Origin of the sequence: Methylobacterium sp. J-068 (assembly GCF_022829445.1) — a bacterium.
In the GTDB taxonomy this organism is placed as follows: Bacteria; Pseudomonadota; Alphaproteobacteria; order Rhizobiales; family Beijerinckiaceae; genus Methylobacterium.
This window is the reverse complement of the sequence record NZ_JAKSXY010000125.1, coordinates 168,408-224,957: the sequence shown is the minus strand read 5'-3', so window position 1 is coordinate 224,957 and position 56,550 is coordinate 168,408. Positions and strand designations below refer to the sequence as shown.

Below are 56,550 nucleotides of genomic sequence, written 5' to 3'. Positions count from 1 at the left end.
ACCGGATTGGTGTCGAGCATCCTGCCGATCGCCTCGGAGGTCATGGGTCCGTCGTGCCGCGCCATGTGGAGAAGCACGTGCAGCATCCGTGAAAGGCGACTGTCGTTACGCACGCCACGATCCTTCGCACGGGGCCTCGGATTGGCAAAGGCATCGAATCACGATACTTATCGAGTTACGTGAAAGGGGAGTGGCGAGGATGCACGTGTTCGAGAACCCCGACCATTGGGATACGGCGGCCGCGCAGTACGAGACGACCGCCCACCCGTTCACGGCGCGCTACGCCGAAGCGGCGCTGGCGCGCGTGCCGCTCACCTCCGACAGCCGCGTGCTCGACGTCGCGGCGGGCACCGGGGCGCTCGCACTGGCGGCGGCGCGGACGGGCTCTCAGGTGCTGGCGACCGATTTCTCGCCCGGAATGGTCGCCCGTATCGCCGCGGCGGAACTGCCCAATGTGGAGGCGCGGGTGATGGACGGGCAGGCCCTCGCGCTCCCCGATGCCGGCTTCGACGCGGTCTTCTCGATCTTCGGGGTGATCCTGTTCCCCGACTGGCGCAAGGGCCTCGCCGAGATGGCGCGCGTGACGCGTCCCGGCGGCTACGGCGTGGTCGCGACCTGGAAGGATCACGGCGCGGCGACCTTTCTGCTGCTCGGCCGCATTCGCCGGACCCTGTTTCCCGAGCGCGAGGGCGTGACGATGCCCGAAGCTGTGACGGCCCTGAGCGAGCCGGAGGACTTTGCGCGCGAACTCGCCGCCGCCGGTTATCACACCCCGGTCATCGAGGCGGTGACGCACGATTACGAACTCGCGGTCCCGAGCCTCTCCGACCCCGATACGCTGTTCGGCCTGTCGCCCGATTGGACCAGCCTGACCGATGTGGACAAGGCGGCCGTCGTCGCCGAGGCGAGGCGCATGGCCGGGGATCGCCCGGTCCTCGCCATCCCCTCGACCGCCCTGATCGCCGTGGCGAGACGCTGACGCCGCGTGCCGATGCTCGCGCGGATCTCGGATCGTCCCGGACGACGCCGGGGGGCTCGTCCGAGAGCGCCGTTTTCCGGCGGCAGGATCGGAGGCGGTGCGGCATCTCTGGAAGCCAAGATCTTTGGAAGCACATTTCCAGGCCGCTCGGTTAGATTTCCCAGTATCGGCGCTGCCTCGACGCCGATCACCCGAGTAGAACCACCATGAACGTTCCGACTCCGAATCGTCCCGCCTCGCTCTGCTGTCGTTCCGTACGGGATGACGGCCGACTTCGTGCAGTTCGCCCGCACCACGGGCAAGCCAAGGGGAATGAGGATCATGGGATATCACGCGACGCACTTTGAAGGATTCGAATCCGTCAGCCCGGCGGCCCTGTTCGGGCCGCGCAGCGTCCGGCGCAGCTACGGCCGGGCCGCCGTGGCGGCGGCCATAGAGAACGGGATGCTGCCGCACGAACTCTCCGGCGTGCTGGCCGGCCGCCGCGTCGTCGAAGCCTTTCCGGTGGCGAGCCGCGAGAGCGTGACGGATTACGCCGTCCGGGCCGTGGCCGAGATGATGGTCGCCTACCTGAGCCAGCCCATCGCCTGACGTGCCCCGGACGGTCCGGCGAAGCGCCCTCAGTCGGCGGCCGCCGTGGGTGCGCCCATGCGGTCGTGATCGGGCCAGCAGGAACGGGGCGGCCCCGGTGCCAGGAACGTCCCCGGCAGGGCCAGGACGCGGCCCGCCAGGCTGTCGCGCAGCACGTCGAGCCGCGCGACGTAATGGTAGAGCGGGCCGTCGTTCGGCGGTCTCCCGGCAGCCTGGAGCAGGGAGCAGTCGCTGATCGCGAAGGCCCGGCGGCTGAGGGCCCGGCCGATTTCGTAGAGCGGTGTCACGGCTCCGAGGGCGAGGACGAGGACGACCACGGCCCGCCGGGCGCCGGCCGCGGAGACCGCGACAGCGCCCACGCGCAGGGCCAGCAGGGCCAGGGCCGGGATCGATGCCCGCATCACGAAGTCGGTCGAGCCGAGCTGGTACAACGGCACGACGAGGAGGAGGCCGAGGGCGAGCGGCAGGGTCCAGCGCGCCGTCGCCTCGGAATGGCCGGGCGAGCGCCCGTCCCGGTAAACAGCATCGATTCCGAACCCTCGCCCGACGAGCAGGATCGCCACGAACGGCAGGAGTTCGAGGAGGAGGAACAAGCCGTAACCGACGACGAAGACCGGATCGAGGTCGCGCCATCCGTGCGCGACGCGGGCGGCATCCGCCTTGAGGTACAGGGCGACGGGGATCAGGCCGAGGCCGGCGAGCGCCACCGCCGTGACGGCGCGTGGCCGGGCCAGCATGGACCATCGCTCCGTCAGCACGGCCAGGATGAGAAAGGGCAGGGCGCCCATCATGCTCAGGGGCGACCAGAACACGCACAATCCGAAGACGACGATCAGCGACGAGGTGTCGAGAGCGCCCCGCTGCCGGAGCAGATAGGCGCCGACGAAGGCCCAGCCGGAGGCCGCGTGGTTCGGCACCCAGAACAGTTGCGTCACGTGCGCGGAGAACTGAAGGTCGCTTACCCACTGCTCGAGATGCGAGCCGAAGCTCAGCGGACGGCCGAGAAGCATGCGTCCGAGGACGTCCCATCCGCTTAACAGCAGGAAGACCGCCAGGACGGCGAGGCTGCGGCGGAGCGGGCGAACGGTGCGGGCGAACCCGTAGAACAGGCCGCCGAACAGCAGCGTGTTCTGGACGAGCAGCGCCCCGTGCGCGGCACGCAGACCGAGGATTTTGCCCACGAGCGCCGGCGTCAGGTACATCCCGAGCGGCGCGCGCAGGAGCGTGTCATCGCCCTTGTAGCGATAGCCGACCGGCCAGGGCTCGGCGACGAGGTCGCGCAGCACCGCGTCGCGGATCAGCCAATCGTCGTTGGCGAAGAACAGGTGCGTTTCCCCGCCGAGCAGGCAGAGCGCCAGCGCGCCCGCGAGCGCGGCGGCGACCAGCCGGCGGTCCAGGGGTTCGGCGTCACGCGCGAGATCGCGCAGCACGAAGGCGAGCGCCGCCAGAACCGCGCCGACGCAGAGGACGGCGACGGGTCCGCTCTCCAGATGGGTCGCCAGAAACACGAGGTTCGGCAGGGCGATCAGGACGAGGGCAAGCCCGAACGGCCAGCGGTCCGATCCCAGCGCGGCGCCGGAACTCGGCATCGTCGCGACGGGGCCGCTCACAGGAGCTTGCGGGTCGCGCCGGACATCATGGCCTCGTGCGCCCATCGGGCAGCAGGTCGCTCGCCACGCCGTTGCGGATCAGGGCGGAACGGATGAGGCGCGGCCGGCCTTTGACCTCCTCCATGATCTTGGCGACGTACTCGCCGATCAGGCCGAGGCCGAACAGGTTCAGGGCGCCGAAGAACAGGATCGTCAGCAGGATGGTGGTGGCGCCGCGGGGCGCGATGTCGGGGATCGCCAAGCGCAGCGCGATCAGCACGAGCCCGAGGAGGCCCGCGAGGCCGAGGAGCACGACGCCGCCGGCGGTGAGCATCTTCAGGGGCGTGTTGCTGAACGAGAAGATCCCGCGCTTGGCCCATTCGAGGTTCGACAGCAGATTGTTGGTGCTGGTGCCGAACATCCGCTTCGGCCGCACGTAATCGACCCCGGTCTGGCGAAAGCCCACATAGGCCCGAAGACCCCGCATGAAGAGGTCGCGCTCGGGGCAGTTCAGGAGCCAGCCGACCACGCGGCGATCCATCAGCGAGAAGTCGCCGGCATCGTGCGGGATGCGGATGTAGCTGAAGGCGGCGAAGACCCGGTAGAACGCCTTGTAGAGCAGGCCCCAGACCAGCGGCATCTCGCGCCGGACCCGGCGGCCGTAGACCACGTCATGCCCGGCGATCCAGGCCGCGTGGAACTGCGCGATGAGTTCCGGCGGGTCCTGAAGGTCGCCGTCGAGGAGCACGCAGGCCTGGGCGGTCGCGAGTTCCATGCCGCTGCGGAAAGCCATCTGCGAGCCGAAATTGCGCGAATGCGTGATGCCGAGCACGTGCGGATCGCAGGCCGACAGGGCGCGGATGCGCTCGCCGCACCCGTCCGGGCTGGCGTCGTTGACGAAGATGATCTCGTAATCGACGTCGATCTTCTTGAACACCGCCGTGAGGCGGGCGTGCATGATCGGCACCGCTTCCTCGTCCTTGTAGCAGGCGACGATGGCCGCGATGCTCCGGCGCCGTGCGGGGGGGGCGCCGGATTTCGTCAGGCCGGACAGGTCGGGGGCGGCTTGCGCCATCCAGTCCCGCGTCCGGGCCAAGCCTTCGGCGAGGGGGGTGCGGGCGCGCCAGCCGATCAGCCGCGCGGCCTTGGCCGGATTGGCCTGCCAGCGTGTCAGGTCCCAGGCGCGTTCCGGCATCGCCCCGAAGGCCGGGGCCTCGGCCAAGCCGAAGACGGTCTGCCCGATGCCCGCCAGGTCGCGGATCGTGGTCTCGATCCCGGTGCCGATGTTCAGCGACTCGCCGTAGAGGTCGAGGGACATCTTGGCGGCCGCGCGCACGAAGGCCTCGCAGACGTCCTCGACGTAGACGAAGTCCCGCGCGATCTCCGGATTGACGAAGTCGGGATAGCCCCCCGCGAGCGCCCGCGAGACCAGGGCCGGCACGAGACGAGCCGCGTCCTCGTAGGGGCCGTAGACCGAGTAGAGCCGCAGGTTCACCACCGGCCAGCCCCGGGTCTTGCCCGCATAGGTCAGGAAATGGGCCGCTGCCGCCTTCGAGACCGCGTAGGGGCTGTTGGGCGTCAGTTCCGCGTCCTCGGCCGGGGCGGCGGAGTTCGAGCCGTATTCCGAGGACGAGCCCGCATGGACATAGGCCGCGAGGGAGCCGGTGCCGGCCAGCGCCTCGACCAAGCCGACCAGGGCGGTGAAGTTGGTGGCGTAGATCAGGTCGGCGTCGGATTCGAAGGAATAGGCCCCGTAGGCGATGCAATCGAACACGGTGGCGGGCCGGATCGCCGCGACGAAGTTCCGGGTCGCGGCACGGTCGTTGAGATCGACCTCGATGACGTGGGCTGGATCGATGTCGCGCAGGCGCGGCGCCGGGCTGCCGCGCACCACCGCGAAGACGTCCCGCCGCCGCGCGAGCAGGTGGCGCAGGAGGTTGCAGCCCACGAAGCCCCCGGCGCCGAGCACCGCGATGGGGCCCTTCAGGGTATCGATCCAGGCATCGGGCCGCGCGTCGGGCTTTTGCGTCATGCGGCGAATGCCGCGCGGATGCTCTCGGCGTCGAGGCCGCACTCGCGACGATGGAAGCCCTGCGAGCCGTAGGTGCCCGAGGGATAGCCGAGGGCGGCCATGTGGCGGAATCCGGTGATCGGCACCGCGTGTTCCAGGCACCAGGCGGCGAGGCTCTGCCCGAGTCCGCCCTGCGCCACGTGCTCCTCGACCACGCAGAGCCGGCCGCTCGCCCGCAGGGCCGCGACGAAGGCCTCCGGCGGCGGATTGGCCTGAAGGGGCAACTCGCTCACCGCCCAAAGGTCGGCGCCGTTCGATCCGTCCTCCATCAGGGCGGACCAGGCGACGCCCGCCATCGGCCCGACGGCGACGACCACCGGACCGGTGCCGGCGCGCAGGCGGCGCCAGGGCGCGTAGGGCGGCGGCGCGCATCCGGCGGGCAGTTCACCCCGGCCGAGACGGAGATAGACGGGTCCTGCGCTGTCCCCGGCGGCGGCCACGACGGCGGCGACGTCGCCGTCGAAGGCCGGCACGAAGATCCGTAGGCCCGGCAGCGTCGAGAGGATTCCGTAATCCTCCAGCGCATGGTGGGTCGCGCCCATGACGCCGTATCCGTAGCCGCCGCCGTTGGCGAGCATCCGCACCGGCAACCGGTGCAGGCAGACGTCGTTGCGGATCTGCTCGAAGGCGCGGGCGTAGCAGAACGGCGCGATGGTGTAGGTCCAGGCCTCCAGGCCCTCGCTCGCCAGGGCGGCGGCGACCGAGATCATGTTCTGCTCGGCGATGCCCGCATTGATGAAGCGGTCGCCGAGCGCGTCGCGCAGGGGTTCGAGGGCGCCGAAACCGAGGTCGCCGGTCAGGAAGACGAGGTCCGGCCGAGGGGCGCGGGCGACGAGCGCCTCGCAGAGTTCACGTCTCACGCCAGCGGCTCCCGAACACCGGTGAGGGCCTCACGGAACTGCGCATCCGTCAGGGGCAGGTAGTGGCTGTCCATCCGGCCCTCGATCGACGGCACGCCGTGCCCCTTCCGCGTGTGCAGCACCACGACCACCGGACGGTCGGTCCCCGGTTCGAGCGCCCTGCGCATGTCGGCGAGGTCGTGACCGTCCGCCTCGCGGATCTCGACCGCGAAGCCGCCCAGCGCGCGTCCGATCGGGTCGAGGGAGGCGACCTCGGCGGTGGTGCCGAAGCCCTGGAGTCGGTTGTGGTCGACGAGGATCGTCAGGTTGGACAGCCGGCGATGGGCGCAGAAGATCAGCGCCTCGAGGGTCGAGCCCTCCTGCCACTCGCCGTCCGAGGTCAGGCAGAAGACGCGGCCGGGCCGATCTTGCAGGCGTGCCGCCAGGGCGAGGCCGCCGGCGAGCGAGAGGCCATGGCCGAGGCTCCCCGTGCCGAAGCGGATCGCCGGCAGCGCACCCGCCGGCGGGTGGCCGGCGAGCCGCGTGCCCTCGCCGTGAAAGCTTTCGAGTTCGGCGTCGCCGATGAGGCCCCGGCTCCAGAGCGTGACGTAATAGGCTCCGGCCGCGTGACCCTTCGAGAGCACGAAGCGATCCTGGGATCCGAGCATCTCGTGGTGGACAAGCATCATCGCGTCGAGCGCCGACAGGTTGCCGCCGAGATGGCCGACCCCGGCGGCGTGGTGCATCGCGATGAGGCGCCAGCGCGCCAGCCGCAGGAGGCCCGGTTCGAGCCGTGTCGCCGCGTCGGGCGAAACCGGCGCGCGCGATGCCGGCTTCCCTGCGGCGACCATCCCGTGCGCTCGATTCGCCATCCGATCGCGTTCCATCCTCTGGTCCGGATGGAGGCACATCTCAAGTTACGGCGGCCTTAAGATGCGGCAGCCCGCGACCGGAGGTCTATGCGGGCGAGCGCCGCGCCCGGCTGTGCAGCAGGTTGAGGATCAGGGCGGTCCACCCGGTCTGGTGCGAGGCGCCGAGACCGCGCCCGGTGTCGCCATCGAAGAACTCGTGGAACAGCAGCGCTTCCTCGGCACCCGGTGCCGGAGCGATCGGGTCCCGCTCGCCGAAGACCGGACGGCGGCCGTCCGCGCCCTTGGCGAACAGGGCGATCAGGCGATCCTCGAGCGCGTCCGCGATGGCCTTGAGGGTCAGGTGCGCGCCGGAGCCCGTCGGATATTCCACGAGGAAGTCGTCGCCGTAATAGGTGTGGAAGCGGCGCAGGGCCTCGATGATGAGGTAGTTCATCGGCATCCAGACCGGGCCGCGCCAGTTCGAATTGCCGCCGAACATGTTCGAGGTGGAATCGGCCGGGTCGTACCGCACGGTGAAGGAGGCGCCGAACTCGTTGAGCGCGTAGGGCTGGTCCCGATGCGCCTTCGAGAGCGAGCGCACCCCGTGAGCCGACAGGAACTCGGCCTCGTCGAGCATGCGCCGCAGCAGGGCCTTCATGCGGTGTCCGCGCAGGAGCGAGAGGAGCTTGCGGTCCTTCACGCCGCCCTCGTCCCAGCGCGAGACCAGGCAGGCGAGGTGGGGCCGGTTCTCCAGGAGCCAGTTCAGGCGCCGGGCGAAATCCGGCAGGCGCTGGAGGACCGACGGCTCGATCACCTCGACGGCGAAGAGCGGCACCAAGCCGACCACGGAGCGCAGGCGCAGGGGCAGCATGCCGCCGCCGGGGATGTCGACCTCGTCGTAGTAGAATTCGTCCTCCTCGTCCCAGAGGCCGAAGCCTTCGCCGCCCATGTCGGTCATCGCCTCGGCGATGAGGAGGAAGTGCTCGAAGAACTTCGAGGCCGTGCTCTCGTAGACATCGTTGTGGAGCGCGAGTTCCAGGGCGATGCGCATCATGTTGAGGGCGTACATCGCCATCCAGGCGGTGCCGTCCGCCTGATGGATGCGGCCGAATCCGGGGGGAGGGCGCGACCGGTCGAAGACTCCGACATTGTCGAGGCCGAGGAACCCGCCCTGGAAGACGTTGCGGCCCTCCGCGTCCTTGCGGTTCACCCACCAGGTGAAGTTGATCAGGAGCTTGTGGAAGACGCCTTCCAGGAAGGCGAGGTCGCCGCGCCCGCCGCGCCGGTCGCGGTCGATCTCGAACACCCGGTAGGTCGCCCAGGCATGGACCGGCGGGTTGGCGTCGCCGAATTCCCACTCGTAGGCCGGGATCTGCCCGTTCGGGTGCATGTACCATTCGCGGGTGAGCAGAAGGAGCTGCTTCTTGGCGAAGTCCGGGTCGATGAGCGCCAGCGGCAGGCAGTGAAAGGCGAGGTCCCATGCCGCGAACCAGGGGTATTCCCATTTGTCGGGCATCGAGAGCACGTCGGCGCCCGCGAAGTGGCGCCAGTGGACGTTGCGGCCGCCGTCCCGCTCCCGTGGCGGCACGGGCTGGAGCGGGTCGCCCTTGAGCCAGACCCGGACATCATAGGAATAGAGCTGCTTGGACCAGATCAGGCCGGCGGCGGCCTGCCGGAAGATCGCGCGGGAATCCGCGTCGTCGATGCCGTCCTGCAGGGACTCGTAGAAGGCGTCGGCTTCCGCGATCCGGCGGTGAACGATCGTCCCCTCCCGGTCGACCGGCCGCAGCCGCGCGCCCGCCGAGAGCCGCAGGGTGACCCGCGTGGTCTCGCCCGGCTCCAGGTGACGCGCGTAGTGTAGGCCGAGCTTGGTTCCGGCCTCTCGTCCCACCGCGGACTCGTCCCCGTCGACGATCGCCGCGTGGAGACCGTCCTTGAACGGGCCGGCGGCATCCGGCTGCCAGCCATGCAGGCGCAGGTTGGTGTCGTTCTCGCAGAAGAGCGGGTCCGGATAACCGTCGAAGGTCAGCCGATACGGGCCGAGGCGCGGATGCTCGCAGGCCACGCCGCCATCGGGCCGGATCGTCAGGCGGGGCCGCCGATGGGCGGCGTCCTCGCGCCAGGACCAGGTGTTGCGGAACCAGAGCTGCGGGATGATGTGGAGGTCGGCCGCCTCGGGACCGCGGTTGATCGCCGTGATCACCACGTGGATGTCCTCGGCATCCTCCTTGGCGTATTCCACCGTCACGTCGAAGAAGCGGTCCTCCCGGAAGATCCCGGTATCCTCGATCTCGTATTCCGGCTGGTCGCGGCCCCGCCGAAGGCCCTCGCGCACGAGTTCGTCGTACGGATAGGCGCCCTGGGGATAGCGGTAGAGGTACTTGAGATAGGCGTGGCTCGGGACCGCGTCGAGGTAATGGTAGATCTCCTTGACGTCCTCCCCGTGATTGCCTTCCTCGTTGGCCAGACCGAACAGACGCTCCTTCAGAATGTGGTCGTGCCCGTTCCAGAGGGCCAGCGACAGGCAGAGGTGGCCGCGCTCGTCGCAGATGCCGGCCAGGCCATCCTCACCCCAGCGGTACGCGCGTGAACGGGCCTCGTCGTGGGGCAGGGCGCGCCAGGCATTGCCGTCGCGGCTGTAATCCTCGCGCACGGTCCCCCATTGGCGCTCGCTGAGATACGGCCCCCAGAGGGACCACGCTCGCTCGGCCCGGGCCTGCTCGGCGATCCTGCGGCGCTCCGCCCAGCCATCGAGCTCGCTCATGCGCGCCGCTCCGTGACAGCCCGAAGCCCGCGTTCGAACGAGGGGTGCGAGGCCACTCGATGGGGACCGGTGACGTCGGATAGCGGCCGGATGGTGCGACGGAGCGAGGAAAAGACGATCATCGGGCCCAGGGTGATGCGGTGCGACGGCGACAGGGATGCATCATCAGCGCCAAGCGCACTCTCGCTCGTCCGACCCCTCGTCTCACGCCCCTGGCGCGACCGGCCGACGGGCTCAGGCGCGTTCGAGGCGCGCGGACAGGCGGCGGACCTTGAGGCGGCGGGCGAATGTCGGGCCCGCGATCAGGCGATCCCGGCGCACGAGGTCGCCCGGCCGGGGGGCGCTCACGCCGATCACGGTCTCGCCGCGCGCGGCGAGGCGGGCCGGCAGGCCGGTATGCGGGCGTCGCAGGCGTGCGAGGGCCACCTCCGGGCGGGCGGTGCCGATGAAGCGGTCGAGGAGGCGAATCCAGCCCTCCGCCGGCACGTCCCCGGCCTCGAGGCAGAGAACCCAGTCCCGCCGCGCCGCCTTCGCGCCCGCGGACCAGGAGGACGCTCCGCGTGCGCGCAGCACGACCTTCGCGCCGGTCGCCTCCGCCACCGTCTCGATGGCGGGACTTTGGCTCGGCACGATGATCACCGCGTCGCCGACGAGGCCGGCCGCGACACCAGCGACCAGAGAGCCCAGCGTATCCGCGAGCTGATCGATCGCGTCCGGGTCGCTGGGTCTTGCCACGAAGATCAGTGCGGAGATCATGCGCGCGCATACCGTATTTTCCAGCCGCGCCAAGCCGTTCGCGACCGGCAGCGCGCGGCAATAGGAATGAAAAACCGCTCCCGTCGCCGGTTTGCCTGAAAAACGCGCACCGGCTTGCAGGCTTGTTCTTGATATGTTCTAAAATCGATCGATGAAACGCTTTCCCGCATGAGCGACTCGGATGCCGGCCCCCGCCGGCCCTCGCAAGGGGTCGATCGACGTCTATCCGAGACCACCCGGCCGATGCCGGAGCGGCGCGGACGCGGCGCCACCGCCAATCCCGGCGGGCGCTTCGAGCCGATCCGGCAGGCGGCGTTCGACGATGGCTGGGCCGACACGCCGGACCTGCCGCCCGTCCGAACCGAGGTCAGGCCGGAACGGGCCCGCAGCCTGATCACCCGCAACACCTCGCCCGATATCTCGTTCGATCGCTCGATCAATCCGTACCGGGGCTGCGAGCACGGCTGCGTCTACTGCTTCGCCCGGCCGAATCATGCCTATGTGGGCCTGTCGCCGGGGCTCGATTTCGAGACGAAGCTCTTTCAGAAGGCGAATGCCGCCGCCCTGCTCGAACGGGAACTGTCGGCGCGAGGCTACAGCCCGGCCACTATCGCGCTCGGGACCGCGACCGATCCCTATCAGCCGATCGAGCGGGGCCATCGCCTCACCCGCGCGGTGCTGGAGGTGCTGGCGCGCTTCCGCCATCCCGTCGGCATCGTGACGAAGTCAAACCTCGTGACGCGGGACATCGACGTCCTGGCCGCCCTGGCGCGGGACGACCTCGTGAAGGTGGCGATCTCGGTGACCACCCTCGACCCCGTCCTCGCCCGCCGGATGGAGCCGCGGGCGCCGCACCCCGAGAAGCGCCTGGAGGCGATCGGCCGGCTCAGCGCGGCGGGGATTCCCGTCATGGTCATCGTCGCGCCGATCATCCCGTCCCTGAACGACCACGAGATCGAGACGATCCTGAGCCGGGCCCGCGCGCTCGGCGCGGTCGAGGCCAGCCACGTGCTCCTGCGGCTCCCCCTCGAACTCGATGCCCTCGTGGACGACTGGTTCGGCGAGCATTATCCGGGCCGCCGCCATCACGTGATGTCGCTCGTGCGCCAGGCCCGAGGCGGCAAGGCCTACGACGCGGCGTTCGGCACCCGCATGACCGGAACCGGCCCCTATGCCGACCTGATCCGCCAGCGCATGCGCCTCGCCCGGCGCCGCCTCGGCTACCCGGAGACGCGCCGGCGCCTTCGCACCGACCTGTTCAGGGTTCCGACGGATCAGTTGAGCCTGCTCTGACCCCGTAGGCCCGGGTGAAGCTGAGGCGGTGATGCGGCGAGCGCCCGAGGGCCGCGAGGCCGGCCAGATGGGTCCGCGTGCCGTAGCCGACATTGCTGGCCCAGCCATAATCCGGGTAGCGCCCGGCCAGCCGCCGCATCAGCGCGTCCCGCAGGGTCTTGGCGACGATCGAGGCGGCCGCGATCTGCGGAACCAGGCGATCGCCACCGATGACCGCCCGGCAGGGCAGGGGGAGGCCCGGCAGCACGTCGCGCCCGTCGACGCACACCGTCGCGCTGCGGCCCAGTGCCAGCACGGCGCGCCGCATGGCGTCGAGGGTCGCGCCGCGCACGTTGATGCGGTCGACGAGCGCGCGGGACCCGGCCGCGACGGCGACCTCCGCATGCGCCCGGATCAGGGGCGTGAGGGCCTCGCGCTCGGCGGCCTTCAGGCGCTTGCTATCGTCCAGGCGACCGAGCAGCTCGGGCGGGAGCGCTGTCGGCCGGAACCAGACCGCCGCCACGACGACCGGGCCGCAGAGCGCTCCGCGCCCGACCTCGTCGCATCCGATCACGGCCGGGTAGGTCTCCGCGAGGCGCGGGTCGAACGGCGGCATCGAACTGAGATCCGGACGGCGGGGCGGCGTTCGGGGTCTCCCTAGCGCGGGCCACGCACGCGGTCCACGCCTCAGCCGAGTTCGACCACGCCGCGAGCCGGCTTGGCGGACGCGCGAACCCGCACGGGCGCCGTGCCGTGGGCGAGCGCGATGTTGTCGTAGAACTGGCGCGCGCTCTCGGCCCAGGTGTAGCGCAGGGCTTCCGCGCGGCAGCGCGCACGCGGAATGGCCAGCGCCGCCAGCGCCGCCGCCCCGAGGTCGCGGTCGAGGATGCCGGCACCCGTCCGCCCGATGACGTCGAGGGGACCGGTGACGGGATAGGCGGCCACGGGCACGCCGCAGGCCAGGGCTTCGAGAAGCACGATCCCGAACGTGTCGGTCAGGCTCGGGAACACGAAGACGTCGGCGGCCGCGTAGAGCGCGGCGAGGTCGGCTCCCGTCCGGGTCCCGAGGAAATGCGCCCTCGGGTCGATCGCGGCGAGGCGCGCCCGGTCCGGGCCGTCGCCGACGACGACCTTGGAGCCCGGCAGATCGAGGCGCAGGAAGGCGTCCAGGTTCTTCTCCACGGCGAGCCGGCCGACGGAGAGGAAGATCGGACGAGGCAGGCCGGCGAGGTCCGCCGGGTCCGGTGCGTCGGCCGGCCGGGGCCGGAACAGGTCGGTGTCGACGCCCCGCGTCCAGCGCATCAGGTTGGCGAAGCCGCGCGCCGCGAGGTCGCGCTCCAGGGAGGGCGTCGACACCATGGTGCCGTTCGAGGCGCCGTGGAAGCGGCGCAGCCAGGCATAGCTCCATACCTCCGGCACGGGGGCACGGGCCGAGAGATATTCGGGAAACCGGGTGTGGTAACTCGTGGTGAAGGGGCGGCGATGCGCGAGGCAGTAACGCCGCGTCGCGTAGCCCACCGTACCCTCCGTCGCGATGTGGACATGGGTCGGCCGCAGATCGTTCCAGAGCCGCGCCACGTGTCGCTTCGTGGCGTAGGCGAGCCGGATTTCCGGATAGCCCGGCAATGGCAGCGACGCGAAATCCTTGTGCGTCAGGAAGATCGGCTCGAACCCGAAGCCGGCTCCGGCCGCCGCCATGTTCTCCAGCGACCGAACCACGCCGTTGACCTGCGGATGCCAGGCATCGGTGGCGATGAGGAGCCTCACGCGACCGCTCGGGCCCCATCGCGGCGGGGGCGCTCGATCAGGTCGACCTGAACGGCGCGCGCGCGGATCAAGCTCGGGTAGTGCAGCACTTCCATGGTGCCGTCGTAATGTTCGACGATCGCCGTGCAGGATTCGACCCAATCTCCGGTGTTCAGGTAGGTCAGGCCATTGATCTGGCGGTTGGCCGCATGATGGATATGGCCGCAGATGACCCCATCGGCACCCACGCGCTTCGCCTCGGCACTGAGAAGCTCTTCGAACTTGCCGATGAAATTGACGGCGTTCTTGACCTTCAGCTTGGCCCAGGCGGACAGGGACCAATAGGCCAGGCCGAGGCGCCGCCGCGCCGTGTTCACGTAGGTGTTGATGAACAGCGCGAAGGTGTAGGCGCCGTCGCCCAGGAACGCGAGCCACTTGGCGTGGCGCACGACCATGTCGAACTGGTCGCCGTGGATGACGAGATAGCGCTTGCCGTCGGCCGCCACGTGGAGGCGCTGATCCGCGATCTCGATGCCACCGAACGTCATGCCGATATAGTCGCGCAGGAACTCGTCGTGATTGCCCGGAACGTAGATCAGGGTCGAGCCTTTGCGGACCTTGCGCATCAGCTTCTGAACGACGTCGTTGTGGCTCTGAGGCCAGTACCAGCCGGATTTGAGCTGCCAACCGTCGATGATGTCACCGACGAGATAGATCTCGTCGGCATCGTAATCGCGCAGGAATTCCAGCAGGAGGTCGGCCTGACAGCCCTTCGTGCCGAGGTGCATGTCGGACAGGAACAATGTCCGGACGCGGGTCGTCTCGGTCTCTTCGCCCATGCGCGCCTCCGGGTCCGCCTTCCGATGCCAAGAGCCAAATCGGATTCCCGTATCAGTTTGATGACGCCGTCCGGTGCGCGCGGACGCGATCCCGCGACGCGACGTAAGCCCTTCATCCACGAAAAAAATTTTGATTTGAGCCCAAGTATTTCGGGTTTTCCTTTCGCCGCGAAGGCGGGCATAGTCCCGCTCAAGGTGCCCCACTGGGCCGCGCCGGAACGCGCATGTCCGGAACCCTCCGAGGTGAACCAAGGGTGCCGTCCCCGGGGACGAAGACGCTGAAACGGTCCAGTAGCGCGCGTGCCGAACGCGTGACCCGACCCATGGAGAAGAAGGCTTGAGGAATCCGGTCGCGTTCGATGCAGCAGGTGCCGAAGGTGGTCCTTCGGTGCGTCCGGCGTCCGTCCGGAGACCGAACGCGAACGAGGCCGGCTCACGATTCATCTAATCAGCGGCCGCGAACGGCTTTCCGGATCGGTCCGGGACCGTCCGCGCGGTTCGCTCCAGTCATCAACGCATCTGTGTCGCCCCACGAGACTGGTGTGCGGGCGCATTGTGATAAACGGAGAACACACCATGGCGGCAACGCGACGTCCCGGCCGGAACCACCTGTTCGTTCCGGGCCCCACGAACATCCCGGACCGCGTCATGCGCGCGATGATGGTCCAGTCCGAGGACCACCGTTCGGTGGATTTCCCGGCGCTGACGAAGCCGCTCTTCCAGGATGCGAAGGCCGTCTACGGCTCGACGGACGGGACCATTTTCCTGTTTCCGGCCTCCGGCACCGGCATCTGGGAATCCGCGCTGACGAACACCCTCTCCCGCGGCGACAAGGTCCTGGCCTCGCGCTTCGGCCAGTTCAGCCACCTCTGGATCGACATGGCCCAGCGCCTCGGCCTGGAAGTGATCGTGCAGGAGGAGGAGTGGGGCACCGGCGCGAACCCGGAGCGGATCGGCGAGGCCCTGCGCGCCGACAAGAACCACGAGATCAAGGCCGTGATGGTGGTCCATAACGAGACCGCCACGGGCGTCACCAGCGATGTCGGCGCCGTGCGCAAGGCCATCGACGCCGCCGGTCACCCGGCCCTGCTGTTCGTGGACGGCGTCTCGTCCATCGGCTCCCTGCCGTTCAAGATGGACGAGTGGAAGGTCGATTGCGCCATCGCCGGCTCCCAGAAGGGCCTGATGCTGCCCGCCGGCCTCGGCGTGATCTGCGTCAGCCAGAAGGCGCTGAAGGCCGCCGACACGTCATCCGGTCAGAACGATCGCCTCGCGCACGTCTACTTCGACTGGGCCGACCATCAGAAGCAGAACCCGGGCGGCTACTTCCCCTACACCCCGTCCCTGCCGCTGCTCTACGGCCTGCGCGAGGCGCTCGCCTGCCTCAACGAAGAGGGCCTGGAGAACGTCTTCCACCGTCACCACGTGCTCGGCGAGGCGACCCGCCAGGCCGTTGCCGCCTGGGGCCTGAAGACCTGCGCCAAGGAGGCCAAGTGGAACTCCGACACCGTCACGGCGATCGTCGTGCCGGAGGGCGTCGATGCCGCCGCGATCATCAAGCACGCCTACGTGCGCTACAACCTCGCGCTGGGCGCCGGCCTGAACCAGGTCGCCGGCAAGGTGTTCCGCATCGGCCACGTGGGTGACCTGAACGAGCTGTCGCTGCTGGGCGCCATCGCGGGTGCCGAGATGGCGATGCTCGACAACGGCGTGAAGGTGCAGCCCGGCTCCGGCGTCGCCGCCGCGTCGAGCTACCTGCGCGAGAACCCGCTCTCCAAGTCCTGAGACCTAATAAGTCTTGAGACCTGGCAAGTCCTGACATCCGATGCCGGGGCGGGCGAACCCGCCCCGGCACTCCGATCGACCCTACCCGTGACCCGGCCGGATCGGCCAGAGGATTCCATGACGAAGAAGATCGTGTTCCTCGACCGCGAGTCCCTGGACGCCAAGGTCCGTGAATTCAACTTTCCGCACACGTACGAGGAGCACGAGTCGACCTGGACGCCGGAAGAGATCGTCGAGCGCCTGAAGGGCGCCGAGATCGCGCTGATCAACAAGGTCCCGATGCGCGCCGACACCCTGAAGCAGCTCCCCGACCTCAAGCTGATCGCCGTGGCCGCCACCGGTACGGACGTGGTCGACAAGGAGGCCGCGAAAGCTCAGGGCATCACGGTCGTCAACATCCGCAACTACGCCTTCAACACCGTGCCCGAGCACGTGATCGGGCTGATCTTCGCCCTGCGCCGCGCCATCGTGCCCTACGCCAACTCGGTGCGCCGGGGCGATTGGGCGAAATCGACCCAGTTCTGTTACTTCGATTATCCGATCCACGACATCGCCGGCTCGACGCTGGGCATCGTCGGCTACGGTGCGCTCGGCAAGTCGATCGCCAAGCGGGCGGAAGCGCTCGGCATGAAGGTCATCGCCTACGACGTCTTCCCGCAAGAGGGTCTCGTTGACTTCGAGACGATCCTCACCCAATCCGACGTGATCACCCTGCACGCCCCGCTGACCCCCGAGACCCGCAACATGATCGGGCGCGAGCAGCTGGCGAAGATGAAGAAGCACGCGCTTCTCATCAACACCGCCCGCGGCGGCCTCGTCGACGAGGAGGCCCTGGCCGAGGCCCTGAAGGCGGGCACTATCGGCGGCGCGGGCTTCGACGTGGTGATGACCGAGCCGCCCAAGAACGGCAATATCCTGTGCGAACTCGATCTGCCCAACCTCATCGTCACGCCGCACGTGGCCTGGGCGAGCAAGGAGGCGATGCAGATCCTCGCCGACCAACTCGTCGACAATGTCGAGGCCTTCGTCGCGGGCAAGCCCCAGAACGTGGTGTGACGGTGTTCGGACCGACCTCCGCGTTTCTACGAGCAGACCGGGTCCCTCTCCCCCTCGCGGGGAGAGGTTAGGAATGGGGGTGGCGCCGCTGGCCTCGGTCGCGTGCGGGGCGCCCGACCATTCCGCCTCCAACGCCTCCCCACTAGCTCGACGGATTTCGGGCAGGCCCGAGATCCACCGTGAAGGAGGTCCGGGACAGCGAGACGCATTCGCACGATAGCCCGCCCGAACGGGCGAACCCCTTCACGACCATCCGCCGCGCCGGGCGCGCAATCGACAAGGACGAACCGATGAAAAAGCTGCTGTTCCAATTCGACACCGACACCGTCCCGAGCGTGTTCGACGTGGTCGTGGGCTACGATGGCGGGGCCGACCACATCACCGGCTACGGCAACGTGACCCCGGATAATGTCGGCGCCCTGGTCGACGGGACGATCTACACCCGCGGCGGCTCCGAGAAGAAGTCGACGGCGATCTTCGTGGGCGGCGGCAGCATGGCGGCCGGTGAGGCGGTGTTCGAGGCGGTCAAGAAGCGGTTCTTCGGCCCGTTCCGCGTCTCGATCATGCTCGATTCCAACGGTTCGAACACCACGGCCGCCGCGGGCGTCGCACTGGTTCAGAAGGCCGCCGGTTCCCTCGCGGGCAAGAAGGCCGTGGTGCTCGCCGGCACCGGCCCCGTCGGCATGCGATCGGCGGCCCTGCTCGCGCAGGAAGGCGCCGAGGTGATCCTGTGCGGTCGCTCCCTGGACAAGGCGCAGGCCGCCGCCGACCAGATCAACAAGCGCTTCAAGGTCAGCATCGAGGCCGCCGAGACGCCGGACGCCGCCTCGCGCGCCGCGATCGTCAAGGGCCAGAACATCGTGTTCTCGGCCGGCGCCATCGGTCTCGAGCTCCTGCCCGAGGATGCGTGGAAGGACGAGGCCAGCATCGAGTTCGTGGCCGATTACAACGCGCAGCCCCCTCTCGGCTTCGGCGGCATCGAGGCCATGGACAAGGGCAAGGAGCGCCATGGCAAGCGCGTGTTCGGCGCACTCGGCATCGGTGGACTGAAGCTCAAGCTGCACCGCGCCTGCGTCGGCCAACTCTTCGACAACACCGAGCAGGTGCTGGACGCCGAGGCGATCTACGCGCTCGCCAAGAAGATGGCCTGATCGCCATGGCCGACAAAGCGAACGCCGCGAGCGAGTCGATCCAGACCTTCCTGGATGGCTTGGCGAGCTCCGCCCCCACGCCCGGTGGCGGCGGGGCGGCCGCGATCCATGGAGCCATGGGCGCGGCCCTGCTCAGCATGGTGTGCAACCTCACGATCGGAAAGAAGAAGTACGTCGAGGTCGAGGGCGAGCTGAAGGAGATCCTCGCGAAGTCCGAGGCCCTGCGGTCCGAACTCACCGGCATGATCGCCGACGACGTCGCGGCCTTCGACGCCGTCATGGCCGCCTACGGGCTGCCGAAAGGGACCGACGACGAGAAGGCCGAGCGGGCGGCCAAGATCCAGGAGGCGCTGAAAGTCGCCACGGACGTTCCGCTCGACTGCTGCCGGGCTTGCCGCAAGGTCATCGACCTCGCCCAGCCGGTCGCCGACAAGGGCAACCTCAACGTCATCTCGGATGCCGGCGTCGCCGTCCTGTCGGCGCATGCCGGTCTGCGGAGCGCGGCCCTCAACGTCTACGTCAACGCCAAGGGCCTGGACGACCGCGCCTTCGCGGATTCCCGCCTCGCGGAGCTGGAAGCCCTCCTCGGGTCGGCGGGTCCGCTGAACGAAAGCATCTACGAAATCGTCAAGGCCAAGGTTAATTGACGGGGCATGATGCGGCGCAAACATTGCGCCGCATCATCGTAACGAATTCGAGCAATGCTCGCGACGGGTAGACCGAGATAAGTGCCTTGACGCAAAGTCGAGACGATCAACCGATCTCGAAGCAATACATTCCGACTGCCTTCAAGGCGGACTTAACGAGAATGTAAAAAAATATAAATGCAAAGGCTCTTTTCGCGAAGTGAAATTTACGAGAAGGTCATCGCAGGGAAACGTCGAGGAGATCGCACATGGACGTGCACGAGTATCAGGCCAAGGAACTGCTCGCCGGTTTCGGCGTGGCCGTTCCCAAGGGCGCGGTGGCGTTCAGCCCCGATCAGGCCGTCTACGCCGCGACCGAACTCGGCGGTTCGTTCTGGGCGGTCAAGGCCCAGATCCACGCCGGAGCGCGGGGCAAGGCGGGCGGAATCAAGTTGTGCCGAACCTACAACGAGGTTCGCGACGCGGCCAAGGATCTCCTCGGTAAGCGCCTCGTGACGATCCAGACCGGCCCCGAGGGCAAGCCGGTCCAGCGCGTCTACGTCGAGACCGCTGATCCGTTCGAGCGCGAACTCTACCTCGGTTACGTGCTGGATCGGAAAGCCGAGCGCGTGCGCGTGATCGCGTCCCAGCGCGGCGGCATGGACATCGAGGAAATCGCGGCCAACGAGCCCGAGGCCCTGATCCAGGTCGTCGTCGAGCCGGCCGTGGGCCTGCAGCAGTTCCAGGCGCGTGAGATCGCGTTCCAGCTCGGGCTGAACATCCGCCAGGTCTCCGCCGCCGTGAAGACGATCATGAACGCTTATCGGGCGTTCCGCGATTGCGACGGCACCATGCTGGAGATCAACCCACTCGTCGTCACCAAGGACGACCGCGTCCTGGCGCTCGACGCCAAGATGTCGTTCGACGACAACGCCATGTTCCGCCGGCGCAACATTGCCGACATGCACGATCCCTCGCAGGGCGACCCGCGCGAGGCCCAGGCCGCCGAGCACAACCTCTCCTATATCGGCCTCGAGGGTGAGATCGGCTGCATCGTCAACGGCGCGGGCCTCGCCATGGCCACCATGGACATGATCAAGCACGCGGGCGGCGAGCCGGCGAACTTCCTCGATGTCGGCGGCGGCGCCTCGCCCGACCGCGTCGCCACGGCCTTCCGCCTCGTCCTGTCCGACCGCAACGTGAAGGCCATTCTGGTCAACATCTTCGCGGGCATCAACCGCTGCGACTGGGTCGCGCAGGGCGTGATCCAGGCGGCGCGCGAGGTGAAGATCGACGTGCCGCTCATCGTCCGGCTCGCCGGCACGAACGTCGAGGCGGGCCAGAAGATCCTGGCCGAGAGCGGCCTCGACCTCATCACGGCCGACAGCCTGTCGGATGCCGCCGCCAAGGCCGTTCAGGCCTGCGACGCGGCCAAGCGCAAACACTGAGAGCGGGGAGGATACGCGATGAGCATTCTGATCGACGAGAAGACCCCGATCATCATTCAGGGCATCACCGGCGACAAGGGCACGTTCCACGCCAAGGAAATGATGGAGTACGGCTCCAACGTCGTCGGCGGCGTCACGCCGGGCAAGGGCGGCAAGACGCATCTCGGCGTGCCGGTGTTCAACACCGTCCGGGAAGCCGTCGAGGCCACCGGCGCCACCACCTCCATCACCTTCGTGGCCCCGCCCTTCGCGGCCGACGCGATCATGGAGGGCGCCGATGCCGGCCTCGCGCTGATCTGCTCGATCACCGACGGCATTCCGGCCCAGGACATGATGCGGGTGAAGCGCTACCTGCGGCGCTACCCGAAGGACAAGCGCACCATGGTGGTGGGCCCGAACTGCGCCGGCATCATCTCGCCCGGCAAGTCGATGCTCGGCATCATGCCCGGCCACATCTACCTCAAGGGCAATGTCGGCGTGATCTCGCGCTCGGGCACCCTCGGGTACGAGGCCGCCGCGCAGATGAAGGAAGAGGGCATCGGCATCACCACCTCGGTGGGCATCGGCGGCGATCCCATCAACGGATCGTCCTTCCTCGACCACCTCGCCCTGTTCGAGCAGGACGCCGAGACCAAGGCGGTGCTCATGATCGGCGAGATCGGTGGGCCGCAGGAAGCCGAGGCCTCGGCCTGGATCAAGGAGAACATGACGAAGCCCGTCATCGGCTTCGTCGCCGGCCTCACCGCACCGAAGGGCCGCCGCATGGGGCACGCCGGCGCCATCATCTCGGCCACGGGCGATTCGGCCGCCGAGAAGGCCGAGATCATGCGCTCCTACGGTTTGACCGTGGCCCCCAGCCCCGGCGAGTTCGGCTCGACGGTGGCGCAGGTGATGCGGAAGCTGGCGGCGTAGCACCAACGAAACCCTCCCCCCTCTGCGGGGGAGGGTGGTCGCGGAGCGACCGGGCCGGGACGACGTCCCGCAAGAGGGGAGCGACGTTTCCGGAGAGCGCGCTCCCCTCATCCGACCCGCTTCGCGGGCCACCTTCTCCCGCAGAGGGGAGAAGGACCAAGGACCCCACGCCGACGGTGAGGCCCCAAGAGAAGCCGACGCTTGATCGTCCCGGCCGCCCGTCCCATGCTACCGGGGCGGTTGCCCTCCCGTCGTCCGCCTCCGTCGCGGTCGAACGGCTTAGATTCCTTCGAGGTGGCCTTGCCCATGACGGATACCCTGCACGCCCCGGTCGGTGCCATCGACCACACCTTCGCGCCCCCCGTGATCACGGGCACCTCGTCGAAGGAAGCCCTCGACATCCTGTTCCACGCGCTGCTCGAAGTGGCGCGCCGGCACGAGCCCGAACTGGAAGACGTGCTGCACGGGCGCGCCAACATCTCCGATTTCTCGCCGGAACTGCTCGCCCGCGCGCTTCAGGTGCAGGGGATCTGGTTCCAGCTGCTCTCCATCGCCGAGCAGAACGCCGCCATGCGCCGGCGCCGGCAGGTGGAGCGCGCCAAGGGCCGCGCCGCCCTGAGCGGAAGCTTCAGTGCCGTCCTGGCCGATGCCGTCGCCAACGGGATCAAGGCGCCGGAAATCCATGCGCTGCTGAAGGACCTGCGCATCCGCCCGACCATTACGGCGCATCCCACCGAGGGCAAGCGCGTGACGGTGCTGGAGAAATTCCGGCGCATCTACCTCGTGCTGCGCGAACTGGAGCTGCCGCGCTGGACCGAGCGCGAGCGCAACGGCCTCATGAACGAGCTGCGCGACCAGATCGAACTCGTCTGGATGACGGGCGAACTGCACCTGGAGAAGGCCACCGTCGAGCGCGAGGTCGCCTGGGGTCTGCACTTCTTCGACGAGACCCTGTTCGAGATGCTGCCGGAGGTTCTCTACTCGCTTGAGGAGAGCCTGGCTCAATATTATCCGGACGAGAAGTTCGAGGTGCCGGCCTTCTTTCAGTTCGGTTCCTGGATCGGCGGCGACCGCGACGGCAATCCCTACGTCACCTCCTCGGTGACGCGCGCGACCCTCCAACGCAACGCGCTGGCCTCCCTTCGACGATACCGCGACGGCGTCACCGCGCTGGGGCGCACGCTCTCGCTCACGGAGCGCTCGCTGCCGGTGCCGGCCACGTTCAAGGCGGAGCTGGCGCAGATGCTGGCGGAGAGCGGCGACGGGCGCGCCATCGCCAGCCGCAATCCGGGAGAGGCCTATCGCCAGTTCCTCACCTGCATCCTGCGCAAGCTCGAATCCACGATCCTGCGCAACAAGGGCCAGCGTTCCGCCGGTCCGGATTATCCGAGCGCCGACGGCCTCATCAACGATCTGCGCATCCTGGAGCAGGGACTGATCGACGCCAAATGTTCGTCGCTCGCCACCGACCTCGTTCGTCCGGTTCGGCGCATGGTCGAGATCTTCCGGTTCTCGACGGTCCGGCTCGATCTGCGCGAGAACACCACGCGGACGACGAAGACGCTGCACGCGCTCTGGCACCAGCAGAACGGAGCCGGCCGCACGCCGCCGGACCTCGAATCCCCCGAATGGAAGGCCTGGCTCCTCGATGAACTCGCCCGACCGCGCCAGGGCGAGCGCTCGTTCGAGGATCTGCCCGACGAGGCACGCGAGACGCTCGAGACCTTCGCGCTGGTCGGCGAGATGCGCGAGCAACTCGACCGCGAGGCATTCGGCTCGTTCATCCTGTCGATGACGCGGTCGGTGCCCGACATCCTGGGCGCCTATCTGCTGGCCAAGGAAGCCGGCAACTTCCTCGACGCCGCCGGTACCGAGATCTGCTGCCTTCCGATCGTGCCGCTGTTCGAGACCATCGACGACCTGCGCGCCGCTCCGGCGATCATGAAGGAACTGTTCTCGATTCCCGTCGTGCGCCGCTCCACCCGCTGGCAGGGCGGCGTGCAGGAGGTGATGATCGGCTACTCGGATTCGAACAAGGATGGCGGCTTCGTCGCCTCGAACTGGGAGCTCTACAAGGCCCAGGACAAGCTGACCCAGCTCGGCAAGACGGCCGGCGTTCCGATCGCGTTCTTCCACGGACGCGGCGGTTCGGTGAGCCGCGGCGGCGCACCGACCGCACGGGCCATCGCGGCCCAGCCGCCGGGCTCGATCAACGGACGCTTCCGCACCACGGAGCAGGGCGAAGTCGTCTCGTTCAAATACGCCAACCGGGGCACCGCCGCCTACCAGATGGAGCTTCTGGCCTCCTCGGTCTTCGCGCACGCGCTGACATCGGAGGCCGAGGCGGCCAAGCTGCCGCGCAATGAATTCGACGATAGCCTGGAGGCTCTGTCGGGCGCCTCGCGCGCGGCCTACGTCAACCTGATCCAGCACCCCGATCTGGTGACCTATTTCGGCCAGGCCAGCCCGCTCGACGAGATCGCTCTGCTGAATATCGGCTCGCGGCCGGCCCGTCGCTTCGGCGCGCGCTCGCTCTCCGATCTGCGGGCGATCCCATGGGTGTTCGCCTGGTCGCAGAATCGCCACGTCATCACCGGCTGGTACGGCGTCGGTTCCGGCCTCAAGAGCTTCCTCGACGTGCGCGGCGCGCAGGGCGAAGCGCAGCTGAAGCGGCTGTTTGCCGAATCGAAGCCGTTCCGCCTCATCCTCGACGAGGTCGAGAAGACCCTTCTCATGGTCGATCTCGGAATCGCCCGCGAATATGCCGGCCTCGTCCATGACGAGAAGGCACGCGAGAGCATCTTCCCGCTGATCGAGGCCGAGTATGAACTCACCCGGGAGATGGCCCTGCGGGTGAGCGGTGGTCGCGAACTCGCCGAGCGCTACCCCCTCTTCCGCGATCGCCTCAGCGGGCGCCTGCCGACGATCAACCAGGTCAGCCACGAGCAGGTCGAGCTGCTTCGACGCTTCCGCTCGGAGCAGGACGAGGACAAGCGCGAGGCGGTGAAATCGGCCCTGTTGCTCTCGATCAACTGCATCGCGGTCGGCTTCGGCGCGACGGGCTGACGACGTTGCAAGAATCCCGAGGGCCGCCAGCGGCCCTTGGCCTAGCGCGAAGGCGCGTCTCCACCGGTATGATGGCCCGACTTTCGGGTCTCACGAACGTTCAGAACACGTCAAACAGGAAGGAATCCCGATGAGCTTCACCCTGATCCAGCAGGCGACCCCGCGCCTCCATCGCTCGGAACTCGCCGTTCCCGGCTCCAACCCGACCTTCATGGAGAAGTCGGCCTCCTCCAAGGCTGACGTGATCTTCCTCGACCTCGAGGATGCGGTCGCTCCTGACGACAAGGAGCAGGCCCGCAAGAACATCATCCAGGCGCTCAACGACCTGGATTGGGGCAACAAGACCATGATGATCCGCATCAACGGTCTCGACACCCACTACATGTATCGCGACGTGGTCGACATCGTGGAGGCCTGCCCGCGCCTCGACATGATCCTCATCCCCAAGGTCGGCGTCGCGGCGGATGTCTACGCGATCGACGTGCTCACCACCCAGATCGAGCAGGCCAAGAAGCGGGAGAAGAAGATCGGCTTCGAAGTGCTGATCGAGACGGCGCTCGGCATGGCCAACGTCGAGGCCATCGCCCAGTCCTCGCCGCGCCTCGAGGCCATGTCGTTCGGTGTCGCCGATTATGCGGCCTCCACCCGCGCCCGCGCCCAGGTGATCGGCGGCGTGAACCCCGACTTCTCGGTGCTCACCGACAAGGACGAGGCCGGCAACCGCCAGACCCATTGGCAGGACCCGTGGCTGTTCGCCCAGAACCGCATGCTCGTCGCCTGCCGCGCCTACGGCCTGCGCCCCATCGACGGCCCGTTCGGCGACTTCTCCGATCCAGACGGCTACATCTCGGCAGCCAAGCGCTGCGCGGCCCTCGGCTTCGAGGGCAAGTGGGCGATCCACCCCTCGCAGATCGACCTCGCCAACGACGTGTTCACCCCCTCGGCGGCCGAGGTCGACAAGGCCCGTCGCATCCTGGCTGCGATGGAAGACGCCGCCAAGGCCGGCAAGGGTGCCGTGTCGCTCGACGGCCGCCTGATCGACATCGCCTCGATCCGCATGGCCGAGGCGCTGATCGAGAAGGCCAACGCGATGACCGCGGGCTGATCCCAGCCCAGTCCTTGTCGCCTGAGACTTGACCCGTAACTAGGCCGCCTCCTCGGGGGCGGCCATTCTTGTTTCACCGCTCTGGCCATCGTTTCGCGTTCCGGCTGTTCGTGGTTCTCGGTAACGGACGGCCTATGGTGTCACGTCGCAGGATTTGACGGACGGCTTCGCGGCGAACCCAAGACCTTCACCAGACCTCCAAGGAGATCCGATCATGCACGTGACCATCGAAGACGCCCACAAGGCCATCGAGGCCGCCCGGGCCAAGGCCGTCGAGCTCGGCACCCAAATGTGTATCGCTGTGGTGGATTCCGGAGGAAACCTGAAGGCGTTCTACCGGATGGACGATGCCTGGGTCGGCTCCATCGACATTGCGCAGAAGAAGGCCAAGACGTCCTTGTTCTTCGGCATGATGACCGGTCAGATCGGCCAGCTCTCGCAACCTGGCGGACCGCTCTACGGCATCGAGCACTCGAATGACGGTCTGATCACCTTTCCCGGCGGCATCCCGATCGTCGACAAGGATGGCGTAATGTCGGGGGCCATCGGAGTGAGCGGATCGACCGTCGAGAACGACCACGCGGTCGCACTGGCGGGGGCGAGCGCGGTCGGTTCCACGGAATTGCCCGCGCATCCCTGGCGGACCTGATCGATTCCAGACTAATCCGTTTGCCCCTTCGGGATGGCGGATTCGGGCTTCGCTCAGGCGCCGCTTGGGCTGAGCGAGACCGTCTTCCGCTTCGATCGAACGGAAGACGGTTTCATCGCGCCGAACAGCAAAAAGCCCCGCTCGTGAGAGCGGGGCTTTTCGAAAAGAATTCCGTGCCGGCGCTCCGGATGGAGCGCCGGATGGACAGCTCAGAGCGAGCCGAACTTGTAGTTGAAGCCTGCCTTGATCAGGTTTCCCTCGGTCTTGAAGCGCGAGGTGTAGGAACCCGTCGGGCCGATGCCGGTGTTGTTCACGAGCACGTCGCGGCTGCCGAGATCGTAGCGCAGGTACTCGGCCTTGAGCGTGATGGCGCTCGCGCCGATCAGGCCGCCGATGAAGTTGAAGCGGTTCAGGAAGCTGTCGGTCGGAATCGCGTACTCGATGCCGCCGCCGTAGACATAACCCGTCTCCATGCCCTTGTAGCGGCCGAAATAGGCGAGGCGGTTCGCCGTGTTGAAGAAGTCGGCCTGATACTTGACGTCGCCGTAGGCGAAGCCGCCGGTCCCGTAGACCAGGAACCGGTCGAAGGCGTAGCCGAGGCGACCCTGGACGGTGCCGAGGTAGTTGAGGCGGTTCCGGTAGGAGCTCGGATCCGGAATAAAGTTGTTCGCGGCGATGGCCGGGCCGAGATAGTCGCGGCGCTTGCCGATGTCGGTCCAGGTCACGTCGGCCTCGGCGCCGATCACGAAGCCCGAGCCGGGCGTGAACTGGTAATTGTAGCCCAGGCCGCCACCGATGTTGCCGATGCCGTCCTGCTCAGCCTTGAAGTTCTGCGCGCGACGGCCCTGGGCGACGTTCAGCTGCGTGTTGGTGATGCCGCCGGTGCCATTGTTGTTGCCGAGCGTGCGGATGTTCTGATTGTCGCTGAAGGTGTAGGAGCTGTGCGTGCCGAAATAGACGCCGGTCCAGGTGAAGACGGGCACCGGCACGAACACCGGCGGCGCCTCGCGGCGCGGAAGGTCGGCCGCGGAGACCGAGCCGATGGCGACGAGCGAAGCGACGCCGGCCAGGAGAGTTTTTGCGATCATCGTGGGGTTTGTCCCAGGTCGGAGAATTGTCGCCAAGCTACCCGGCGTTGTCGGATCGGACTATGCCCCCCAAGCCACACCCCCGACCAGAAGCGTCATGCGGCATGCAGAAAAGGCCGGCCCGGCGGCCGCGTTTCGGCATGGGCTTTCGTCCGGTCGCATCGACGCGTGCCGTGCAGCACGCCGGAACCAGTGGTTAAGCAAGCTGCGCTATCCCGGCGGGGCAACCCTCTCGCCGTGACAGGAGCGACGATGACACGGGACCAACTCGCCGCCGAACTGAAGCGCATCGCGACCGATCAGGTCGGCGATATCGAGCGCGCGGTGAAGGACGGGCACAAGACCATCGCGTTGAACGAGATCGCGGATCTCAACCGGAACCTGAAGGCTCTCGCGGCCGCGGTGAAAGGCAAAGGTCTGGTGCGCGCCTGACACGCTTGGTCGACAGCGATCGGATCGCGATGCCTTGACCGGCCGAGGGCGGGACGATCGCGCTCGATGGCTCGATCGACCCGCCTTCCGGCATCATGCGCCTGATCTTGCGCGAAACCTTCGCGCGGAGATTCGGTCGAATTCAGACTTCGCCATCCGTGGCTTTTTGCTCTTCGACCTCGGGTGCGACCTGACCAAAATTCAGGACCGCCACGAGGGCGGTGCCGCCGAAGACGTTCCCGATCAGCGTCGGCAGGAAGAATTTCCAGGCATAGTCGCCCATCGTCACCTCTCCGGAGAAGACGAGGTAGAATGTGTCGACCGAGCCGGCCACGATGTGGGAGAGGCCGCACATCGAGACCAGCCAGGTGATGAGAACGATCACGAAGGGCGCGGCCGACCCGGTCGCGGGCAGCATCCACACCATCAGGGCGATGAGCCAGCCGGCGAAGACGGCCTTGATCACCGTCGTGCCGAAGGCCGATCCCACGGCGTGGCGGCTGATCTCTGAGAAAGCCGCTCTGACCTCCGGCGGGAACGCATCCGAGTGTGCCAGGACGGCGGCGATACCGGCGGTGGCCGCGATATTGCCGGCGAGCACGATGCTCCAGAGCCGGAGCACCCGCCACAGCGTCCTGAGATTGCGATCGTGCAGGAGCGGCAGAATGGGCGTCACCGTATTTTCGGTGAACAATTGCTGGCGCCCGAGGACCACGATGAGGAAGCCCGTCGCGTAGCCGAGGCTGGTGATGAGGCTGGTCCAGGCGGCGTCGGGGAGGTGGGCCTTGAGCACGCCTGGGACGATGAGGGAAAATCCCATCGTCAGGCCCGCCGCGATGGCCGAGAGGAACAGCGCGCCTCCATGCCGGCGCAATTCCTCGTCGCCCTCCCGCCGGATCGCCTCGTGGAGGACGAAGGCGTCGGGCCGGCCGACATCGGCGACGCTCTCGATCCGCTCCTGATTCTCGGTCTCGCTCCGCTCCGCCATCGCGCTTGCTCCATTGCTCGGCCTCGAAGGGACGAGACGCGGCTCGGACCGCGATCAGCCGGGGGTGCCGTCGCGTAGCCCGTCCAACAGGGTGACGATGTCGGCGCGTGCGTGGGCGATCGCCTCGGCGTCCCGGCCGCGAACCACGATGCGGTTGGCAAAACCATTCGGGGTCATCGACGGATACGAACCGATGGACACCGCGCCATGCGCCTTCGCGATGCCCGCGAGCCCACCCGCATAGGTGCCTTCCGGCATGTTTCCGGCCTCGATGGTCTCGGACAGGATCTTGGCGCCCGTGGCCAGGGTCGGCCCGATATTGTCGAGCATCGCCTGCATGATCGACGGCACGCCGGCCATGACGAAGACGTTGCCGATCCGAAAGCCGGGCGCCTTCGAGACCGGGTTGGCGATGAGATCCGCCCCGGCCGGGATGCGGGCCATCCGCAGGCGGGCCTCGTTCAGGTCTTCCGGCTTGTGGCGCTCGAGCAGCATCGCCCGGGCGCGTGGGTCGACGTCGATCGTCACACCGAAGGCGGCGGCGACGCAATCGGCCGTGATGTCGTCGTGCGTCGGCCCGATGCCGCCCGTGGTGAAGAGATAGGTGTAGGCGTCGCGCAGGGCGTTCACGGCCGCGACGATGCGGTGCGCCTCGTCGGGCACGATACGCACCTCCTTGAGGTCGATGCCGATCGCCGTGCAGTAATCGGCGATGGTGCCGATGTTCTTGTCCTTGGTGCGCCCGGACAGGATCTCGTCGCCGATCACGAGGATGGCGGCGGTGACGGCGGCTTCGGTCATGGCAAACGGGTCCTGGCAAACGGGTCCTGGCAGATCGGACCCTGGCGGGTCCGCTTCGGACAAGTCGGACCCCGCCAATTAGCGCGGCCGGGCCGGCCTGACCACGCCGGTCAGCGCGCGCCGCGCTGCAGGTCGCCTTCGATGAGCAGGGCGCTCTTGCCGTCGAGGCGGTTGCGATAGACCTGGAGGTTCTCCATCACCCGCTGGACGTAGTTGCGGGTCTCGGTGAAAGGGATGCGCTCGACCCAATCGATGGGATCGACGCCGCCCTTGCGGGGATCGCCATAGGCGTCGATCCACTTCTTCACGTTCCCGCCGCCGGCATTGTAGGAGGCGAAGGCGAGGATGTACGAGCCGCGCCAATCCTCCATCAACTCGCCGAGATGGGCCTGGCCGAGGCGGGCATTGTAGGCGGGATCGCTGGTCAGGCGGTCGGGATCGAAGCTCGCGCTGACCCGGCGGGCCGTGCGCTGGGCGGTGGCTGGCATCATCTGCATCAGGCCGCGCGCACCGACGCTCGATTGCGCCAGCGGGTCGAACTGGCTCTCCTGTCGGGCGATCGCGAACACCATGGCTTTCTCGACGAGCGGCACGGCGGCCGACGCCTCGTAGTTCGGGATGCCGATGGTGGGGTAGGCATGTGCGTCGAGGGGAAGCCCGCGCTGCACCGCGATCTTGCCGACGGCCACCAGCGCGCGCGAGTTGCGCTGCTCGGCCGCCACGTTCCCGAGGGCATCGATCTCGGCCGCATCCGTGAGGCGGTTCGCGGTATCGATGTAGAGCGGCAGCGCGAGATCCTTCAGGGCGGCCGCTTCCAGCATCTTCAGGGCACGGACGTAGAGCCTCTGGTCGAAGGCAGCCTGCTGGGTCGCGTCGAGTTCTGGGATACTGCGCAGGGTCAGGCTGGAGCGCCCGAGCTTCGCCCGCGCCAGCTGCCCGTAATAGGCGATCGGCTGGAGCGCCGCCCGCTCGTAGAACGCTCTGGCGGCGTCGGATTGGCCTTGCGCCTCGGCGGCGCGGCCCTGCCAATAGGCGGCGCGCGCCAGCGAGATCGGGGTCTCGGCGATGCGGGCCGCCTCGGCGAAGTGATGCGCGGCCTTGGCGGCGTCGTCCTGGAAGCGCAGGGCGATCCAGCCCGCGTGGAATTCCGCCTCGATCCGCTTCTCGACCGTGCGGGCGCTGTGCGCGCTCGCCACCGCGTAGGCGCCGGCTGGATCGTTGGCGTCGATGAGTTTGCGCGCGACGATCCGGCGCTCGACCCACCACTCGTCGCCGTCGACCAGGACGTCCGGATTCGTCGGGGCGGTGGCGAGCATGGCCGCCGCCTCGACGAACTTGTCGTGGCGGCGCAGATGCTGCGCGCGGGACAGGATGTAGGACGGATCGCTGCGGAGCGACGGCGGCACCGCGTTGAGGGCGGCCGGCGCCGACGAACTCTTGTCCTCGACGGCGCGCCGGGCCCGGACCAGGGTGGCGTAGCTCCCCCCTGCGTAGGACGCCGCCCGGCCGGCGGTCTCGTAATCTTCCTTCAGCAGCGCCCGCTCCATGCGGTAGCGATGATCGACCCGCGTCAGCAGCATCGGAAAGGCATCGAGCACCTTCGCCTCGAGATTGCGGCCGAAGGTCTCCGAGCGCCAGAGATCGCGCACGAGCATGGCGGCGTCCTCGTCGAGGCCATCCGCCTTGAAGGCGAGCGCCAGGGCGAACTTGCCGGGTGCGCTGGCGGGCTTCGAGGCCGCGAAGAAGGCGCGCACGGTCGTGGGGTTGCGACGCTCCGTCAGCAGCGCCTCCTCGGCCCGGCGGCGGAGGAGGGGGCCTGCTGGCCAATCGGGATTCGTGCGCGTGAAGCTGATCGTCCGTTCGAATCCGATTCCGGCGCCGGCGCGGATCGCCACCCATTCGAGAAGCGCGCGGGCCGCGGGGTCCTTGAAGCCCTCACGAAGACGATCACCGTCCGAGACACGCCCCTTGCGGTAGGCATCGATGGCCTGACGCAGGGCCGGCAGGTCGACGTCCGGTGCCACGCGGGCGGCCCGCGCCGGGTCCGGCACTTCGGGAACGGGAGCGGCCGGCGAGACGGTGGCGTCCGGCAGGGGGAAGGCGATTCCCGCCTCCGGATCGGCCGAGGCGTAGGCCTTGGCCGCAGTCGGCAGACCCGGACCTGGTCCTCCCTCCGACGTCTTGGCCTCGATCTTGAGCGCATCCGCCGCGACGGGGTCGGGCGTCTTGGCGTCCGGCAGAGCGCCGGACGGCGCCACCGCGTCGCTGGACGGCCGAAGCGTCGGCGCCTCCGCTCCCGTACCGGCGAAGGCGACCGAACCGGCCGCGGCCAGGGCGAGAGCCAGCATCAGGGTCGCGCGCTGCGTCGAGAACACCATGGTTCTTCCAGTCCCACCGAATGCGGACAGGTCTTCAAGCTCACTCAAAGGGCATTAAGAAGGCATTAACCGCGTGAAAGCAGCGTTTGCACCGGTGCGGACGAGGGCCTATGTCTGCCCCTCCGCGCGCAGCGGGACGCCGCCGGACAACCGGCGCATGACGAGACCCACGGCTGGGAACGCCAGGATGACCGAGACCTCCACCCGACGCCTTCGCGGCGCGATGTCCGCCCTCGTGACCCCGTTCAAGGACGGCGCCTTCGACGAGGGCGCGTTCCGCAAATTCGTGAACTGGCAGATCGCACAGGGCATCCACGGCCTCGTGCCCACCGGCACCACGGGAGAGAGCCCGACCCTGAGCCATGCCGAGCACGACCGCGTGGTCGAAATCTGCATCGAGGAGGCGGCCGGCCGCGTTCCCGTGATCGCGGGTGCGGGCTCGAACTCCACCGCCGAGGCGGTGGCGCGCGCCCGGCACGCCGAGAAGGCGGGCGCGGATGCGGTCCTGGTGGTGACGCCCTATTACAACAAGCCGACGCAGGCCGGTCTCTACGCGCACTTCAAGGCCGTGAACGACGCCATCGGCATTCCGATCATCCTCTACAACATTCCCGGGCGCTCCATCGTCGACATGAGCGTCGAAACGATGGCGCGCCTGTACGAACTCGAGAACATCGCCGGCGTGAAGGATGCCACGGCCAAGCTGGACCGGGTCAGCCTGCAACGCCAGGCCATGGGCGAAGACTTCATTCAGCTTTCGGGCGAGGATGCGACCGCGCTCGGCTTCAATGCCCATGGCGGTTGCGGCTGCATCTCCGTCGTCTCGAACGTCGCCCCCCGCCTCTGCGCTGATTTGCAGGAAGCGACCTTGGGCGGGGATTACGTCAAGGCGCTGCAGATCCAGGATCGACTGATGCCGCTGCATGCCAGCCTGTTCGTGGAACCGAACCCGTCACCGGCGAAGTACGCGCTCGCGCGCCTCGGCCACATGAGCGACGAGGTCCGGCTGCCCCTGCTGACGGTGAGCGACGAGACCAAGGCGCTGGTGGATGCCGCGTTGCGCCATGCGGGCCTGCTCGACGGCTGAGCGCGACCGGCCAAACCACCGGAAGCGCGACTGGCGAAACCGCCTGCGACGAACCATATCCCTCGGCCCGGTCGCGCTGTCGCGGCCGGCCTGACCCGACGTTGTGATGGCTCCCAAACCCGAAACGAACCGCCGCGTCGTCGCCGACAACCGCGCCGCCCGCTACCATTACGAGATCACCGACACGCTGGAGGCCGGGCTTGCCCTGACGGGGACCGAGGTCAAATCCCTGCGCAAGGGCAAGGCCACGATCGGCGAGGCCTATGCCGGCCCGTCCGGCACGGACCTGATGCTGTTCAACGCCTACATCCCGGAATATGTCGAGGCGAACCGCTTCAACCACGAGACTAAGCGGCCGCGCCGCCTGCTGCTCCACCGGAAGCAGATCAACAAGTTGATCGGCGCGACGCAGCGCGAAGGGTTCACCGTGGTGCCCTTGAAGATCTACTTCAACGAGCAGGGCCGAGCGAAGATCGAACTCGGCCTCGGACGCGGCAAGAAGCTTCACGACAAGCGCGAGGCCTCCAAGGAGCGGGATTGGCAGCGCGACCGCGCCCGCATCATGCGGGACAAGGGTTAGGCGCGCGGACCATCGGCAGCCCGATCCTGGCCGGGCTGCCGTTCGCGACGCCCGTCAGTTTTCGGAGACGTCCCCATCCTGGCGAATGCCATACCGGCTCTCGAGCGCAGCACTCGGTCGGGCGGAGCGCTCCGGCGACTCTCCGCGCGAGCGGGTGGGCAGGTCGCCCGATCCGCGATTGTCCTGATGACGGGTCGACCGCTCACCGGGATCGCGACCGATCCGTGGCAGCAGGTGTGCGAGGTCGATGAACTCATCCGCCTGTCTGCGCAGATCGTCGGAGATCATCGCGGGCTGCGTTTGAATGGTCGAGACCACGGTGACCCGAACACCGCGTCGCTGCATCGCGTCGACCAGCGATCGGAAGTCTCCATCGCCCGAGAACAGCACCATGTGATCGATTCGCGGTGCGAGTTCGAGAGCGTCGATCGCGAGTTCGATATCCATGTTTCCCTTCACCTTGCGGCGCCCCAGGGAATCGGTGAATTCTTTTGCTGGCTTCGTGACGACCCGAAACCCATTGTAATCGAGCCAATCGATCAACGGCCTGATTGAGGAATACTCCTGATCTTCGATAATGGCCGTGTAATAAAAAGCGCGCAAAAGAGAGTCTCTCGACTGAAACTCCTTTAAAAGTCGTCGGTAATCGATGTCGGCACCGAGAGCTTTGGTTGCGGCATAGAGATTTGCGCCATCGATGAACAGGGCGCTGCGCTGAAGTGCGCTCATCATGATATCCAATATTTTAGTGAGTCTTGCTCGCGCACATTTCGCAACGATAGCTTTGCCGAAACTTAAACAAATAGCCCGCCGATTGCGTCAGAGCAAAGTGCAGTTGGCCGGTCTTGAGCTAATCGGAGCCAAATATCGGAAGAACAAGATACGATTGATAAAACTAGGCCAGATTAGTTATCTACATTTGGCGGTCAAAGTCAAGGTTGTTTTTGTTTTGCTGTACCCAACCTCAGGTATTACATGCCGTCGGATTTATAGCAAAAATTGCAATGCCACACCGATTGGAATTACCCGAATCATCAGAAATCGTATTCTTGGTATGTGGGGCCAATGTCTCCAGAAAAAACGGATTACCCCTGATACGACTTGGTACGGCTACGATTGTTTGCAAAAGATATATCATGCCATGAATGACATATGACTTGTAATTTAAAACTCAGTGACGTGGCGGGAGTCGAGATTTCATTCCCGTGATCACCCGTTCACCCGCTCGACCTTGTTGACGGTGCGCTTTCCTCGCAACTCGGCGATGATCGCATTGAGATGTTTTAGGTCCCAAACCGACAGGTCGATCACGATCTGCGTGAAATCCTGCGTCTTTCGCTTCATCGAAACGTTGTCGATGTTTCCATCGTGATCGGCGATCACCTGAGCGATCTGCGCGAGCACACCGGGTTCGTTGATCGATTGGAGAGCGAGGCGCGCGGGGAAGCGCTCGCTCGCTCCAGCCTCGACGTCCCAACGCACATCCAGCCAGCGATCCGGCTCATTGTCGAAGGCCGCGAGGGCCGCCGACTGGATCGGATAGATCGTCACGCCGATGCCGGGCGTGAGGATACCGACGATTCGGTCACCCGGAACCGCGCCGCCATTCGGTGCGAAGCTGACGAGCAGATCGCTGTCGAGGCCACGGATCGGAATGCCATCGGAGCGCCCGAGATCGGCGGCCCGGCCATCCGGAAAGGTCAGACGCATGGTCTGATCCTTTGCCAGACTCAGTCGTCCGGCACCGTCGCTGGACCCGAGTTGCGGCAGGGGGGCCGGAGCGCCGCGTCGCTCGTCCTTGTGATCGGGATAGACCGCCCGCACCACGTCGCCGGAGAACATCTCTCCTCGACCGACGGCCGCGAAGACGTCCTCGGTGCTCTGGCGCGCGAGGCGGGGCAGGGCGCCCCGCAGCTTGTCCTCCGAGAAGCTCTTGGCCGCCCGCTCGAAGGCGCGATCGAGAATCTGGCGGCCGAGGCCCGCATATTGACGGCGCACCGCCGAGCGGGTCGCGCGCCGGATCGCGGAGCGGGCCTTTCCGGTGACGACGAGGGATTCCCAGGCGGCCGGCGGCGAAGCCCCGTCCGAGCGCGCGATCTCGACCTCGTCCCCGTTGACGAGTTCATGGAGGAGGGGGGCCATACGACCATTGATCTTTACGCCGACGGCCGAGTTGCCGACATCGGTATGGACCGCGTAGGCGAAGTCGATCGGCGTCGCGCCTCGGGGCAGCGCGATCAGCCGGCCCTTCGGCGTGAAACAGAACACCTGGTCCTGGAAGAGTTCGAGCTTGGTATGCTCCAGGAACTCTTCGGGACTGTCGCCCTCGGCCAGGAGTTCGATGGTCCGGCGCAGCCATTGATAGGCGCCGCTCTCGGTGGCGAGGCGCGGATGCCCGCCACCGATCTCGTCCTTGCCGCCGCTCTCCTTGTAATGCGCGTGGGCGGCGATGCCGTACTCCGCGATCTCATCCATGGCGGCGGTGCGGATCTGCAATTCGACGCGCTGGCTCTTCGGGCCGATCACCGTGGTGTGGATCGAGCGGTAGTCGTTCTGCTTCGGTGTCGAGATGTAATCCTTGTAACGCCCGGGCACCATCGGCCAACTCGTATGGACGACACCGAGCGCGCCGTAGCAATCGGCCAGGGTTTCGACCACCACGCGGAAGCCGAAGATGTCCGACAATTGCTCGAAGGCGACGGATTTCCGCTCCATCTTGGCAGAGATCGAGTAGGGCCGCTTCTGCCGGCCGGTCACGACCGCCTTGATCCCCTGCGCCACGAGCTTGGCGGTCAGGTCCTGCTCGATGCTCTCGACCAGTCGTTCGGACTTGGCCGAGAGATCGGCCAGGCGCTGCGCGATGGTGGCGTAGATCTCGGGCTTCAGGTTGCGGAGCGCGAGATCCTCGAGCTCTTCGCGCAACTCCTGCATGCCCATGCGGCCGGCGAGCGGCGCATAGATGTCGAGGGTTTCCTGCGCGATGCGCTCGCGCTTATCGACCCGCATGTGGTGGAGGGTGCGCATGTTGTGCAGGCGGTCGGCGAGCTTGACCAGGAGCACGCGCACATCGGCGGCGACGGCCAGGAGAAGCTTGCGGAAGTTCTCACCCTGCGCCGCGCGCTTGGAGACGAGATCGAGGCGCTTCAGCTTGGTCAGGCCGTCGACGAGGGCGCCGATCTCGGGGCTGAAGATCTCACGGATCTCGTCGAGCGTGGCGGCCGTGTCCTCCACCGTGTCGTGCAGGACGGCCGCCACGATGGTGGCGTCATCGAGCCGAAGGTCCGTCAGAATCGCCGCGACTTCAAGGGGATGCGCGAAGAACGGATCGCCGGAGGCTCGCTTCTGCGTGCCGTGGGCGCGCATCGCGTAGACGTAGGCGCGGTTGAGCAGGGCCTCGTTCGCGGCGGGATTGTAACGCTTGACCCGCTCGACAAGCTCGTATTGGCGCATCATCCGCCGTGAGACCCTTTCACGCTCGATCGGCCCGGTCCGGGACGTCGTTCCTCGATGTGTCCCGCATTGCACGCGGGCGCGCCAGCCCCACGGGGTCGCACGGGTGGGAAATCTCCCGGCAGCGCATGAAAAAACCCGGCACGGGACCGGGTTTTCAGGACGTCGGCGATGAGGTCGAGGCCTACTCGGCCTCTTCGTCCGTCTCGGTCGGAGGCGCCAGGTTCTCGAGGCCGCGCAGGAGATCCTCCTCGCTCATGCGGTCGAACTGCACGGCGCTGTCGTCGCTCGACGAGGGCGGAGCCACGGCGGCGGCGGCCGGCGAACTCGAGAGCAGCGGAACGGTTTCCGCTTCCGGCTCGTCGACCTCGACGTATTTCTGCATCGAATGGATGAGCTGTTCCTTGAGGTCGTCCGCCGTGATCGTCTCGTCGCCGATCTCGCGCAGCGCGCAGACGGGGTTCTTGTCGCGGTCGCGGTCGATGGTCAGCGGGGCCCCGGCGGCGAGCAGGCGGGCGCGGTGGCTGGCCAGCAGAACCAGCTCGAAGCGGTTCTCGACCTTGTCGATGCAGTCTTCAACGGTGACGCGAGCCATGGCGGACGGCTCCTTCCTCGGACGGAATTTCTGGGCTGTGCGCGCCTCATACACCCGATGACGTGCTGCAACAAGCCGCGCGTGGTGGCGCATCGTACCGCGTTCGTTTGGAAATCCCCTGCCCGCCGGCGGATACCGAGGCGGCACCTTCGCCCGATCCTCGCTGCGGTGCCATGTTGACACAGGTGGCGGGCGGTGCGACTGCGCCGCCCTTCCTATTCTGGGGTTGCCCCGGCACGACGAGGATCTTGGATATGGCGCGCGCGTGCATCTTCCCCGGCCAGGGCAGCCAGGCCGTCGGCATGGGCCGGGCACTCGCCGAACATTTCCATCAGGCGCGCGACGTGTTCGCCGAGGTCGACGAGGCGCTCGGCCAGGCGCTCTCGCGCCTGATGTTCGAGGGCCCGGTCGAGGAACTCACCCTCACGGCCAACGCCCAGCCGGCGCTGATGGCCGCCAGCCTCGCGACGCTGCGGGTGCTGGAGGCCGAGCGCGGCCTCGACCTGAAGCGCGACGTCGCGAACGTCGCCGGGCACTCCCTCGGCGAGTACACCGCGCTCTGCGCCGCCGGCACCTTCTCCATCGCCGACACCGCCCGGCTCCTGCGCATCCGCGGCACCGCCATGCAGGGTGCGGTGGCGCCGGGCGATGGCGCGATGGCGGCCCTGATCGGGGCGGATGCCGAGACCGCGCAGGCCGTCGCGGAGGACGCCGCCGAGGGCGCGGTCTGCGAGGTCGCCAACGACAATGGCGGCGGGCAGGTGGTGCTCTCCGGCGCCAAGGCGGCGGTGGAGCGCGCGGTGGCGATCGCGCAGGCGCGCGGGATCAAGCGCGCGGTGATGCTCAACGTGTCGGCGCCGTTCCACTGCGCCCTGATGGCGCCGGCGGCGGAAGCCATGCGGCGTGCGCTCGCGGAGGTCGCCATGCACACGCCCGTGGTCCCCGTCTACGCCAACGTGCTGGCCGCGCCCGTCACCGATCCGGCCGCGATCCGCGAGGCTCTGGTGGCCCAGGTCACCGGCACCGTGCGCTGGCGCGAGTCGGTCGCCGCCATGGCGGCGGCCGGCATCGACCAGTTCACCGAGGTCGGCACCGGCAAGGTGCTCAGCGGCCTCGTCAAGCGCATCGCCCCGGGGGTCGCGGCCGGCGCCGTGGGGACCCCCGACGACATCGCAAGCTTCCCCGCCCACGGCTGAACGACAGGAAAGCCCATGTTCGACCTGACCGGCCGCAAGGCCCTCGTCACCGGCGCCACCGGCGGCCTCGGCGGCGCCATCGCGCGGGGCCTTCACGCGCAGGGGGCCACACTCGCGATCTCGGGCACGCGCCAGCCGGCGCTGGAGGCCTTCGCGGCCGAACTCGGGGGCGAGCGCGTCCACGTCGTGCCGGGCGACCTCTCCGACAAGGCCTCGGTGGAGGCCCTGGTGCCGGCGGCGGAAGCGGCGCTCGGCGGCCTCGACATCCTGGTCAACAATGCCGGCATCACCCGCGACAACCTCGTCCTGCGCATGAAGGACGACGAGTGGGACGCGGTCATCGCCGTCAACCTCTCGGCCGCGTTCCGTCTCTCGCGGGCGGCGGTGAAGGGCATGATGAAGCGCCGCCATGGCCGCATCGTCAATGTCGGCTCGGTGGTGGGCGCCACCGGCAATCCGGGGCAGGTGAACTACGCCGCCGCCAAGGCCGGGCTGGTGGGCATGACCAAGGCGCTGGCGGCCGAGGTCGCGACCCGCAACCTCACGGTCAACTGCATCGCGCCGGGTTTCATCACCTCGCCGATGACCGACGCCCTCAACGAGAAGCAGCGCGAGGGCATCCTGAGCCGCGTTCCCATGGGGCGCCTCGGCACCGGCACCGACATCGCGGCGGCCGCCATCTACCTCGCCTCCGACGAGGCCGCCTACGTCACGGGCCAGACGCTGCACGTGAACGGCGGCATGGCGATGTACTGAGAGGCCGAATCGCCGCGAGCCGGCTTTGAATCCAGGACCGCCCCGGCGCAAGGCCTTGCCGGGCCTGTGTTTCCGGACCCCGGGCTCGGCTACGCGGACATGGGATGACGGGGCGGTTTCTTCCGGAGGTGGCCGGTCGAATCCATCAAAGAGCCTGTCGAACGGACCACCGGCACAACGCGCGTTTCGCTGCACCGCACAGGGCGAAAAACCCGCGATTGGCTCGAAAAAGCCACACCGATGAATGGCTTGTGAACCGCCCCTCGCCAGCGTCGGAACCCTGTGTTAACACCCCGGCTGCCGTGCGAGGGGGGTTGCCGATTCAGCGTGTTGCGGAAGTCTGAAAAACTGAAGTCCCTGACTGGACAAGTTCGGCGACTTGCCCGAAACGCGCGATCGAACACACCGGCCGCTCAATCTCACAACAGTCCTGCGACGGGACGGCGGCCACGGCGCCTTCACCATCACGACCTTGAAGAGCTAAGGACCAAGACCGATGAGCGATATCGCTGAGCGCGTGAAGAAGATCGTTGTCGAGCACCTCGGCGTGGAGCCGGAGAAGGTGGTCGAGGGCGCGAACTTCATCGATGATCTCGGCGCCGACAGCCTCGACACCGTCGAGCTCGTGATGGCGTTCGAGGAAGAGTTCAACGTCGAGATCCCGGACGACGCCGCCGAGACCATCCAGACGGTCGGCGACGCGGTGAAGTTCCTCGAGAAGAACTCCGCCTAAACGTCACGGGTCGCGCGTGAGCGGGGTCCGCGTGGCCCCGCGCGCCATTCGTTTTCGATGACAGGACCGGTTCGGGATAGCGCGATGCGTCGGGTAGTGGTGACGGGCTTGGGGATGGTGACGCCGCTGGCCAGCGGGGTCGAGGCCACCTGGAGCCGGTTGATCGCCGGCGAATCGGCCGCCAAGGTCGTGACGGCATTCCCCGTCGACGATCTGGCCTGCCGCATCGCGTGTTCCGTGCCCTTCGGCGACGGTGAGAACGGCAGCTTCAATCCCGACGCCTTCATGGAGGCCAAGGAGCAGCGCAAGGTCGATCCGTTCATCGTCTACGCCATGGCGGCGGCGGGCGAGGCCCTGAACGACGCCGACTGGCACCCGACTTCCTACGAGGACCAGTGCGCCACCGGCGTCATGGTCGGCTCCGGCATCGGCGGCATCGGCGGCATCTACGACGCCTCCGTGACCCTGCACGACAAGGGCCCGCGCCGGATCTCGCCCTTCTTCATTCCCGGCCGCATCATCAACCTCGCCTCCGGGCAGATCTCCATCGCGCACGGGCTGAAGGGCCCGAACCATGCGGTGGTGACGGCCTGCTCCACCGGCGCCCACGCCATCGGCGACGCGGCCCGGCTGATCCAGTTCGGCGATGCCGACGTGATGGTGGCGGGCGGCGCCGAATCACCGGTGAACCGCCTCGCGCTCGCGGGCTTCGCCGCCTGCCGCGCCCTTTCCACCGGCTTCAACGACGACCCGACCCGCGCCTCGCGCCCCTACGACCGGGACCGCGACGGCTTCGTGATGGGCGAGGGCGCCGGTGTCGTCGTCCTCGAAGAGTACGAGCACGCCAAGGCGCGCGGCGCGAAGATCTACGCCGAGGTGATCGGCTACGGCCTCACGGGCGATGCCTACCACATCACCTCGCCGGCCCCGGACGGCGACGGCGCCTTCCGCTGCATGAGCGCCGCCGTGAAGCGCGCCGGCATCCAGGCCTCGGACCTCGACTACATCAACGCCCACGGCACCTCGACGCCCATGGGCGACGAGCTGGAGCTGAAGGCCGTGGAGCGCCTGCTCGGCGACCACGCCGCGAAGGCCTCGATGTCCTCCACCAAATCCTCCATCGGCCACCTGCTGGGGGCCGCTGGCTCCGTGGAAGCCATCTTCTCGATCCTCACCATCCGCGACGGCATCCTGCCGCCGACCCTCAACCTCGACAATCCGTCCGTGGAAACCGCGATCGACCTCGTGCCGCACGAGGCCAAGCGCAAGCGGGTGGATACGGTGCTGTCGAATTCGTTTGGGTTCGGTGGGACGAATGCGAGCTTGGTGATGCGGCGGGTTTGAGGCCGCAAACTACCTCCCAATTTCAGATTGATACTCGCTATTAGATGCATAGGATCACACTATGTCGCTTTTTCACCGTGGGCAGATTGATCTCACTGTAAAAGGCGAAACGATCGAAAGAATTTATTCAGGTTTTTGCGCTAAAAAATACGTTGTTAATAGAAGATACCAGCGGAAATTAGTTTGGACATTGGACGAAAAAAGAAATTTTATTGACTCTGTTGCAAGTAATTTTCCCGTTCCAATAATATTGCTTGCCGATCCCAAAGTTCAGGGCCACGATCAGGTTGAGATTATTGATGGAATGCAGCGTATGAATGCTGTAATATCCTTCATTGAGAATGAATTCAGCTGGAACGATGCGTATTTTGACCTCAATACACTAGCCATTACGAAATCATTGCTAGATGAGGGCGCATTGACACAGAAAACTCCGGTGCTGGAACGGAAGATCTGTGTTCAAATCGCGTCGTACCAACTACCACTTTCAATTTTCGAGTCTGCTGAAAGAGATAACATTGAGGAAGTCTTCCGCCGAATCAATTCAGGCGGACGCAAGTTATCACGTCAAGAGCTTAGAATTGCTGGGGCAACTGGTGATTTTGCAAATGCAGTTCGTAAAATCTCAACGTTGATCAGAAGTGACACATCGGATAGTGATCTAGTATTTTTAAATAATATGAAAGAAATTAGTATCACATCTCGTGATCTTAATTATGGTATTGATATTGAATCTGTCTTTTGGGTCAAAAATGGAATATTGACAAAAGATCAAGTTCGGGAAAGCCGAGACGAAGAAATCGTCGCAGATATGATGGCTTTCATGGTGGCAGAAATTCCGCCGCCGTCTCGTAGTGAGTATCTTGATGCCATTTTTGGTTTCAAAGATGCAGGTAGCTCAGCAGACGCATTCGTTGAGAATGAGGACAATGTCCGTAAATACAATGCGGATGTTTTGACGCAACATTTTCATATTGTTCTCGACGAACTAAGATTGACGTTGGAGAGTGGCAACAAGACGCTCGGCGAAGTGCTCTTTAAGAAAAAACCAACTAGGGCGCCGCGGTACTTTCAGGTAGTTTTTCTTGCCCTGTTTGATCAAATCGTTCGCAAGCGCAAGCGTTTAACAGATCGCGCTAAGCTTCTTAGTGCCCTCAGCGGAGTTGGCGAGAAAATCAATATTCCTGAAGGCGGCAGTTGGGGGGCGAACGACCGGGCAGACGAGGTCAAAAGGACTTCTGCAACAATTTCAAAGGCTTTTTCAAAATCTGACCAACCGGATCCCGCGCGCGCTAATTGGATCAGTAAACTCGAAAATATACTTACTCAATCACTAACCGAACAAGCTGCCTATGACTTTAAGCAGGGATTTATACGCCTTGATGGCTCATCAAAATTCGATGATGAAAGTCTTGAGAAGGTAATCCAGACATCTATTGGTATCGCAAATATTGGCGAGAAAAAACGCGGATATGTGATCATTGGCGTCGCCGATAAAAAAGCCGACGCCCAGCGTGTTGAATCATTGTATGGAATACAACCAATAGAGCACAGATATTTTCAGATTACAGGCATAGAGCATGAGGCAAAGGCACTCAATATAAGTATTGATGCTTATTTCAGAAAAATAGTCTCTGCTTTCAAAAACCGAATCAGTGGAAATCACTGCAATTATATCTTGAGTAATATGAAGTTGATAAATTACTATCAGAAAGTTTTACTAATCATAGAAGTGGAGGGTCAGAACGACCCTGTCGACCTTGATGGCGTTTATTACTTAAGGAATGGCAATACACTCAGCACCGTAAATTCGAAAGACTTAATGGCGTTTGCAAGAAATTACCCGCGTGTAACTTTGCCGTGAACAGAAAATATTGAATAATATAATACTTGTGTGCAGAATTTTACCTGAGCGATATGCTTAGATTAGTTTTAATCAAGCGCTCGAAGAAACTCGAACTGCTCACGCGTTTTTCGCCACAAAACCCGCTAAGTTCGCGCGCCAACCTGCCCTTCCCGCGCGCCCAGCGACTCGACTTGTGCGCACGAAATCCCCCAAAAAATCCGGCGGCGGCCGGGGCGGGGACCTGAGGCCCGAACAGGATGTCCATGTTCTTCCGCAAGCGTGACACAAGCCCGGCGCCGACGCCGATCGCGTCCGACGAGCCGGCCCTGCCCAACCGCCTGTCGCCGCGCAGCCCGTCCGAGGCGATCAAGCCCACCGCCGCGCCGCCGCCGCCCGAGCGGCCCGTGCGCGAGCGCGGCGGGTTGCTCGCCCGCATCTCCGGCCTGCTCACCGCCTCCGTGGTGCTGGCCATCGCGGTGATGATCGGCGTGACGCTGTTCGAGCGGCAGACCAAGGAGCCGGGGCCGCTGCCCGCCGACAAGGTCGTGGTCATCCCGCCCCGCAGCGGCACCTCCGAGATCGCCGAGGCGCTTTCCCGCGAGGGCGTCATCACCCACACCGCCCTGTTCGAGTGGGCCGCCCGGTTCTCGGGCAAGGCGCTCAAGGCCGGTGAATACACATTCAAGGCCCATGCCAGCATCACCGATGCCATCGACACCCTGGCCTCGGGCCGGCAGGTGCAGCACGCCATCACCTTCCCGGAGGGGCTGACCTCCGAGCAGATCGTGGTGCGCCTCAACGACAACGACATCCTCACGGGGGACATCAACGAGATCCCGCCCGAGGGCTCGCTCCTGCCCGACACCTACAAGTTCGAGCGCGGCGCCACCCGCCAACAGATCGTGAACCTCATGCGCGCCAAGCAGCGCGAGGTGCTGAACCAGATCTGGCTGCGCCGCTCTGGGGAAATCCCCGTGAAGACCCCCGCCGAGATGGTGACGCTGGCCTCCATCGTCGAGAAGGAGACGGGGCGCGCCGACGAGCGCCCCCGCGTCGCCGGCGTGTTCGTCAACCGCCTCAACAAGCGCATGAAGCTGCAATCCGACCCCACCATCGTGTACGGGCTGGTGGGCGGGCGCGGCACCCTCGGGCGCGGCATCCAGCGCTCCGAGATCGAGCGCGCAACGCCCTACAACACCTACGTGATCGAGGGCCTGCCGCCCGGCCCCATCGCCAATCCGGGCCGCGCCGCGCTGGAGGCGGTCGCCAACCCCTCGCGCACCAAGGACCTGTTCTTCGTGGCCGACGGCACCGGCGGCCACGCCTTCGCCGAGACCCTGGAGGGCCATTCGCGAAACGTCGCGCGCTGGCGCCAGGTGGAGAAGGCGCGCCAGGCCCCGACCCCCGACGCGGTGGTCGACAAGGCCGATCCGCCGGGCGCCCCCGCCGTTCCCGGCGCCGCCTCGGCCTACGCGCCCGAGAGCACCAACTTGGCGGCCGGCGGCGAGGGCGGGGCTGCCCGCCCCAAGGCCTTCGACGCCTCGGAGGGCACGAAGCTCGACCCGCTGCGCAACAAGACCTACGACCTGAATTCACCCAAAACCGTGCCGGCGCTCAAGCAGCCCTAGACGATCGGAGCCCCATGATCCTCTCCAGCATGACGGGCTTCGCCCGCGCCGCCGGCAGCACCGGGCCGGTGCAATGGGCCTGGGAGGTTCGCAGTGTGAACGGGCGCGGCCTCGACGTGCGCCTGCGCGTGCCGAGCGGCTACGACGCCGTCGGCGAGGTCGCCCGCACCGCCCTCCAGAAGACCCTGTCGCGGGGCCAGTGCCAGCTCAACCTCTCCCTCACCCGCCCCGAGGCGGCGCCCCGGGTGCGCGTCAACGAGGCCCTGCTGGCGGATCTCGCCGCCGCCGTCGCGCGCGTGCCGCGCCCGGAGGGCCTGGCCCCCGCCACCCTCGACGGGCTGCTCGCCGTCCGGGGCGTGATCGAGGCCGACGAAGAGCCGGGCGCCGACACGGAGGCGCTCGCCCGCGATCTCGCCGAGGGCGTGGTCCGGCTGGTGGCCGACCTCGTGGAAGCGCGCCGCGCCGAGGGGCGCGCGCTTCGGGGCGTGATCGAGGGCCAGCTCACCGAGATGGCCCGCTTCACCGCCGCTGCGGAAGCCTGCCCGGCGCGCAAGCCCGAGGCGGTGAAGGCGCGCCTCGCCGCCGCGGTCGCGAGCCTCGTGGAGGCCGGCGGCCTCGACCCCGCCCGCCTGCACCAGGAAGCGGTGCTGCTGGCCGCCAAGGCCGACGTGCGCGAGGAACTCGACCGGCTCCAGGCCCATCTCGCCAGCGCGGCCGAACTCCTGGCCGCCGGGGGCGCCATCGGCCGCAAGCTCGATTTCCTGGCCCAGGAGCTCGGGCGCGAGGCCAATACCCTGTGCGCGAAGGCCAACGACATCGCGCTCTCGCGGATCGGACTCGACTTGAAGGCCGTGGTGGAGCAATTCCGGGAGCAGGTTCAGAACGTCGAGTAGGTTTTGTCGAAGATGCAGGCCGTTGTGCAGGGGAATGCCACGACCATCGGGCGGCGCGGGTTCATCCTCATCCTGTCCTCGCCCTCCGGCGCGGGCAAGACCACGCTGACGCGCGCCGTGGCGGCCGATCCGAAATGGGGCCTCGACCTCTCGATCTCGGTGACGACGCGCCAGCGCCGCCCCTCGGAGATCGACGGCAAGCACTACACCTTCATCGACCGCGAGGCCTTCGACGCGCTGCGCGCCGCCGACAACCTGCTCGAATGGGCGGAGGTGCACGGCAATTTCTACGGCACGCCGCGCCGCCCCGTGGAGAAGGTGCTCGGCGCCGGCCGGGACATGATCTTCGACATCGACTACCAGGGCACCCGGCAGGTTCGCTCCAAGCTCACCGACGACGTGGTCACGGTGTTCATCCTGCCGCCGTCGCTCGCCGAGTTGCGCCACCGCCTGGAGCGCCGGGCCGAGGATTCGCCGGACACCATCGAGAAGCGCCTCGCCAACGCCCGCCTCGAGATCCAGCGCTGGAGCGAGTACGATTACGTCATCGTCAACGACGATCTCGACGACGCCTTCCGCTCGCTCGAAGGCATCCTCATCGCCGAGCGCCTGAAGCGCGCCCGCCGCACCGGCCTGACGTCCTTCGTCGAGAGTCTGCTCACCGAGCCCGACTGACGCAGGCGCGTCGCGACGCGGAACGTTCGCCCAAAGGGCCGGGTTGGCCCGCGACCGCACCAACCCGAGGGCCCGAGGCGATGCGCGAGCGAACCTGTGACGTCGCGGTGATCGGAGCCGGCACCGCCGGTCTGGCGGCCTTCCGCGCCGCCCGCGAGGGCGGGGCCGACACCGTGCTGATCGAGGCCGGCCCCGGCGGCACCACCTGCGCCCGCGTCGGCTGCATGCCCTCGAAGCTGTTGATCACCGCCGGCAACGCCGCGCATGCGGCGCGCCGGGCCGAGCGGTTCGGAATCCAGGCCGGTCCGGTGCGCGTCGATGGCCGCGCGGTCCTGGCGCGGGTCCGGCGCGAGCGCGACCACTTCGTGGCGGGTGTCCGGGAGGGGGTGGCGCGCATCCCTCACGATATGCGCATCGAGGGCCGCGCCCGCTTCGCCGGTCCCGACACGCTCGCGGTCGATGAGCACATCCACCTGCGCTTCCGCGCCGCGATCGTCGCCACGGGGTCGAGCCCCGCCGTGCCCGAGCCCCTGCGTGGCCTCGGGGAGCGCGTGCTCACCACCGACACGCTGTTCGAGATCGCGGACCTGCCCATCTCCCTGGCGGTGCTGGGCGGCGGCGCGGTGGGCATCGAACTGGCGCAGGCGATGGCCCGCCTCGGCGTCGCCGTGACGCTGTTCGATTCCGGCACGCACCTCGCCTCCCTGCGCGATCCCGGCCTCGCGGAGCAGGCCGCGCGGATCTTCGGTGCCGAGATCACCCTGTATCTCGGCGCGCAGGTCACGGCGGGCGAGGCCGAGGGTGACGGCGTGCGCCTGCACTGGCGGGACGCCACGGGGGAGACCCGCTCCGGCGCCTTCGCGCGGGTCCTCTCGGCGGCCGGCCGCCCGCCGAACCTGGCGGATCTCGGGCTGGACAGGACCGGGCTCGCCCTCGACGACGACGGCCTGCCCGACTTCGATCCCCGCTCGCTCCTGTGCCGGGGCGCCAACATCCTCATCGCGGGCGACGCGAATGCGGACCGCCCCATCCTGCATGAGGCCGCGCGCCAGGGCGGCATCGCGGGCGCCAACGCCGCCCGCCTGGCGGCGGCCGGCCCCCCCGCGATCGAGGCCCCGCGCCGCTGGACCAACCTCACGATGGTGTTCACCGAGCCACAGGCCGCGAGCGTCGGTGAACCCTACGATCCGGAGGATGCCGGCCTCGTTCTCGGCACGGTGAATTTCGGCGACCAGGGCCGCGCCCGGGTCCAGGGCGAGAACGAGGGCGCCCTGCGCCTGCACGCCGACCGCGCGGGCCGCCTCAAGGGGGCCGAGATGTTCGGGCCCGCCTGCGAGCACCTCGCCCAGATCCTCGCATTCGCGATCGAGGACGGCCTGACGGCCGGAGCCCTTCTCGACCGCCCCTTCTACCACCCGACCGTGGAGGAGGGGCTGAAGACCGCCCTGGAGGCGATCGTGACGAGCCTCGAAGCCGACCGCCCCGGAACATGAACGGGCGAAGACGACGCGCCGAAATCCTGTCCGGCCTGTCGAGATAACGTGCGCTCCATCCGCGTCACGGCACCCTACCTCGCCCGTTCGCGAGCGTTCTCGCGAACGGGCACTCGTTCGATCGCACGCGACCGGGCCAGCAGCCTTCGTCGCGGACACCGCGCGCGACGATTTCATTGAGGTTCGGCGGACGCCCGCCGCCGCGCGGTCGCGCGGGCAGACCTCGATGAGGCATGCTCATCGAGGTTTGGTGTGAAGACCGGTTTGCATCACGACTTCGCGCTGTCGACGAGCCACGTGCAGAAGGCGCGGATGGACGGATCCTCCGCCCGGAGTTCCGGAACATAGGTGTAGTAGCTCCGTGCCGGCAGCGATGGACCGGTGAAGGGGCGCGTCAGCCGGCCGGCCTCGACGTCGTCGGCGATCAGCCGCTCGGGACCCATCGCCACGCCGAGCCCATCGAGCGCGGCCTGCAGGGTGAGATAGAAGTGCTCCAGCGTGACCGAGGCCCGCGGCTGCAGGCCCGGCACGCCGGCCGCCTGAAGCCATTGCGGCCAGACCTGCGGCAGCGTCGCCGCGTGGAGCAGCGTGTGATTCCGCAAATGCCCCGGTTCATCGAGGGGCAGGCGTTCCAGCAGGGCCGGGCTGCACACCGGAATGCGCCGCTCCGTCAGGAACGGCTGCGCGATGTGACCGGGCCGCACGTCCGGGCCGCCGCGAATGGCCACATCGAAGGGCTCCATCAGGTTTGCCAGCGGCACGTTCGAGGTGGTCAGCCGAACCTCGACGGACGGGTTGGCGCGCTGGAAGGCGGACAGGCGGGGAATCAGCCAGCGCAGGGTGAAGGTCGCCAGGACGTTCAGGCGCAGCAGGCGCGGCCGTCCGCGCTCCACCTGGCGCACCGTCGCCAGCGCGATGCGGTCGAGCGCGGCGCCGATCTCCGCGAGGTAAGTGCGGCCGGCCTCCGTCAGGACGACGCGCCGGTTGTGTCGCTCGAAGAGCGGCAGTCCGAGCCACGCTTCGAGGGCCTGCACGTGCCGGCTGACCGCGCCGTGGGTGACGCGAAGTTCCTCGGCGGCGCGCGTGAAGCTGGCGTGCCGGCCCGCGGCCTCGAAGGCCTTCAGGGCGTTCAGGGGTGGCAGGCGGCGCAGCACGGGTCAGATTTCCTCACGCGAGCGTCAGCATAAGGCGTTTGTCAGCGGCGGACGAGGGCGCGATCCTGTGCCGGCAATCGAGAAGGATGCCGCATGCCGCCAGCAACGGACCTCGCGTCGCCACGCCCACCTTCGGCCATCGTGCAGGCGCCCGCCCCGGAGGCGGGGCGCACGATGGTGGCCTTGGGCATCAATCACGCCCTGCATGACGGCTACACGGATCTGATCTACGTGCTCCTGCCGGTCTGGCAGGCGGAATTCGCCCTGGGCTACGCGGCCCTCGCGCTGCTGCGAAGCCTCTACAACGGCGCGCTCGCTGCTCTTCAGATGCCGGCGAGCCGCCTCGCGGAGCACTTGGGCGCCCGAACGGTGCTGGTGCTCGGCACCCTGCTCAGCGCCGGCGGATACGGGCTCGCCGGCGCCTCGGGCAGCCTCGTCGGACTCTGCATCGCGCTGACCCTCGGAGGCGCCGGCAGCGCCACGCAGCACCCCCTGGCCTCGGCGGTGATCGCCCGGACCTACGGGCGCTCCGCCCGGGGTCCGCTCGGCACCTACAACTTCACCGGGGATCTCGGCAAAGCCAGCGTGCCGCCTCTCATCGGCCTGTTGATGACGCAGATGGATTGGCGCTCGGCCCTCTGGCTGATCGCCGCCCTGGGGCTGGCCGTCGCGCTGGCAGCCTTCCGGCTGCTACCGCGTGATCCTGCTTCACCCGGCGCTGCCCACGCCACGGCCTCGCGCGGCACCCCACATGGTCAGACGGCCGAGACCGGGCGAACCGGATTTCGTCTGCTCGTCGCCATCGGTATCCTCGACAACGCCGCGCGCCCGGCCTTCCTGCTGTACCTGCCGTTCCTGCTGCAGGAGAAGGGCGCTGCGCTGACCACGGTCGGCTTCGCGCTCTCGGCCGTCTTCATCGGCGGAGCGCTGGGCAAGGCGGTCTGCGGCCGGCTCGGCGAACGCCTCGGCGTGACCCGGACCGTCGTCCTGACCGAGACCGGCACGGCGGTCGCGATCCTCGCCGTGATCGCGCTTCCGCTGCTGCCCGCGCTCGTCGTCCTGCCGCTGCTCGGAATCGTGCTCAACGGGACATCCTCGGTGCTGTACGGCACGGTGCCGGAACTGGCGCCGGGCGGCCGGGTCGAGAAGGCCTTCGCGGTGTTCTACACCTGGACCCTGGGTGGCAGTGCCCTGGCTGCCCCACTGCTCTACGGCAGCATCGGGGATGCCGCCGGGCCGCGCGTCGCGATGGTGGCCGCCGCCGCGACCGCCCTCGCCGCCGTTCCACTCGTCCTCCTTCTGTCGCGTCATCTCGGCCCGGGCATCGGCGCGGCTGCCCCCAAAACCTGATTTCAGGCCGGAAGCGTTGGGATCGGCGTGGCCGCCGCGCGGCTGCGATGCGTGCTCACCGTGTTGCCCACCGACGCCACGACGATGCAGGCGATGGCGAACCACTCGGTCGGGCTCAGGCGCTCACCGAGGATGGCGAGGCCGGCCAGCGAGCCGATGGCGGGCTCGAGGCTCAGGAGCACGCCGAAGCTCTGCTTGGGCAGGCGCTTCAGGGCGACCATCTCCAGGGAATAGGGCAGGGCGCTGGAGAGCGCCGCGACGCCGAGGCCGAAGGCGAGGATCGCCGGGTCGAGCAAGGCCGCGCCCGCGCTCGCGATCCCGAAGGGCAGCACCACCACGGCCGCCACCGACATGCCGAGGGCGACCGCCCGTCCGCCGTGGAGATGGCCGACGCGCTGGCCGCAGACGATGTAGAGCGCCCAGCACAGGGCGGCCGCGAGCGCGCAGGCGACACCCACGGGGTCGAGCCCGCTGGACAGGCCGCTCACCGGCAGCAGCAGCGCCAGTCCCAGTACCGCGCAGCCGATCCAGACGAAATCGACGATCTTTCGCGATGCGGCGAGGGCGAGCGTCAGGGGGCCGGAGAACTCGATGGCGATGGCGAGGCCGAGGGGGATCGTCCTAAGGGACAGGTAGAAGAGGAGGTTCATGGCGCCCAGCACGGCACCGTAAAGGAGGAGCGCGCCGCGATCGCGCCGGCTCAGGCCGAGGCGCCAGGGGCGCCACAGGACGACGAGGATCAGCGCCGCAAGGCCGACCCGCAGGGCCGTCGTGCCCTCCGCGCCCACCGTCCCGAACAGGTGCTTGGCGAACGAGGTGCCGACGCTCAGCGAAACCATGCTGGCCACGAGAGCCGCGACGGGGACGAGGCTGGCCAGGACACTCCCTTCGGGGACGCTTCCAGGGACATTGGTCTCGGAGGCGCCGGGCCGCGCGGATCGGGCCATGCGCCCGCCTATCCTTGCGGCGGCAGGATCGTGCCGCGCCGCGCCTCGATCATCTGCCAGAGGATCAGCGCCGGCAATCCGAGCACCACATCCGGCACGCGCTTGACCAGGGAGAGGGCGAGTGCCGTACCGGCATCGATGCCGAACAGCCCGCCGAGGAGTACGAAGCCGCCCTCCTGCACCCCGAGGCCGCTCGGAACCGGGAAGGCCGCCGACTTGATGGCCTGGCTCAGCGCCTCGATGATGAGGATCTCGGCGACACCGACGGAGTGGTTTCCGATGCAGGCCAGAGCGATCCCGATCTCGACGGCCCCGATCAGCCAGGCCGCGAGGTGCAGCAGGACCGAGGCGGCGAGATGCCCACTCCGGCCAGGGGCCCAGACCGCGTCGAGCGCGTCGTAGACGCCGCCGCCCGGCGCCGGGTCGGTGCCGCCACCGCGCAGGGTCCGGCGACCCCAGGCGAGCGCGCGCCGGGCCGCCGCCCGAACGCCGGGGCTGCGCTGGGCTGCCAGGAATGCCGCCAGGAGGAGCGCGGTGACGGCCAGCGCGCGCAGGACCCAGATCGCGAGGGCGTGCGCGGCCTCGCCACTGACCTGCAGCAGCAGCCCGACCCCGAGGAGGGCGAAGGCGGCCTGCGTGCCGGCCTGGAACAGCATGTCCACCATGATGGAGGCGGCCGCCAGGGCGCCCGTGGCCCCCCAGAAGGTCAGCAGGCGCCCGCCGACCACGTCGCCGCCGACGGAGGCCACGGGCAGCAACACGTTGATGCCCTCGCGCACGAAGCGCAGGATCAGGAAGGCGCCCGACCCGGCCCGTCCCAGGCCCACGAGCCCCCGGACGGTCTGCCCCCAGGCCACCCCGCAGAGGAGCAGGATCAGGACGCGCAGGAGCACGATGGCGGTCAGGCCGAGGGCGCCGACCCGGCCGAAGGCATCCGCGATCGCCCCGAGGTCGTTCGTGGCGACGAGCCAGGTGCCCAGCGCGAGGCCCAGCAGCGTGCCGGCGAGCGGCAACCGGCGCATCAGGGCGCGGCCCCATCCCCGCACGGAAGCGGTGCGGGCCGTGCCGGACGTCGGATCGGTCAAGGCGCGTCCCCGTCCAAGCTGGTTCCCTCCGGCGCGATCCGGGACGGCTCTAGCGGGCGCCGGAGCCTCAAGGCAAGGGCGTTCGGGTCCTAGGTCGGAGGATCCACGTATCCGGGCATCTTTGTCAGGGTGCCTTGCTTGTCGGAATCACTTGGGGCCGAAATCGGGAAACAGGGCGTCGACCGTCTGGGCCGGCGTCGATTCCGGGTCGATGAGGTGGATGCGCTGCTTCGCCAAACTCTCGGTGGTGGCCACCGCGAGCGCGTGCTTCGGGCAGGGGCCGAGGCACCCGACCTCGACCACGCGGGGCTTGCCCGCCAGCGCCCGTCCCTTCAGTTCGCGCTTGAGCCGGCCGCGCAGGGCGCCCTTCTTCAGGCCCTGGCGCTTGGCGCATTTCGCGCAGACGAGCACGAGTTCGGAGAATTTGGAGCGGGCGAGCCGGACACGTGTCGCACCCGGCCGAACCCCGTCCTTGCTTTCGCCGGTCCTGCTGTCCATGAAGTCCCCGCCATCAGATCCCCGCCGGGCATTTCCGGCGTCCGCCTCGTGAGGTACGCTCTTCGCATCGCGGCAAGCGGAGAGCGGCGCCTTAAAAAGGGCCGAAAAACACGGGATTCGGCGGGACAACGGCAGGCTGTCGAGAGGGCTCCGCAGGCGTGACCATTTGCATCGTCGTTTGGACCCACCAGGATCGCGGTTCGTGGCGGTGAGCGCGCGCGTCCCGGCCACGCCGAGCCCCGGGAATAGGAATCGATGAAGGTCGACGAGGTCAAGCAGACGGACCGGCTGCGTGGGGTGATCGACCTCGCGCTTCGCTCGGTGCCGGATCTGCGACGGAATGCCGAGACGGTCGACCCGGTCCGGCCCGGCGGCCTACCGGCGCTGTTGCGCCGGACGCGGGAGCGATTGGACTGGCGGCGCCTGCCGATCATCCGGCCGCCCGCATCCCGACCGAAGAACATCATCGGCGGCATTCTCAAGCAATTCGCGGTCTTCGTGCTCCTGCCGACCGCGCTGGCCGCGGCGTATTTCTACGTTCTCGCCTCGGATCAGTACATCACGACGGCCCAGTTCGCCGTGCGCGGCAATGTCGAGCCGATGGACGAAAGTGCCGGCGGCGGCGCCGGCTCGCCCGTGGGCGGGAACACCGCCGGCCTGATCCAGAAGCACAACAGCCAGGACAGCTTCATCGTCAAGGACTACATCCAGAGCCAGACCCTGGTCTCCGCGGTCGAGAAGGCTCTGCATGTCTCGAAGATGTTCTCCCGCCGCGAGGTGGATTTTTGGGAACGCTACGATCCGGACCAGCCGGTCGAGGAACTGGTCAAGTATTGGCGCAAGCACGTCTCGGCCCGGATCGAGGTGATTTCGGGCATCATCACTCTCTACGTCCGCGCCTTCACCCCGGAGGATGCGCTGGCCATCGCCAAGGATGTCGTGGCGCGCAGCGAGACCCTCATCAACGACATCTCCCGGCGCGCTCAGGCCGACATGCTCGCCCATGCCGAGACGGAGGCGACCAAGGCGCAGGAGCGCCTGCGCAAGGCGCACGTGGCGCTTCAGACCTTCCGCAACCGCTGGGGGATCATCGACCCGCTGAAGACGGCCGAGACGACGCTGACCACGATCGCCGCCATGCGCAAGGACCGCTACAAGGCGGAATCCGATCTCATCGTGCTGCGCGGCTCGAATCTCGACGAGAAATCCCGCAGCGTCCAGAACCTGGTCTCGCTGATCTCCGCCCTCGACCAGCAGATCAAGAAGCTCACGGATCAGCTCACGACCGATGGCGCGAACGGTGCCGACGCAGCCAACAACATGACGCGCGCGCTGCTCGAATACGAAGAATTGCAGATCGAGCGCACCATCGCGACGAAACTCAACGAATCCGCCAACCTGATCGTCGACCGGGCACGCGTCGCGGCCGGCAAGCAGCAGATCTTCCTCGCCACCTTCGTCGAGCCGGCGCTGCCGGACGATTCGCTCTATCCGATGCGCGGCCGCGCGATCCTGGTGGTCTTCTTCTGCTGCCTCGTGGGCTGGACCTCGATCGCGCTGATCATCGCCGGTATCAACGACCAACGGCTCTAAAGTCCCATCGACCGTCCACGGCTTCGTATCCCGCATGTCCGAGTTCAGCGACCTCATCGCGCGCGCCGTCAACCCCGCCATGTCCCGCGCCGAGCGCGAGACCGTCTACGGCGTCGTGAAGCAGGCCGTCGAGCGCCTGCAGGCCCGGGACGGGCTCCCGCCCGACGATCCGCGCATCGCCCTACAGCAGCACCTCGTCGAGGAGACGATCCGCGACGTCGAGGCCGACATCGCCCGGTTCGTGTCCTTCGAGAAGCTCGAGCGCGCCCATTCGGTGCAGATGGCGGCCGAACGGCCCTGATCCCGGCGGCGCGCGGGCGCCGGCGTGCCGCCGGCCGGTTCCTCAGCCGTAGGCCGCCACCGCCCGCACGCTGCCGGGCTCGGCCACCGACAGGCCGGCATCGACATACTCGTTGAGCTTGTTGCGCAGGGTCCGGATCGAGATGCCCAGGATCTTGGCGGCGTGGGTCCGGTTGCCGAGGCAATGGTCCAGGGTGTCGAGGATCAGGTCGCACTCCACCTGCGCCACGGTCTGGCCGACGAGGCCGCGCGTGGCGGCCTCGGCCACCCGCGCGGCGCGCTCGGCGGGTCCGGCGGAGACGGGCGCGATGCTGTCGCCCTCGGGCGTCAGGATGGCGTCGGGGCCGATCTCGGAGCCCGACGCCAGCAGGACCGCGCGGTGCAGCGTGTTCTCGAGTTCACGCACGTTGCCGCGCCACGGATTGGCGCGCACCAGCACCTGCGCCTCGGCGCTGAGCGGGCGCACGGGCACGCCGTTCACCTCGGCGTATTTGCGGGCGAAGTGCGCGGCGAGCTCGAGGATGTCGGCCGGGCGCTCGCGCAGGGCCGGCAGCCGCAGGTGGACGACGTTCAGCCGGTAGTAGAGGTCCTCGCGGAACGTCCCCTTGCGGACCTCCTCCACGAGGTTGCGGTTCGAGGTCGCGAGCACGCGGATGTCGACCTTCACCGGCGCGGTGCCGCCGACCCGGTCGATCACGCGCTCCTGCAGGGCGCGCAGCAGCTTCGATTGCAGCCGCACGTCCATCTCGGAGATCTCGTCCAGCAGGAGGGTGCCGCCGTTCGCCTCCTCGAACCGGCCGATGCGCCGGGCGACGGCGCCCGTGAAGGCGCCCTTCTCGTGGCCGAACAGCTCGGATTCGAGCAGGGCCTCGGGAATCGCCGCGCAGTTCACGGAGACGAAGGGCCGGCCGGCGCGGTTCGACTTGCCGTGGACGTGGCGGGCGAGCACCTCCTTGCCGGTGCCGCTCTCGCCCGTGATGAGCACGGAGGCCTCCGAGCGCGCGACCTGCTCGGCGAGCTTGACGACCTTTTCCATGGAGGCGTCGCGCCAGACGAAGGCGCGGCCGTCCTCGGAGACCGCCTGCAGCACGGCCGCGATCATCTCCGGATCGGGGGGCAGGGGAATGTACTCGCGCGCGCCCGCCTGGATCGCCGCCACCGCCGCCTTCGCGTCGGTGGCCACGCCGCAGGCGATGACGGGGGTGCGGATGCGCTCGTCGGCGAGGGCCGTGACGAGGTCACGGATCGCGAGGCCGACATCGATCATGATGAGGTCGGCGCCCTTGGCGCGCAGCACCGCGAGGCCCTGCGCGAGACTCTCGGCGTTGGTGACGGCCGCGCCCCGGTTCATGGCGATCTTCGAGGCGGTGATCAGCTCGCCGTTGAGGCGTCCGATGATGAGAAGCCGCATGGCCCAGGGTCTCCGTCAGGTTTGGCTTCGCGCGGGCGCGCGTCGGCCGGGAAGGGCAGGAAGGCTCAGTGGTCGCTCTTGATGATCTCGGTCATCGTCACGCCCAGGCGCTCCTCCACGAGCACGACCTCGCCCCGCGCCACGAGGCGGTTGT

50 protein-coding genes (2 of these 50 running past the window's edge) are annotated in these 56,550 nt (G+C 67.6%); 27 read left to right on the top strand and 23 right to left on the bottom strand.

All coding sequences use genetic code 11. The features are described 5' to 3' along the window. Window positions 1–113, bottom strand: the start of a protein-coding gene (locus MKK54_RS24065; RefSeq protein WP_244015115.1) for an RrF2 family transcriptional regulator. Its footprint begins 331 nt before the window's first position; only the first 113 of its 444 coding nucleotides appear in the window; it begins with the start codon at window positions 111–113; its stop codon lies off the left edge, out of view. A gap of 86 nt (window positions 114–199) precedes the next feature. Here MKK54_RS24065 and MKK54_RS24060 point away from each other — a divergent pair, with 86 nt between their 5' ends. Both MKK54_RS24060 and MKK54_RS24055 read left to right on the top strand, forming a co-directional pair. Beyond that, window positions 200–979 (top strand): class I SAM-dependent methyltransferase, encoded by a 780-nt coding sequence (locus MKK54_RS24060; protein ID WP_244015113.1) that lies wholly within the window; start codon window positions 200–202, stop codon window positions 977–979. Window positions 980–1,300: 321 nt separating this feature from the next. After that, complete coding sequence (locus MKK54_RS24055; RefSeq protein WP_244015111.1) at window positions 1,301–1,570, top strand: hypothetical protein; 270 nt, start codon at window positions 1,301–1,303, stop codon at window positions 1,568–1,570. A 29-nt stretch (window positions 1,571–1,599) separates the two neighbouring features. Here the strand turns inward: MKK54_RS24055 and MKK54_RS24050 are convergent, their stop codons facing one another. From MKK54_RS24050 to MKK54_RS24025, 6 genes are all read right to left on the bottom strand, one after another. Further along, entirely contained in the window at window positions 1,600–3,180 is a 1,581-nt protein-coding gene (locus MKK54_RS24050; protein ID WP_244015109.1) for a hypothetical protein, read from the bottom strand. 25 nt (window positions 3,181–3,205) lie between these two features. Continuing rightward, window positions 3,206–5,191 carry an NAD-dependent epimerase/dehydratase family protein gene (locus tag MKK54_RS24045; RefSeq protein ID WP_244015107.1) on the bottom strand — a complete coding sequence of 662 codons (1,986 nt, stop codon included), beginning with the start codon at window positions 5,189–5,191 and terminating at the stop codon, window positions 3,206–3,208. Continuing rightward, entirely contained in the window at window positions 5,188–6,090 is a 903-nt protein-coding gene (locus MKK54_RS24040; RefSeq protein ID WP_244015105.1) for a transketolase family protein, read from the bottom strand. Before MKK54_RS24040 ends, MKK54_RS24045 begins: the two co-directional genes overlap by 4 nt. Continuing rightward, on the bottom strand, window positions 6,087–6,920 hold the full coding sequence (locus MKK54_RS24035) for a 1-deoxy-D-xylulose-5-phosphate synthase N-terminal domain-containing protein (protein WP_244015103.1): 834 nt from the start codon (window positions 6,918–6,920) through the stop codon (window positions 6,087–6,089). Before MKK54_RS24035 ends, MKK54_RS24040 begins: the two co-directional genes overlap by 4 nt. 106 nt (window positions 6,921–7,026) lie before the next feature. Continuing rightward, entirely contained in the window at window positions 7,027–9,684 is a 2,658-nt protein-coding gene (locus MKK54_RS24030) for an MGH1-like glycoside hydrolase domain-containing protein (RefSeq protein ID WP_244015100.1), read from the bottom strand. A gap of 234 nt (window positions 9,685–9,918) precedes the next feature. Continuing rightward, window positions 9,919–10,440: a hypothetical protein gene (locus MKK54_RS24025; RefSeq protein WP_244015098.1), complete on the bottom strand. Its 522-nt coding sequence runs from the start codon at window positions 10,438–10,440 to the stop codon at window positions 9,919–9,921. Between the two features lie 243 nt (window positions 10,441–10,683). Here MKK54_RS24025 and MKK54_RS24020 point away from each other — a divergent pair, with 243 nt between their 5' ends. After that, window positions 10,684–11,733 carry a PA0069 family radical SAM protein gene (locus tag MKK54_RS24020; protein WP_409564240.1) on the top strand — a complete coding sequence of 350 codons (1,050 nt, stop codon included), beginning with the start codon at window positions 10,684–10,686 and terminating at the stop codon, window positions 11,731–11,733. Here MKK54_RS24020 and MKK54_RS24015 read toward each other — a convergent pair. The 3 genes from MKK54_RS24015 to MKK54_RS24005 form a co-directional block, all read right to left on the bottom strand. Next, window positions 11,699–12,328, bottom strand: coding sequence for a ribonuclease HII (locus MKK54_RS24015; RefSeq protein ID WP_244015093.1), 630 nt, complete (start codon window positions 12,326–12,328; stop codon window positions 11,699–11,701). The genes MKK54_RS24020 and MKK54_RS24015 overlap by 35 nt on opposite strands. A 71-nt stretch (window positions 12,329–12,399) precedes the next feature. After that, on the bottom strand, window positions 12,400–13,479 hold the full coding sequence (locus tag MKK54_RS24010; RefSeq protein ID WP_244015091.1) for a glycosyltransferase family 4 protein: 1,080 nt from the start codon (window positions 13,477–13,479) through the stop codon (window positions 12,400–12,402). Continuing rightward, on the bottom strand, window positions 13,476–14,297 hold the full coding sequence (locus tag MKK54_RS24005) for a UDP-2,3-diacylglucosamine diphosphatase (RefSeq protein WP_244015089.1): 822 nt from the start codon (window positions 14,295–14,297) through the stop codon (window positions 13,476–13,478). Before MKK54_RS24005 ends, MKK54_RS24010 begins: the two co-directional genes overlap by 4 nt. Window positions 14,298–14,873: 576 nt before the next feature. Between MKK54_RS24005 and MKK54_RS24000 the strand changes: the two genes are divergently transcribed. From MKK54_RS24000 to MKK54_RS23960, 9 genes are all read left to right on the top strand, one after another. Further along, a complete protein-coding gene (locus MKK54_RS24000; protein ID WP_244015087.1) occupies window positions 14,874–16,082 on the top strand; it encodes an aminotransferase class V-fold PLP-dependent enzyme in 1,209 nt (402 codons plus the stop codon). Between the two features lie 117 nt (window positions 16,083–16,199). Next, window positions 16,200–17,138, top strand: coding sequence for a D-2-hydroxyacid dehydrogenase (locus MKK54_RS23995; RefSeq protein WP_244015085.1), 939 nt, complete (start codon window positions 16,200–16,202; stop codon window positions 17,136–17,138). 290 nt (window positions 17,139–17,428) lie between these two features. Beyond that, window positions 17,429–18,289, top strand: a complete 861-nt coding sequence (locus MKK54_RS23990) for an NADP-dependent methylenetetrahydromethanopterin/methylenetetrahydrofolate dehydrogenase (protein WP_244015083.1) — start codon at window positions 17,429–17,431, stop codon at window positions 18,287–18,289. Window positions 18,290–18,294: 5 nt separating this feature from the next. Next, the gene (gene fchA / locus MKK54_RS23985; RefSeq protein ID WP_244015081.1) at window positions 18,295–18,936 is read left to right on the top strand and encodes a methenyltetrahydrofolate cyclohydrolase; all 642 of its coding nucleotides are present in this window, start codon (window positions 18,295–18,297) and stop codon (window positions 18,934–18,936) included. Between the two features lie 248 nt (window positions 18,937–19,184). After that, window positions 19,185–20,363 (top strand): malate--CoA ligase subunit beta, encoded by a 1,179-nt coding sequence (locus MKK54_RS23980; RefSeq protein WP_244015079.1) that lies wholly within the window; start codon window positions 19,185–19,187, stop codon window positions 20,361–20,363. An 18-nt stretch (window positions 20,364–20,381) separates the two neighbouring features. Beyond that, window positions 20,382–21,275, top strand: a complete 894-nt coding sequence (gene sucD, locus MKK54_RS23975) for a succinate--CoA ligase subunit alpha (RefSeq protein WP_244015077.1) — start codon at window positions 20,382–20,384, stop codon at window positions 21,273–21,275. Between the two features lie 306 nt (window positions 21,276–21,581). Next, window positions 21,582–24,341: a phosphoenolpyruvate carboxylase gene (locus MKK54_RS23970; protein WP_244015075.1), complete on the top strand. Its 2,760-nt coding sequence runs from the start codon at window positions 21,582–21,584 to the stop codon at window positions 24,339–24,341. 130 nt (window positions 24,342–24,471) lie between these two features. Next, window positions 24,472–25,446, top strand: a complete 975-nt coding sequence (locus tag MKK54_RS23965; protein ID WP_244015073.1) for an HpcH/HpaI aldolase/citrate lyase family protein — start codon at window positions 24,472–24,474, stop codon at window positions 25,444–25,446. Between the two features lie 214 nt (window positions 25,447–25,660). Beyond that, window positions 25,661–26,095 carry a GlcG/HbpS family heme-binding protein gene (locus tag MKK54_RS23960; RefSeq protein WP_244015277.1) on the top strand — a complete coding sequence of 145 codons (435 nt, stop codon included), beginning with the start codon at window positions 25,661–25,663 and terminating at the stop codon, window positions 26,093–26,095. A 209-nt stretch (window positions 26,096–26,304) separates the two neighbouring features. On the opposite strand, the gene MKK54_RS23955 is transcribed toward MKK54_RS23960, so the two are convergent. Continuing rightward, entirely contained in the window at window positions 26,305–27,183 is an 879-nt protein-coding gene (locus MKK54_RS23955) for an outer membrane protein (RefSeq protein ID WP_244015071.1), read from the bottom strand. Window positions 27,184–27,435: 252 nt separating this feature from the next. Between MKK54_RS23955 and MKK54_RS23950 the strand changes: the two genes are divergently transcribed. After that, window positions 27,436–27,615, top strand: coding sequence for a hypothetical protein (locus tag MKK54_RS23950; RefSeq protein ID WP_244015069.1), 180 nt, complete (start codon window positions 27,436–27,438; stop codon window positions 27,613–27,615). Window positions 27,616–27,757: 142 nt separating this feature from the next. Here the strand turns inward: MKK54_RS23950 and MKK54_RS23945 are convergent, their stop codons facing one another. The 3 genes from MKK54_RS23945 to MKK54_RS23935 form a co-directional block, all read right to left on the bottom strand. Next, on the bottom strand, window positions 27,758–28,603 hold the full coding sequence (locus MKK54_RS23945; RefSeq protein WP_244015067.1) for a formate/nitrite transporter family protein: 846 nt from the start codon (window positions 28,601–28,603) through the stop codon (window positions 27,758–27,760). A 54-nt stretch (window positions 28,604–28,657) separates the two neighbouring features. Then, window positions 28,658–29,404: a competence/damage-inducible protein A gene (locus MKK54_RS23940; protein ID WP_244015065.1), complete on the bottom strand. Its 747-nt coding sequence runs from the start codon at window positions 29,402–29,404 to the stop codon at window positions 28,658–28,660. A 110-nt stretch (window positions 29,405–29,514) separates the two neighbouring features. Next, window positions 29,515–31,752 carry a lytic transglycosylase domain-containing protein gene (locus tag MKK54_RS23935; RefSeq protein ID WP_244015275.1) on the bottom strand — a complete coding sequence of 746 codons (2,238 nt, stop codon included), beginning with the start codon at window positions 31,750–31,752 and terminating at the stop codon, window positions 29,515–29,517. Window positions 31,753–31,969: 217 nt separating this feature from the next. Between MKK54_RS23935 and dapA the strand changes: the two genes are divergently transcribed. After that, complete coding sequence (gene dapA / locus MKK54_RS23930; protein WP_244015063.1) at window positions 31,970–32,869, top strand: 4-hydroxy-tetrahydrodipicolinate synthase; 900 nt, start codon at window positions 31,970–31,972, stop codon at window positions 32,867–32,869. A 106-nt stretch (window positions 32,870–32,975) separates the two neighbouring features. After that, complete coding sequence (gene smpB, locus MKK54_RS23925) at window positions 32,976–33,449, top strand: SsrA-binding protein SmpB (protein WP_244015061.1); 474 nt, start codon at window positions 32,976–32,978, stop codon at window positions 33,447–33,449. A gap of 54 nt (window positions 33,450–33,503) precedes the next feature. Here the strand turns inward: smpB and MKK54_RS23920 are convergent, their stop codons facing one another. From MKK54_RS23920 to rpoZ, 3 genes are all read right to left on the bottom strand, one after another. Continuing rightward, window positions 33,504–34,178, bottom strand: coding sequence for an NYN domain-containing protein (locus MKK54_RS23920; RefSeq protein ID WP_244015059.1), 675 nt, complete (start codon window positions 34,176–34,178; stop codon window positions 33,504–33,506). 480 nt (window positions 34,179–34,658) lie between these two features. After that, window positions 34,659–36,902: a RelA/SpoT family protein gene (locus MKK54_RS23915; RefSeq protein ID WP_244015057.1), complete on the bottom strand. Its 2,244-nt coding sequence runs from the start codon at window positions 36,900–36,902 to the stop codon at window positions 34,659–34,661. Between the two features lie 181 nt (window positions 36,903–37,083). Then, window positions 37,084–37,494 (bottom strand): DNA-directed RNA polymerase subunit omega, encoded by a 411-nt coding sequence (gene rpoZ / locus MKK54_RS23910; RefSeq protein ID WP_244015272.1) that lies wholly within the window; start codon window positions 37,492–37,494, stop codon window positions 37,084–37,086. Window positions 37,495–37,748: 254 nt separating this feature from the next. Between rpoZ and fabD the strand changes: the two genes are divergently transcribed. The 9 genes from fabD to MKK54_RS23865 all read left to right on the top strand — a co-directional run bounded on the left by fabD (window position 37,749) and on the right by MKK54_RS23865 (window position 48,058). Further along, window positions 37,749–38,690 carry an ACP S-malonyltransferase gene (gene fabD, locus MKK54_RS23905; protein ID WP_244015054.1) on the top strand — a complete coding sequence of 314 codons (942 nt, stop codon included), beginning with the start codon at window positions 37,749–37,751 and terminating at the stop codon, window positions 38,688–38,690. A 15-nt stretch (window positions 38,691–38,705) separates the two neighbouring features. Continuing rightward, complete coding sequence (gene fabG, locus MKK54_RS23900) at window positions 38,706–39,446, top strand: 3-oxoacyl-[acyl-carrier-protein] reductase (protein ID WP_244015052.1); 741 nt, start codon at window positions 38,706–38,708, stop codon at window positions 39,444–39,446. A gap of 496 nt (window positions 39,447–39,942) precedes the next feature. Continuing rightward, window positions 39,943–40,179 (top strand): acyl carrier protein, encoded by a 237-nt coding sequence (locus tag MKK54_RS23895; protein ID WP_018044468.1) that lies wholly within the window; start codon window positions 39,943–39,945, stop codon window positions 40,177–40,179. 84 nt (window positions 40,180–40,263) lie between these two features. Continuing rightward, window positions 40,264–41,523 carry a beta-ketoacyl-ACP synthase II gene (gene fabF, locus MKK54_RS23890; protein WP_244015050.1) on the top strand — a complete coding sequence of 420 codons (1,260 nt, stop codon included), beginning with the start codon at window positions 40,264–40,266 and terminating at the stop codon, window positions 41,521–41,523. A gap of 61 nt (window positions 41,524–41,584) precedes the next feature. Beyond that, a complete protein-coding gene (locus tag MKK54_RS23885) occupies window positions 41,585–43,387 on the top strand; it encodes a DUF262 domain-containing protein (RefSeq protein ID WP_244015048.1) in 1,803 nt (600 codons plus the stop codon). Window positions 43,388–43,632: 245 nt separating this feature from the next. Next, window positions 43,633–44,997, top strand: coding sequence for an endolytic transglycosylase MltG (gene mltG, locus MKK54_RS23880; protein ID WP_244015046.1), 1,365 nt, complete (start codon window positions 43,633–43,635; stop codon window positions 44,995–44,997). Between the two features lie 14 nt (window positions 44,998–45,011). Beyond that, window positions 45,012–45,890 carry a YicC/YloC family endoribonuclease gene (locus MKK54_RS23875; RefSeq protein WP_244015044.1) on the top strand — a complete coding sequence of 293 codons (879 nt, stop codon included), beginning with the start codon at window positions 45,012–45,014 and terminating at the stop codon, window positions 45,888–45,890. A gap of 12 nt (window positions 45,891–45,902) precedes the next feature. Then, window positions 45,903–46,565 (top strand): guanylate kinase, encoded by a 663-nt coding sequence (gene gmk / locus MKK54_RS23870; RefSeq protein WP_244015042.1) that lies wholly within the window; start codon window positions 45,903–45,905, stop codon window positions 46,563–46,565. Between the two features lie 80 nt (window positions 46,566–46,645). Then, window positions 46,646–48,058 (top strand): dihydrolipoyl dehydrogenase, encoded by a 1,413-nt coding sequence (locus MKK54_RS23865; protein WP_244015040.1) that lies wholly within the window; start codon window positions 46,646–46,648, stop codon window positions 48,056–48,058. A gap of 269 nt (window positions 48,059–48,327) precedes the next feature. On the opposite strand, the gene gcvA is transcribed toward MKK54_RS23865, so the two are convergent. Further along, entirely contained in the window at window positions 48,328–49,212 is an 885-nt protein-coding gene (gene gcvA / locus MKK54_RS23860) for a transcriptional regulator GcvA (protein WP_244015038.1), read from the bottom strand. 93 nt (window positions 49,213–49,305) lie between these two features. Between gcvA and MKK54_RS23855 the strand changes: the two genes are divergently transcribed. Then, window positions 49,306–50,562, top strand: a complete 1,257-nt coding sequence (locus MKK54_RS23855) for an MFS transporter (protein ID WP_244015036.1) — start codon at window positions 49,306–49,308, stop codon at window positions 50,560–50,562. Between the two features lie 2 nt (window positions 50,563–50,564). Here MKK54_RS23855 and MKK54_RS23850 read toward each other — a convergent pair whose 3' ends face one another. From MKK54_RS23850 to MKK54_RS23840, 3 genes are all read right to left on the bottom strand, one after another. After that, window positions 50,565–51,401, bottom strand: a complete 837-nt coding sequence (locus MKK54_RS23850) for an EamA family transporter (protein ID WP_409564239.1) — start codon at window positions 51,399–51,401, stop codon at window positions 50,565–50,567. Between the two features lie 116 nt (window positions 51,402–51,517). Next, window positions 51,518–52,531: a lysylphosphatidylglycerol synthase domain-containing protein gene (locus MKK54_RS23845; RefSeq protein WP_244015270.1), complete on the bottom strand. Its 1,014-nt coding sequence runs from the start codon at window positions 52,529–52,531 to the stop codon at window positions 51,518–51,520. Window positions 52,532–52,741: 210 nt separating this feature from the next. Next, the gene (locus MKK54_RS23840; protein WP_244015031.1) at window positions 52,742–53,092 is read right to left on the bottom strand and encodes a (2Fe-2S) ferredoxin domain-containing protein; all 351 of its coding nucleotides are present in this window, start codon (window positions 53,090–53,092) and stop codon (window positions 52,742–52,744) included. Window positions 53,093–53,347: 255 nt separating this feature from the next. On the opposite strand from MKK54_RS23840, the gene MKK54_RS23835 reads away from it, so the two are divergent. Together MKK54_RS23835 and MKK54_RS23830 are read left to right on the top strand one after the other, a co-directional pair. Further along, entirely contained in the window at window positions 53,348–54,685 is a 1,338-nt protein-coding gene (locus MKK54_RS23835) for a capsule biosynthesis protein (RefSeq protein ID WP_244015029.1), read from the top strand. A gap of 34 nt (window positions 54,686–54,719) precedes the next feature. Further along, window positions 54,720–54,986, top strand: a complete 267-nt coding sequence (locus MKK54_RS23830; protein WP_244015027.1) for a hypothetical protein — start codon at window positions 54,720–54,722, stop codon at window positions 54,984–54,986. 42 nt (window positions 54,987–55,028) lie between these two features. Here MKK54_RS23830 and MKK54_RS23825 read toward each other — a convergent pair whose 3' ends face one another. Next, window positions 55,029–56,396 (bottom strand): sigma-54-dependent transcriptional regulator, encoded by a 1,368-nt coding sequence (locus MKK54_RS23825; protein ID WP_244015025.1) that lies wholly within the window; start codon window positions 56,394–56,396, stop codon window positions 55,029–55,031. 65 nt (window positions 56,397–56,461) lie between these two features. Further along, on the bottom strand, window positions 56,462–56,550 hold the final stretch of the coding sequence (gene fliN / locus MKK54_RS23820) for a flagellar motor switch protein FliN (protein ID WP_244015023.1). The gene runs 256 nt beyond the window's last position; 89 of the gene's 345 nt are visible here — the last part of the coding sequence; its start codon lies off the right edge, out of view — the gene reads right to left on this strand; the stop codon is at window positions 56,462–56,464.

Excerpts from the sequence above, each read along its gene's own strand:
- MKK54_RS23995 (WP_244015085.1), top strand. The coding sequence starts at position 16,200 with ATGACGAAGAAGATCGTGTTCCTCGACCGCGAGTCCCTGGACGCCAAG.
- MKK54_RS23865 (WP_244015040.1), top strand. The coding sequence starts at position 46,646 with ATGCGCGAGCGAACCTGTGACGTCGCGGTGATCGGAGCCGGCACCGCC.
- MKK54_RS24060 (WP_244015113.1), top strand. The coding sequence starts at position 200 with ATGCACGTGTTCGAGAACCCCGACCATTGGGATACGGCGGCCGCGCAG.
- fchA (WP_244015081.1), top strand. The coding sequence starts at position 18,295 with ATGGCCGACAAAGCGAACGCCGCGAGCGAGTCGATCCAGACCTTCCTG.
- MKK54_RS24045 (WP_244015107.1), bottom strand. The coding sequence starts at position 5,191 with ATGACGCAAAAGCCCGACGCGCGGCCCGATGCCTGGATCGATACCCTG.
- fabG (WP_244015052.1), top strand. The coding sequence starts at position 38,706 with ATGTTCGACCTGACCGGCCGCAAGGCCCTCGTCACCGGCGCCACCGGC.
- fabF (WP_244015050.1), top strand. The coding sequence starts at position 40,264 with ATGCGTCGGGTAGTGGTGACGGGCTTGGGGATGGTGACGCCGCTGGCC.
- fabD (WP_244015054.1), top strand. The coding sequence starts at position 37,749 with ATGGCGCGCGCGTGCATCTTCCCCGGCCAGGGCAGCCAGGCCGTCGGC.
- MKK54_RS24025 (WP_244015098.1), bottom strand. The coding sequence starts at position 10,440 with ATGATCTCCGCACTGATCTTCGTGGCAAGACCCAGCGACCCGGACGCG.
- MKK54_RS23885 (WP_244015048.1), top strand. The coding sequence starts at position 41,585 with ATGTCGCTTTTTCACCGTGGGCAGATTGATCTCACTGTAAAAGGCGAA.
- MKK54_RS23945 (WP_244015067.1), bottom strand. The coding sequence starts at position 28,603 with ATGGCGGAGCGGAGCGAGACCGAGAATCAGGAGCGGATCGAGAGCGTC.
- MKK54_RS23915 (WP_244015057.1), bottom strand. The coding sequence starts at position 36,902 with ATGATGCGCCAATACGAGCTTGTCGAGCGGGTCAAGCGTTACAATCCC.
- MKK54_RS23920 (WP_244015059.1), bottom strand. The coding sequence starts at position 34,178 with ATGAGCGCACTTCAGCGCAGCGCCCTGTTCATCGATGGCGCAAATCTC.
- MKK54_RS23950 (WP_244015069.1), top strand. The coding sequence starts at position 27,436 with ATGACACGGGACCAACTCGCCGCCGAACTGAAGCGCATCGCGACCGAT.
- sucD (WP_244015077.1), top strand. The coding sequence starts at position 20,382 with ATGAGCATTCTGATCGACGAGAAGACCCCGATCATCATTCAGGGCATC.
- MKK54_RS23830 (WP_244015027.1), top strand. The coding sequence starts at position 54,720 with ATGTCCGAGTTCAGCGACCTCATCGCGCGCGCCGTCAACCCCGCCATG.
- MKK54_RS23940 (WP_244015065.1), bottom strand. The coding sequence starts at position 29,404 with ATGACCGAAGCCGCCGTCACCGCCGCCATCCTCGTGATCGGCGACGAG.
- dapA (WP_244015063.1), top strand. The coding sequence starts at position 31,970 with ATGACCGAGACCTCCACCCGACGCCTTCGCGGCGCGATGTCCGCCCTC.
- gmk (WP_244015042.1), top strand. The coding sequence starts at position 45,903 with ATGCAGGCCGTTGTGCAGGGGAATGCCACGACCATCGGGCGGCGCGGG.
- mltG (WP_244015046.1), top strand. The coding sequence starts at position 43,633 with ATGTTCTTCCGCAAGCGTGACACAAGCCCGGCGCCGACGCCGATCGCG.
- MKK54_RS23895 (WP_018044468.1), top strand. The coding sequence starts at position 39,943 with ATGAGCGATATCGCTGAGCGCGTGAAGAAGATCGTTGTCGAGCACCTC.
- MKK54_RS24035 (WP_244015103.1), bottom strand. The coding sequence starts at position 6,920 with ATGGTCGCCGCAGGGAAGCCGGCATCGCGCGCGCCGGTTTCGCCCGAC.
- MKK54_RS24030 (WP_244015100.1), bottom strand. The coding sequence starts at position 9,684 with ATGAGCGAGCTCGATGGCTGGGCGGAGCGCCGCAGGATCGCCGAGCAG.
- MKK54_RS23960 (WP_244015277.1), top strand. The coding sequence starts at position 25,661 with ATGCACGTGACCATCGAAGACGCCCACAAGGCCATCGAGGCCGCCCGG.
- MKK54_RS23990 (WP_244015083.1), top strand. The coding sequence starts at position 17,429 with ATGAAAAAGCTGCTGTTCCAATTCGACACCGACACCGTCCCGAGCGTG.
- MKK54_RS24020 (WP_409564240.1), top strand. The coding sequence starts at position 10,684 with ATGCCGGAGCGGCGCGGACGCGGCGCCACCGCCAATCCCGGCGGGCGC.
- MKK54_RS24015 (WP_244015093.1), bottom strand. The coding sequence starts at position 12,328 with ATGCCGCCGTTCGACCCGCGCCTCGCGGAGACCTACCCGGCCGTGATC.
- MKK54_RS23840 (WP_244015031.1), bottom strand. The coding sequence starts at position 53,092 with ATGGACAGCAGGACCGGCGAAAGCAAGGACGGGGTTCGGCCGGGTGCG.
- MKK54_RS23955 (WP_244015071.1), bottom strand. The coding sequence starts at position 27,183 with ATGATCGCAAAAACTCTCCTGGCCGGCGTCGCTTCGCTCGTCGCCATC.
- MKK54_RS24000 (WP_244015087.1), top strand. The coding sequence starts at position 14,874 with ATGGCGGCAACGCGACGTCCCGGCCGGAACCACCTGTTCGTTCCGGGC.
- MKK54_RS23970 (WP_244015075.1), top strand. The coding sequence starts at position 21,582 with ATGACGGATACCCTGCACGCCCCGGTCGGTGCCATCGACCACACCTTC.
- MKK54_RS23875 (WP_244015044.1), top strand. The coding sequence starts at position 45,012 with ATGATCCTCTCCAGCATGACGGGCTTCGCCCGCGCCGCCGGCAGCACC.
- MKK54_RS23965 (WP_244015073.1), top strand. The coding sequence starts at position 24,472 with ATGAGCTTCACCCTGATCCAGCAGGCGACCCCGCGCCTCCATCGCTCG.
- MKK54_RS23845 (WP_244015270.1), bottom strand. The coding sequence starts at position 52,531 with ATGCGCCGGTTGCCGCTCGCCGGCACGCTGCTGGGCCTCGCGCTGGGC.
- MKK54_RS24005 (WP_244015089.1), bottom strand. The coding sequence starts at position 14,297 with ATGGGCGAAGAGACCGAGACGACCCGCGTCCGGACATTGTTCCTGTCC.
- MKK54_RS23980 (WP_244015079.1), top strand. The coding sequence starts at position 19,185 with ATGGACGTGCACGAGTATCAGGCCAAGGAACTGCTCGCCGGTTTCGGC.
- MKK54_RS23855 (WP_244015036.1), top strand. The coding sequence starts at position 49,306 with ATGCCGCCAGCAACGGACCTCGCGTCGCCACGCCCACCTTCGGCCATC.
- rpoZ (WP_244015272.1), bottom strand. The coding sequence starts at position 37,494 with ATGGCTCGCGTCACCGTTGAAGACTGCATCGACAAGGTCGAGAACCGC.
- MKK54_RS23825 (WP_244015025.1), bottom strand. The coding sequence starts at position 56,396 with ATGCGGCTTCTCATCATCGGACGCCTCAACGGCGAGCTGATCACCGCC.
- MKK54_RS24055 (WP_244015111.1), top strand. The coding sequence starts at position 1,301 with ATGGGATATCACGCGACGCACTTTGAAGGATTCGAATCCGTCAGCCCG.
- smpB (WP_244015061.1), top strand. The coding sequence starts at position 32,976 with ATGGCTCCCAAACCCGAAACGAACCGCCGCGTCGTCGCCGACAACCGC.
- MKK54_RS23835 (WP_244015029.1), top strand. The coding sequence starts at position 53,348 with ATGAAGGTCGACGAGGTCAAGCAGACGGACCGGCTGCGTGGGGTGATC.
- MKK54_RS23850 (WP_409564239.1), bottom strand. The coding sequence starts at position 51,401 with ATGGTTTCGCTGAGCGTCGGCACCTCGTTCGCCAAGCACCTGTTCGGG.
- MKK54_RS23935 (WP_244015275.1), bottom strand. The coding sequence starts at position 31,752 with ATGCTGGCTCTCGCCCTGGCCGCGGCCGGTTCGGTCGCCTTCGCCGGT.